General features: G+C 72.0%; 34 protein-coding genes and 3 pseudogenes (1 of these 37 running past the window's edge). 15 read left to right on the top strand and 22 right to left on the bottom strand.

Annotated features, from left to right (window positions below; translation table 11 throughout):
• The 4 genes and pseudogenes from KMS84_RS00190 to KMS84_RS00175 form a co-directional block, all read left to right on the top strand.
• Window positions 1-741, top strand: the 3' end of a protein-coding gene (locus KMS84_RS00190) for an acetolactate synthase large subunit (protein WP_256913918.1). 819 nt of this gene lie to the left of the window's left edge; 741 of the gene's 1560 nt are visible here — the last part of the coding sequence; its start codon lies off the left edge, out of view; the stop codon is at window positions 739-741.
• 49 nt (window positions 742-790) lie between these two features.
• Complete coding sequence (locus KMS84_RS00185; protein WP_256913917.1) at window positions 791-1714, top strand: NAD(P)-dependent oxidoreductase; 924 nt, start codon at window positions 791-793, stop codon at window positions 1712-1714.
• Window positions 1715-1877: 163 nt separating this feature from the next.
• Window positions 1878-1971 (top strand): annotated as a pseudogene (locus KMS84_RS00180) (IS5/IS1182 family transposase); the annotation flags it as partial.
• A gap of 565 nt (window positions 1972-2536) precedes the next feature.
• Complete coding sequence (locus KMS84_RS00175) at window positions 2537-5776, top strand: Tat pathway signal protein (RefSeq protein WP_256913916.1); 3240 nt, start codon at window positions 2537-2539, stop codon at window positions 5774-5776.
• Window positions 5777-6266: 490 nt separating this feature from the next.
• On the opposite strand, the gene KMS84_RS00170 is transcribed toward KMS84_RS00175, so the two are convergent.
• Window positions 6267-6665 (bottom strand): nuclear transport factor 2 family protein, encoded by a 399-nt coding sequence (locus tag KMS84_RS00170; protein ID WP_256913915.1) that lies wholly within the window; start codon window positions 6663-6665, stop codon window positions 6267-6269.
• Window positions 6666-7036: 371 nt separating this feature from the next.
• Between KMS84_RS00170 and KMS84_RS00165 the strand changes: the two genes are divergently transcribed.
• A complete protein-coding gene (locus tag KMS84_RS00165; RefSeq protein WP_256913914.1) occupies window positions 7037-7894 on the top strand; it encodes a DMT family transporter in 858 nt (285 codons plus the stop codon).
• Window positions 7895-7951: 57 nt separating this feature from the next.
• Here the strand turns inward: KMS84_RS00165 and KMS84_RS41835 are convergent.
• Together KMS84_RS41835 and KMS84_RS00155 are read right to left on the bottom strand one after the other, a co-directional pair.
• Window positions 7952-8310, bottom strand: a pseudogene (locus KMS84_RS41835) (Tn3 family transposase); the annotation flags it as partial.
• Between the two features lie 73 nt (window positions 8311-8383).
• The gene (locus KMS84_RS00155) at window positions 8384-9514 is read right to left on the bottom strand and encodes an IS630 family transposase (RefSeq protein WP_256913913.1); all 1131 of its coding nucleotides are present in this window, start codon (window positions 9512-9514) and stop codon (window positions 8384-8386) included.
• 109 nt (window positions 9515-9623) lie between these two features.
• Here KMS84_RS00155 and KMS84_RS00150 point away from each other — a divergent pair, with 109 nt between their 5' ends.
• Window positions 9624-10025, top strand: coding sequence for a hypothetical protein (locus KMS84_RS00150; RefSeq protein WP_256913912.1), 402 nt, complete (start codon window positions 9624-9626; stop codon window positions 10023-10025).
• A gap of 231 nt (window positions 10026-10256) precedes the next feature.
• Here KMS84_RS00150 and KMS84_RS41190 read toward each other — a convergent pair whose 3' ends face one another.
• The 4 genes from KMS84_RS41190 to KMS84_RS00130 form a co-directional block, all read right to left on the bottom strand.
• Window positions 10257-10382, bottom strand: a complete 126-nt coding sequence (locus KMS84_RS41190; protein ID WP_256913911.1) for a DUF3761 domain-containing protein — start codon at window positions 10380-10382, stop codon at window positions 10257-10259.
• Between the two features lie 339 nt (window positions 10383-10721).
• On the bottom strand, window positions 10722-12464 hold the full coding sequence (locus KMS84_RS00140) for an endo-1,4-beta-xylanase (protein WP_308287946.1): 1743 nt from the start codon (window positions 12462-12464) through the stop codon (window positions 10722-10724).
• A gap of 204 nt (window positions 12465-12668) precedes the next feature.
• A complete protein-coding gene (locus KMS84_RS00135; RefSeq protein ID WP_256913909.1) occupies window positions 12669-13346 on the bottom strand; it encodes a response regulator transcription factor in 678 nt (225 codons plus the stop codon).
• Complete coding sequence (locus KMS84_RS00130; protein WP_256913908.1) at window positions 13343-14596, bottom strand: sensor histidine kinase; 1254 nt, start codon at window positions 14594-14596, stop codon at window positions 13343-13345. The genes KMS84_RS00135 and KMS84_RS00130 overlap by 4 nt, the downstream gene beginning before the upstream one ends.
• A gap of 125 nt (window positions 14597-14721) precedes the next feature.
• Between KMS84_RS00130 and KMS84_RS00125 the strand changes: the two genes are divergently transcribed.
• The 5 genes from KMS84_RS00125 (at window position 14722) to KMS84_RS00105 (ending at window position 19813) form a co-directional block, all read left to right on the top strand.
• Window positions 14722-15669, top strand: a complete 948-nt coding sequence (locus KMS84_RS00125) for an ABC transporter ATP-binding protein (RefSeq protein ID WP_256913907.1) — start codon at window positions 14722-14724, stop codon at window positions 15667-15669.
• Window positions 15666-17228: a DUF1349 domain-containing protein gene (locus KMS84_RS00120; RefSeq protein WP_256913906.1), complete on the top strand. Its 1563-nt coding sequence runs from the start codon at window positions 15666-15668 to the stop codon at window positions 17226-17228. The genes KMS84_RS00125 and KMS84_RS00120 overlap by 4 nt, the downstream gene beginning before the upstream one ends.
• Window positions 17225-18061, top strand: a complete 837-nt coding sequence (locus KMS84_RS00115; protein WP_256913905.1) for an ABC transporter permease — start codon at window positions 17225-17227, stop codon at window positions 18059-18061. The genes KMS84_RS00120 and KMS84_RS00115 overlap by 4 nt, the downstream gene beginning before the upstream one ends.
• 383 nt (window positions 18062-18444) lie before the next feature.
• Window positions 18445-19239, top strand: a complete 795-nt coding sequence (locus KMS84_RS00110; protein WP_256913957.1) for an ArsR/SmtB family transcription factor — start codon at window positions 18445-18447, stop codon at window positions 19237-19239.
• Window positions 19240-19297: 58 nt separating this feature from the next.
• The gene (locus KMS84_RS00105) at window positions 19298-19813 is read left to right on the top strand and encodes a hypothetical protein (RefSeq protein WP_256913904.1); all 516 of its coding nucleotides are present in this window, start codon (window positions 19298-19300) and stop codon (window positions 19811-19813) included.
• Between the two features lie 19 nt (window positions 19814-19832).
• Here the strand turns inward: KMS84_RS00105 and KMS84_RS00100 are convergent, their stop codons facing one another.
• From KMS84_RS00100 to KMS84_RS00080, 5 genes and pseudogenes are all read right to left on the bottom strand, one after another.
• The gene (locus KMS84_RS00100) at window positions 19833-20402 is read right to left on the bottom strand and encodes a hypothetical protein (RefSeq protein WP_256913903.1); all 570 of its coding nucleotides are present in this window, start codon (window positions 20400-20402) and stop codon (window positions 19833-19835) included.
• Window positions 20403-21040: 638 nt separating this feature from the next.
• A pseudogene (locus KMS84_RS00095) lies at window positions 21041-22273 on the bottom strand (PP2C family protein-serine/threonine phosphatase).
• Between the two features lie 126 nt (window positions 22274-22399).
• Window positions 22400-22570: a hypothetical protein gene (locus tag KMS84_RS00090; protein ID WP_256913902.1), complete on the bottom strand. Its 171-nt coding sequence runs from the start codon at window positions 22568-22570 to the stop codon at window positions 22400-22402.
• A gap of 2 nt (window positions 22571-22572) precedes the next feature.
• On the bottom strand, window positions 22573-22704 hold the full coding sequence (locus tag KMS84_RS00085) for a hypothetical protein (protein ID WP_256913901.1): 132 nt from the start codon (window positions 22702-22704) through the stop codon (window positions 22573-22575).
• A 145-nt stretch (window positions 22705-22849) separates the two neighbouring features.
• The gene (locus KMS84_RS00080; RefSeq protein WP_256913900.1) at window positions 22850-23458 is read right to left on the bottom strand and encodes a TetR/AcrR family transcriptional regulator; all 609 of its coding nucleotides are present in this window, start codon (window positions 23456-23458) and stop codon (window positions 22850-22852) included.
• 86 nt (window positions 23459-23544) lie between these two features.
• Between KMS84_RS00080 and KMS84_RS00075 the strand changes: the two genes are divergently transcribed.
• From KMS84_RS00075 to KMS84_RS00065, 3 genes are all read left to right on the top strand, one after another.
• On the top strand, window positions 23545-23967 hold the full coding sequence (locus KMS84_RS00075; RefSeq protein ID WP_256913899.1) for a nuclear transport factor 2 family protein: 423 nt from the start codon (window positions 23545-23547) through the stop codon (window positions 23965-23967).
• The gene (locus KMS84_RS00070) at window positions 23964-24812 is read left to right on the top strand and encodes an NmrA family NAD(P)-binding protein (protein ID WP_256913898.1); all 849 of its coding nucleotides are present in this window, start codon (window positions 23964-23966) and stop codon (window positions 24810-24812) included. The genes KMS84_RS00075 and KMS84_RS00070 overlap by 4 nt, the downstream gene beginning before the upstream one ends.
• 370 nt (window positions 24813-25182) lie before the next feature.
• On the top strand, window positions 25183-25635 hold the full coding sequence (locus tag KMS84_RS00065) for a DUF5707 domain-containing protein (RefSeq protein ID WP_256913897.1): 453 nt from the start codon (window positions 25183-25185) through the stop codon (window positions 25633-25635).
• Window positions 25636-25875: 240 nt separating this feature from the next.
• Here the strand turns inward: KMS84_RS00065 and KMS84_RS00060 are convergent, their stop codons facing one another.
• From KMS84_RS00060 to KMS84_RS00030, 7 genes are all read right to left on the bottom strand, one after another.
• Window positions 25876-27129, bottom strand: a complete 1254-nt coding sequence (locus KMS84_RS00060; RefSeq protein WP_256913896.1) for an RNA polymerase sigma factor — start codon at window positions 27127-27129, stop codon at window positions 25876-25878.
• A 10-nt stretch (window positions 27130-27139) separates the two neighbouring features.
• On the bottom strand, window positions 27140-27541 hold the full coding sequence (locus KMS84_RS00055) for a YciI family protein (RefSeq protein ID WP_256913895.1): 402 nt from the start codon (window positions 27539-27541) through the stop codon (window positions 27140-27142).
• A gap of 317 nt (window positions 27542-27858) precedes the next feature.
• Complete coding sequence (locus KMS84_RS00050) at window positions 27859-28635, bottom strand: hypothetical protein (protein WP_256913894.1); 777 nt, start codon at window positions 28633-28635, stop codon at window positions 27859-27861.
• 30 nt (window positions 28636-28665) lie between these two features.
• A complete protein-coding gene (locus KMS84_RS00045) occupies window positions 28666-28884 on the bottom strand; it encodes a hypothetical protein (protein WP_256913893.1) in 219 nt (72 codons plus the stop codon).
• Window positions 28885-28948: 64 nt separating this feature from the next.
• The gene (locus KMS84_RS00040; RefSeq protein ID WP_256913892.1) at window positions 28949-29404 is read right to left on the bottom strand and encodes a MerR family transcriptional regulator; all 456 of its coding nucleotides are present in this window, start codon (window positions 29402-29404) and stop codon (window positions 28949-28951) included.
• A 51-nt stretch (window positions 29405-29455) separates the two neighbouring features.
• On the bottom strand, window positions 29456-30505 hold the full coding sequence (locus KMS84_RS00035) for an NADP-dependent oxidoreductase (RefSeq protein WP_256913891.1): 1050 nt from the start codon (window positions 30503-30505) through the stop codon (window positions 29456-29458).
• Between the two features lie 437 nt (window positions 30506-30942).
• The gene (locus KMS84_RS00030; protein ID WP_256913890.1) at window positions 30943-31209 is read right to left on the bottom strand and encodes a hypothetical protein; all 267 of its coding nucleotides are present in this window, start codon (window positions 31207-31209) and stop codon (window positions 30943-30945) included.
• A gap of 653 nt (window positions 31210-31862) precedes the next feature.
• Here KMS84_RS00030 and KMS84_RS00025 point away from each other — a divergent pair.
• Complete coding sequence (locus tag KMS84_RS00025) at window positions 31863-32504, top strand: NADPH-dependent F420 reductase (RefSeq protein WP_256913889.1); 642 nt, start codon at window positions 31863-31865, stop codon at window positions 32502-32504.
• Between the two features lie 406 nt (window positions 32505-32910).
• Here KMS84_RS00025 and KMS84_RS00020 read toward each other — a convergent pair whose 3' ends face one another.
• Genes KMS84_RS00020 through KMS84_RS40870 form a run of 3 tightly spaced genes read right to left on the bottom strand, consistent with a single transcriptional unit; the run spans window position 32911 to window position 57659 of the window.
• Window positions 32911-34134 carry a cytochrome P450 gene (locus KMS84_RS00020; RefSeq protein WP_256913888.1) on the bottom strand — a complete coding sequence of 408 codons (1224 nt, stop codon included), beginning with the start codon at window positions 34132-34134 and terminating at the stop codon, window positions 32911-32913.
• Window positions 34135-34161: 27 nt separating this feature from the next.
• A complete protein-coding gene (gene fabD, locus KMS84_RS00015; RefSeq protein ID WP_256913887.1) occupies window positions 34162-37416 on the bottom strand; it encodes an ACP S-malonyltransferase in 3255 nt (1084 codons plus the stop codon).
• Complete coding sequence (locus tag KMS84_RS40870) at window positions 37413-57659, bottom strand: non-ribosomal peptide synthetase/type I polyketide synthase (RefSeq protein WP_308287941.1); 20247 nt, start codon at window positions 57657-57659, stop codon at window positions 37413-37415. The genes fabD and KMS84_RS40870 overlap by 4 nt, the downstream gene beginning before the upstream one ends.
• Window positions 57660-57671 lie beyond the last annotated feature (12 nt).

Raw genomic sequence — 57671 nt, 5'->3', positions numbered from 1 at the left:
ACGCGCGAGCCCGTCTCGTTCTTCGCCTATCCGGGCAAGCCGAGCACCCTGATCCCGGCCGGGTGCGACGTGCACGACCTCGGCGCCGCGCCTGGAGCCCTCGAATACCTGGCCGATCTGGTGGCACCCGGCACCGCGCCGCTCGTCACCGAGGCGGATCGGCCGGGGCTGCCGAGCGGCGAGCTGACGGCCCAGAAGGCCGCGGCCGTCATCGGTGCGCTGATGCCGGAGGGGGCCGTCGTGGTCGACGAGGCCATGACGTCCGACCAATGGCTGCCGAGTGCCACCGCCGGCGCGCCCGTGCACGACTGGCTCAACATCACCGGCGGTTCCATCGGCATGGGCATGCCGGTCGCCACGGGCGCGGCCATCGCCTGCCCGGACCGTCCCGTCCTCAGTCTGGAGGCGGACGGCAGCGCGATGTACACCCTCCAGTCGCTGTGGACCCAGTCGCGCGAGCGCCTCGATGTGACCACGGTCGTCTTCAACAACGCCTCGTACGCGATCCTCGACTCCGAGCTGCGGCGGGTTGGAGCGTTCGTGGGCGAGGAGGTGCGGCGCAGCCGGTCGTTCATCGACATTCCGGGGCTCGACTTCGTGGCGATGGCGAACGGCATGGGAGTCCCGGCGACGCGGGCTCGCACGGCCGAGGAGTTCACCCGTCAGCTGCGCGCGGCTGTCGCGGAACCGGGCCCGCACCTCATCGACGCGGTGGTGCCGCCCGTCACTGGCGGGTCCTGACCTCCCTGACCGCCCCGAACGCCGCCACCCCCGAAAGGAAGGAAGAACGGTGCCCACTCCCGTGTTCCGGCAGGTCTCCCTCCTGCCCGGCGTATGGCCGTCCCCATGCCTCCTCGACGCCCTGCGCCCGCTGAGCCAGAGGCCGCCGCTGCACCTGACCCACTGGCCGTCACCGGACTCAGACACGGGACAATCCTTCGCGCGGACGGACGCCCTGCTGGCGGGCTGGAAGGACCATCTCGACGCTGAGCGCCTGAGCCAACTGCCCGCCCTGCGGTACGTGGGTCTGCGCGCCACGTCCACCGATCGGGTTGACCTGGACCACGCACGGCGCGAGGGCATCACCGTGTCGCCCATCTACGGCTACGGCGACATCGGCACGGTCGAGTTCGTGATCGAGCAGCTCCTCGCCCATACGCGGCACAGCGGGCAGACACCGGGGGAGTTGGCGGGGCGGCGCCTGGGGCTCATCGGCTACGGCCCCGTAGCCCGGCGCGTCGCCGCGGTCGCCACTGCGCTGGGCATGCGGGTCCTCTTCCACACGCCGACTCCCCGCTGCACGGAGGAGGGCGATGCGCGCTGGGCCCCGCTGGCCGAGGTGCTCGGCTCCGCGGACTGCCTGTCCTTCCACTCACCGGCCTACCAGCATGTCGTCACGCTCAAGGACCTGCGCCTGATCCCCGGGGACGCCTTCGTCGTCGTGACGACGCTGGGCCTGCCCATGGCGGAGAGCGACCTGCGCACCTGGCAGTCGGGCCGTGCAGGCCGCGTGTCCCTGGACTCGTGTGCGGCTCACGACGCCGGCGACCCCGTGCAACGGGTCCCGGGCATCGACGTTCACGATCTCTACGCGGCACGGACCACCGAGTCGGTCAAACGGGCGGAAACCCAACTGGTCCAGAACCTCATGGCAGCGCTCCGCCCGGGAGCTGCAACGGTGTCCGGCCTTGCCGCCCAGAGATCGTCTAGGTGATCAGGTGATGAGAGATCCTGCTGGTCATGGTGCGTCGCCATGAGCCTTCGGATGCCGAGTGGGCTGTGTTGTCGCGGTTGTTGCCGGGTTCGGGGACGGCGGGCCGGCCTCGTTCGAACGACCGGCTGGTACTGAACGGCATCGTGTGGAAGCGGGTGATCACGCATTTGGCCGATCCCGTGGGGGACTGAGTACGAAAGTCCACCTGGCCTGCGACGGGCGCGGCCGCCCTCTCGGCTTCGTCTTATCGGGCGGCAACGTCAACGACTGCACTCGCCTCGAGCAGGTGATGGACTCGGTCAGCGTGCCCAGGGTCGGGCCCGGGCGTCCACGCACCCCCGCCCGACCATGTGGTCGCCGACAAGGGCTACTGCTCTCAAGAAAGATCCGCACCTACCTGCGACGACGCGGCAAGGAATTCCGCCGCCTCCCCCTGCGCCGAGCGGTCACGCAGAGCCCGCTCCATCGACTCGACCACCGCCTCGTGGGGCCGCGGGGAGGGTTCTCGCAGCTCAGATGAGAACGCACCCCGCGAGACCACGCGGACCGCATCCAACACCTGCCTGCCACCGATTCGTCCGGCAAGTCGGGGTGAACCCGGCGGGACCTGATGCGGCTCGACTCCGGCCAACCGCAGGCGACCAGCATGCGACGGCATCCTCCTGCCCGGCCCGCATCACCGACCGGGTGGCGGGCCACCGCTGAAACCGCAGCGCACCCACCCCGCCCCCGGCTCCTTCTCCCCCCGGAAAACGCGCGAGTGCCGTGTCGTACTCGTGTGCGATCATCGCCTCAACGACCGCTGTTCCAGGGGGGATTCAGATGACCGAAGCGGATTCCTGTCCGCCTGCGAGATGGCGGCGGGCCGTGGCGCTGCTCGCCGCCGTCCCGCTGCTCGCCTCGTTGCTCAGCCTCACCGCGGCGGGCACCGCGAAGGCTGACGATCCTGTCGCCCCGGCGTGCGCGACGCTCGCCGTCGCACCGTTCGGGGATCCGGGGGATGCCATAGGAGAGGCGACCGTCGCGGGCGACGCGAGCACCTGCTACACCATCACCGCCGAGACACCCGGCCTCTACCAGGTGTCGCTGAACGACAGCAGCTACCAGGGGTACACCACCCTCCAGGCCGCCGACGGCACCCCCGTGGACTGCGACGGAGACAACTGGACCACGTGGCGGATGTGCACGGTCCCCGCGGCGGGCACGTACACGCTGTCGGTCTTCAACCGTGACTGGCAACCCCAGGACACCGCCGTCACCTTCGTGTCGCTCGCCTCCACCCGCGGCTGCGCCGACCCGGCCGGCACCCGTTGGGACCAGCCGGACCCCGCCCGTACGACGGTCAGTCCTGTGGAGGTCGACTGTCAGCCTTTCGAGGCCGCGCCCGGCGAGCGGATCCGGCTCACCCAGGGTTCGAAGGTCTACGGCGAGTCCATCGCCTGGATCACGGACGAGACCGGCGCCCGGATCTGCCCCCACTTCCCCGAGAACGACGAGAACACGTGCGCGCTGCCGGGTGACGGCCCCTACCGGGTCGTCTCCCGCGTCTCCTACACGGAACGGGGCTTTCCCGCCGACTACGCGGTGAAGGCCCGCCGGCTCGATGATCCGCAGGGGTGCACCACCGCCCCGGTCCGTCCGTTCGGGCCGCTTGCCGCGCAGGACGCGACCACCAACCCCTGCTTCACCTTCACCGCCGATCGGGCCGGCCCGTACGACGTGCACTACGTGAGCGAGAACCAGGACACCGGCCCAGTCCGGGTCTACGACGCCGCCGGGCTGACGGTGTGCCAGGCCGCGGCCGGCCTCTGCGCCCTCCCGGCCGCGGGAACCTACACCGCCGTCCTCGACGGGTCCTACCCCTTCCATGACCAGCGAGACGGGCTGATCGTCCTCGACCGCGCGTCGGACGCCGGGTGCGTTGCCGTCGGGACCGGTTATCACCGGGGAGAGCTGACCAAGGCGGGGCAGTACGACTGCCTGACGCTGCCCTATCCGCAGAGTGCGCGGATCGCCGCCCTCACGCCGCTCTCCTCGCCCGGCGTGGACGCCGAGGTGGAGGTCGTCGACCGGTACGGTACCCCGCAGTGCGACGCGGGCAAGCTCGCCGGTGGCGACTGCGCGCTGACCGGAGCGGCCCCCTACCGAGCGCTGGTGCACACCGAGGATGCCGACGGCGAGGCCACCGGCCTGTACACATTGGCCTTCCATCGCACCGACACCTCCGAAGGCTGCGCCGTGCTGCCCGTCGGCGGCTTCACCGCCGACGGCGCGAAGGCCACGTTCCGGACGGGCGACGGAGTCTTCTCCCATTGCCTGGGCATCTCGGCGAACGCCCACACCCCTGCCGAGGTCTTCCAGCTGGTCGCCACGTCCGGAACCGCGAGCGCCGGCTTCTCCGTGGTGGACGCCGCAGGCAAGAAGGTCTGCGAGCACCTGGCCAGCACCAACGGCTGGACGGTCTGCCCGCTGACGCCCGGCAAGGCCCATACCGTGCTGGTCACCGGCCGGGACCAGGCGGCCACGTACACGCTGGCCCGGCGCGACATCAGCGCCACCGCATCTTCGGCGGGTTGTGCGAAGACCGCGGCGGCCAAGGTCGGCGGGCCGTCCGTGCCGGGCACGGCCGGCGCACCCGGCACCCTCACCTGCCAGCAGGTCACCACCGGCGCGGCCACCGACGTCGTGCACGTCAACGTGCGTGACGCCCTGGGTACCGCCAACTCGGCGGTCGTCGGCGGCGACGGGGTGCTGGAGTGCGCCTTCCGCAACGTCTCCTGCGCGGTCACCGGCTACACCACTCACCAGGTGCTCGTGCAGACCCCGGTCACGCTGAAGGCGGCGCCCGAGTACCGGCTGGACGCCCTGCGGATCGCGACCGCGGAGGGTCCGGCACCCGAGTGCACCCGGGTCCCGTCGGTCGCCTACGGCTACGGCCCGGTCACCGGCACGCTCGACGAGGCGCACAGCGCAGTGTGCGCAGTGCTGCCGACCGCCCGGTTCGACCGCTTCACCGCCGACGTCAAGGACACCTCCGGGGCGACGACGACGGCAGTGCCCGCCCTCTACAGCGCCAAGTGGGTCAACGGCTGCCAGCTGTGGACCACCCCCTACGAGTGCGCCGCAGGCACGGACGCCGCGGCCAGCCCGACGGTGTTCCTGCTCGGCCTTCCCGAGAAAGCGTCCGCCACCTCCTACAGCGCCAAGTTGACCTGCATGGCGTCGCTGTGCGGCACGGACCGCCCTGACGCGACGGCGGTGACGCCCCAGACGGGTACCGCCGGCAGCAAGGTCACTTTGAAGGTTACCGGTACCGCGCTCGGCGCCGACGCCCTGGTGGTGCTGGACGGCGGCGCCACGAGGCTGGTCGCCACGACTGCATCGGTGTCCGCGGACAACCGGACGCTGACCACGACCGTGGGCCTGTCGGGCGTGGCCTCGGGCACGACGTGGAGCGTCAGCGTGATCCAGCGGGGCATCCGGTACCCGTGCGGGTCGTTCACGGTGACCGCGCCGGCCCTGGCGAACACCGCGGCCCCCAAGGTGACGGGCACGGCCAAGGTAGCCGCCAAGGTCACAGCAGCTTCGGGCAGCTGGTCGACGGCGCCGTCCTCCTACACCTACCGGTGGAACGCCGACGGCCGGGCGATCGCGGGAGCTACGGCCTCTTCCTACACCGTGCCCGCGGCGCTGCTCGGCAAGAAGCTCACGGTGACCGTGACGGCGGCCCGCAGCGGCTGGACGTCCGCCTCGGCGACGTCGGCGGCGGTGACCGTCGTCAAGGGTGACGCGCCCAGGGAGACCAGGGCACCGGTGATCAGCGGCACGGCGAAGGTCGGCAGGACGCTGAAGGCCACGGGCGGGACCTGGAGCCCGGCTGCCACGTCCTACGCGTACCAGTGGTACGCGAGCGGCAGGGCGATCAGTGGGGCGACCCGGTCCTCGCTGGTGCTGAAAGCGGCGCAGAAAGGCAAGAAGATCAGTGTGAAGGTGGTCGCGCACCGTACCGGACACCTGGACGGTTCGGCGTCGAGCAAGGAGACCGGCGCGGTCGCCCGGTAGGACCTCCGCGGCGTGACCGGGCCTGCGTCGGCCCGAATTCCATTTCGCCGCCCTATTCCTCCCGCCCCCGAATCGGGTGTCGATCGGACGCTCAAGTTGGCCATCCTGACGAGCAGTGCGGGGCGTCCCCCATCTTGACCGGTGAAGCCGAGCGAGAGGTAGGTGTGGTGGCCAGCGGGGTTCGGGGGCGATCAGGTCCGTCAGGTCCTCACGACGGCAGACCGATTGATCGATAGGTCAGCAAGGCCGACGTTGCTCCGTCGGTCGGGAAGGAACGCCCGTGCCGGCGGTAGTCAACGAGCTGGTCGAGTCCGCCCAGGCCCGGTGGCGGGCTGTGAAGGCACCCCACCTTGTCACCCTCGTCCGCGTCGTAGCTCGCTTCGAACGCGGCCACCTAGTAGTGCTTCCCTAGCTTCTGGGCTTGGTACTTCCCCACCGATCCGACAAGAAGGGAGGGCGGTATGCCTGTCCAGCCCGTGCTCGACAGGCTTCAGGGCTGGTCGTACCAGGCTACTGCTGCGATCTGCCAGCCGTCCGAGGTGCGGACGAACTGGATGGTCTTGGTCCCGCCACCTTCGAACAGCTCACCGTCCAAGATCCCGGATTTGCGGTACTCGCTGAACCGTGCCGCAACATCGCCCGCGATCTCGGTTCGTTCGGAGACCTCCCACTCGGAGAACTCGACCAGCCGACCGTCCGTCAGCAGGCGCTGGCGGGGCTCGATGAACTCGTCCACGGTGTAGACCGTGAACTCAGGGCCGGTCTTGACGATCACACCGCTTGGGAGAACGAACCGGCGGATCCGGGCCACATCGGCAGCCTTGCCGCCACGGTTGTCAAAGGTGCCGAAGAACTCGGCGGTCACTGCGTCGATCTCGGTCTTGGACATGGCGCGAAGGTAACACCGAAGGGAGCGTACACATCAGGCCGCCGCCGATAGCGCCGCAGGCTGTGGCCCGCGGGCGGCTCAGTGAGGGGGCCCGCCGCGAGGCGAGCCGAAATCCAGCCCCGGGCCGTCGGCAGCCTGACACCGGGCGGGCAACGAGGCCTAGGGTGAAAGCAGTCGAGCCCGCTGGAGCCGCGCGCTACAGTTCCCCCATGCGTTCCATGATCTTGCCGCCGCCCGGCCGCTAGCGGGCGGCACAAAGGCCAGCTGCGACCTCGGCCACACAGTTGCCGGGGCGATGGGTGCCGTCCGCACACCGCGCGGACCCCTTACGGCCATCCATCATGGAGACGCACCGCATGACCACGCATGTCATGACGCCGCTACGACGCGGCCTCCTCCTCGTTTCAGCCGCAGCGATCGCCTGGGGAGCCGGCGGCGCGGCAGCGGAGGAACTCTTCCGCACCTCTGGACTCGGCCCCATAGCCGTGTCGTTCTGGCGCTTCGCCATCGCCGCTACTTTCCTGGCCGTACGGCACCTGCGACGTGCCGCTTCGGCCAGGCCCGTCCCCGACTGGCGCACCTGCCTCGTCACCGGCATCGCCCTGGCGGCCTACCAGACCGCCTACTTCGGCGCCGTGCAGGACGCAGGACTTGCACTGGGCACGCTGATCACACTCGGTGCGAGCCCGATCCTGGTCAGCGCGGGAGCACACGTCCTGCTCGACGAACGACTCAGCAAGCGCGGTGCCGCCGCGATCGGGATCGCTCTCACGGGCCTGTTGCTTCTGGTCGCGCATCCAGGTTCCGGGTCCCGTCCCCTCATGGGCGTCATGCTGGCCCTTCTCTCGGCCGTCGGCTACAGCGCCGTCACCCTGTGGGCCCGCAAGGCAGGTACCACGAGCGCGGGCGCGACCACCTGGGCAGCGGGAGCACTATGCCTCCTGCCATTCGCGCTGACCCAAGGAGTCTGGCCCCGCAGTGCGCACATCACCGAGTCCACCAGCTGGCTGATCTTCCTGGGCGTAGTGCCGACTCTGCTGGCCTACCGCTGGTACTTCGCCGGGCTGACCACGGTCCCCAGTACCACCGCCGCCGTCCTCGTGCTCCTCGAACCGGCCACGGCCGCTCTCCTTGCCGTTCTGCTGGGCGAGCAGATCAGCTCGGCCCTCATACTCGGATCGATCCTGCTACTGACGGCTATCGCCGTCCTGGCCCGCGACCAAGCCTGAGCTTGTGGCCCTCGCCAGCGGCCAACTGGCGAGGGCCAAGCACCTGGACGCATTCACAAGTCTTGACAGTTGCTCCTCCTGGTAACCCTGGTAGTCCTGGTGGATGGCGTCGTGTTTGCCGTGGCAGACGTCCCGGGCGAGCGCATGGCTGGACCCCTACACGGTGAGCTGCCAGTTCATCTGGCGGCGGTAGGGGTCGTCCACCGGGTCGACCGCGGCCGGCAAGCAGGTGCGGGGTCTTGGCGATCCGCCCGTACCCGGCGAGCGCTTGGCCCGGCGGGGTGGGCCAAGCGCTCGCGGCCGAACATTCGCAGCAGGTCATAGGCGCGGACCTGGTTGGTGACCAAGGAGCCGGCCATCCGCAGACTGTCCGGCCAGCGCGTGATCGCCTTGTTCAGGTTGACCCGATTGCGCTGTGGCAGGCGCCCGGCTCGCCCCCGATGTTGTTGGGCGTCACCGGGGAGCGTCGGCCCAGTTCCTAGTGCCGCATCAGGCAACGTTTGCCCTGTCGACGACGGTTCGTAGGCGTCGGTCATCGGCGTGGTGGTTCCGCCAGATGATGTAGCGGCGGATCATGCTGCCCTGCTCTTTGTGGGTGGCGTGGTCGGTGCTGTCGAGGGTGAAGTAGCGCAGTGCGGTGAACTGGGCCTCGATGCGGTTGAGCCAGGAGGAGTTCGTCGGTGTGTAGGCGATCTCGACATTGTTTGCCGCCGCCCAGGTGCCCACCCGTTGGCACTTCTTCGTGGTCAGGTGCGGGGAGAAGTTGTCGCATACGATCGCGATCCGCACGGTCGGAGGGTAGAGCGTGCGCAGGTAACGGCAGAACTCCAGGAACTGGGTGCGCCGCTTGATGGGCTTGATGTGGCCGTCGAGCTTGTCCTTGGCCAGGTCCAGGGCGGCGAACAGGTGTCGCACGCCGCCGTAGCGGTTGTAGGTGGCCCGGCGTCTACGGCGGGGTTCACGGCCTTGATCCTTGTGCCTGCCGCCGCGTTCGGCCAACTGTCCAGGGTGCGGCATCAGGTTGAGCGGCCCGAACTCGTCCATGCAGAAGATGGCTTCGGGCTCGCCCTCCTCGGGTATGACCTCGCCGTCGGTGATCGCGTAGAGGTGTTCGACGCGGGCCTTCTTGGCCGCGTAGTCGGGGTCGCGGGAGGTCTTCCAGGTCTTCAGGCGTTGAAAGGAGACGCCTTCCTCGTGGAGCAGGATGCGCAGGCCCTCGTGGCTGATGTCGTCGACCACCCCCTCGGCGACCAGGAAATCCGCCAGCTTGGACAGACTCCAGGTGGAAAACGGCAGGTCGTGCTCGACTGGTTTGGACTTGGCGATCTTCTTGATCTCGCGGCGCTCGGGCAGGGTGAACGTCTTCGGCCGACCGCCCTTGTATTTCGGGTAGAGCGAGTCGAAGCCGTCTGCGTTGAAGTTGTGGATCACATCGCGAACCCGGTCGGCGCTGGTGAAGGTCACCTCGGCGATCTTCGCCAACGGCATGCCCTGCGCGGACAGCAGTACCATCTGGGCCCGCCGCCAGGTCACCACCGATCCAGTGCCCCTGCGGATGATCCGCAGTAGCCGCTGGCCCTCGGCATCGTCGATCTCTCGGACCTGTACGCATATCGCCATCAGCACAGAGTGGCCGCCCCCTGCCACCCGGTACAGCACCCGGACGGCGCGTCACATCACAACGGGCCAAACGTTCGCTGTTACGACACGCGGCCGCTCTGTCGGAACCGTGCACCACGCCGCTGCGTCTATCGCGGGCATGGGCGAGAGAACCGCGGGACGGACCACGAGTATGAACCCGAAGACTGAGGGCGGCGCCGGATGCCTACTCGCCGGCCTCGGTGCGACAGCCGCGCCGCTTGTCTGGGCACCGCGCGCCGCGGTCAGTATCGACGGAGGATTTGAGGGCCATGCCCGCGATCTGAGCGTGCTCTTCATCGATCTGCCGCTCATCGTGCTCGGCGGCGCTCTGGTTCCGCTCTTCGCCTGGGTGTTGGCCACCAGATGGATGCACCGCCCCTGGGTCGCGGCACTCGTAGCCTTGGCCACGCTCGCGCTCGCGTTGTGGGGGCTCACCGAGTGGTGGACCCCCCGCCGGCAGCCAGACCCCGGTTACGGACCTGGTATCTGACCACGGCGTCCGCACATCGCAGCGCGACCAGCAGCCCCTGGATCACAACACCCCCGCGCCGTCGTCTACAGGGCAAACGTTGCCTGCTGCGGCACTAGAAGTGGGTGGAGGCGGCGCCGCGCCGCTTGCTGGTGCTCGATCGTCCCGGGAGTCGGCCTACCTCCGGCCCTCTTTGGCGGGCGGTGGGGGCGCCGTCTACGGCCGACTCTGCCAGTGTTGGTGTGGGGTGGTTCAGCGGTACCAGTATGTGACGCCTCGGTGGTGGGGGCAGGTGCCGCGGAAATGGGAGCTGTAGGAGTTGGAGCCGTATTTGCATGTGGCTGTCGCACCTGAGAGGCAGGGGAGTTCGCCTTGCACATGCCAGTAGCCTCGGCCCGCAGCGGGTCAGGTGCCGCGTATCAGCGCAGGGTCGTGGCCCACGCCGTGGGGTTCCATGTCCGGCCAAGCTCACGCATGAGGGCGATGGCCCGCACGTTGCGACCGGCCGGAACGAGGCTGTCCACCTCCCGGCGGATTTCCGCGGACAGCCGGTCCCACACAGCGTTCTCCATACCTGCGTTGCATCCAACGTGCCACCGGCTTGAGCGACCGTGGCCTACTCACCTTCGCCGCCTCATCAAACGCCTTTGGCCCAACAAGACGCTCTTCGCCTCTCGCTACCATCGCCACCGAACCGAGAGATCGCACCGTGATTTCTCACGCCTCGTCAAAGGCCTCGAGCAGGCGCTCGTACGCCGGCTTCGGCCGCAAGGCCGCGTCCCACGGCAGGGAATCGGCCGTGCGCGGCGGGTAGATCTCGATGTCGGCGGTGGAACCGTACCGGTCGGTGAATCCCCAGGTGGAGAACGATGTGCAGTTCGGCTCCTCCAGGCAGACCCGCAGCTTGCCCGCCATCTCGTCAGCCTGGGTCTGCCGCCCGTCCTCCTCGTCCTCACCTATGGGGACGTCCATCTCCGACACCCGCGCCCGAACCCCGAGCTCCGCCAGATCCCGCACGTGGCCGCGGAAGGTCTCCGGGTCGATGCGGTCGCCGGGTGCGTACTCATGGTTCTGGAAACCCACGCCGTCGATCGGTACGCCGCGTTCCTTGAGCCGCTTGACCAGATCGTAAAGGGCGTCCCACCGTTTGCCGTCCTCCTCGACCCCGTACTCGTTGAGGAACAGTTGCGCCTGGGGATCGGCCCGGTGCGCGGCCCTGAACGCCTCGTCGATGTACTCCTCGCCCATGGCCTCGAACCACGGGCTCTGCTCGGAGCGCAGACCATGATCTCCGTCGGTGTAGCTCTTCTCGTCGTCGGACATGGGCTCGTTGACCACATCCCATTCCGCGACCTTTCCCTTGAAGTGCCCGGCGACCATGGCGATGTGCTGGAGCATGGTCCGGCGCACCTCCTCGGGGTCGTCGTTCTCCCGCATCCAGTGGGGCAGAGCCTCGTGCCAGACGAGGGTGTGCGCGTGCACCTTCATGTCGTTCGCGCGGGCGAAGCGCACGAGCAGGTCCGCGTCACGGAAGTCGTAGACGCCCCGGCGTGGGTGGAGGAACTGGGGCTTGAACGCGTTCTCCGGAGTGAGCATGGAGAACTGGCTTCCCGCGAGCGCCCGGTAGCGCGAGTCGGTGAGCAGCGGGTTCTCGGCCAGGGCGGTGCCGACGTCGAACGGCCGCCCCACGTCCGCGGCCCGCGCACGCAGCGAGTCGTCGGACTGCTCCTGGCGTAGCGGCGGCGCCTTGATCACGCGGAGCGAGTCACCGCTCTCCGCCCGCGCGGTCAACTGCGTCAGACGCCATCCCTCGCGGCGATCGTCTTCGCCCGCGTCCGCCTCCAGACCGAACCAGACACTGCCCTCGGCGAACACCCCCGGGTCCTGCACGCTTCCCAGCCGCCGCCCGTCGGCTGTCACGCGGAAGGTGTCACCGATGCTCGACACGGCGAGCGTCACCGTCCCGGAGCAGCCGCAGTCGAAAACCTTGGAGGTGGCCGGCTCATCGCCCTCGCCGTCCCATATCTGTACCTTCACGTGTCCGTCAGCGGTCACGCCGACACGGAGTGAGGGCCGCTCCTGCCGCCACTCGTCGTAGATGACCGGTACACGTCCGTACAGCCGCAGCCATGAGTCGCCGTCACCGTCACCCACACCGGACATGCGCGCGGTGACGGTGAAGTCGCCATCAGACCTGAGATGCGGGCCGGCCAGGTTCAGCGGGGGGTTGGGCTGGCCGCCGGAGGAGTCCTGCTCCACGATGCGCCGATCCAATGCGCTGACCCGCGGGATGCCGTTGCGCGAGGTGGTGCCCGGCATCTGCGTCCAGTCGTGGTTCCGCAGCAGGTCTTCGTCGTTTCCGCCGCCCGCGCCCTCGCCTTGCCCCGTACACCCGGCCGCCACCGCCATGACGAGCGCCACGGCGGTCAGTCGCCGCCACGTCCCCCCACCGAGGCCCACGGTCCCTCCCCCTCTTGTTCGAGACGAGATCAACGTCTCGTAACCGGGCCACAGTTCATCACACGTGAGGTACGGCTGCCTTGTGTGGCACGTCCCCTGCGACCCCTCCAGCGCGCCGGTCTCCGAAGCCGACGGCACGGATGACTCATGGCGGGTGCACTGAGCATGGCCTGCGCTCGTGGGCGCCGGTCCCCGGTCCGCCGCTCAGCCAAGTGGGGCCCCCGGGTCGATGATCCGATACCCCACGCCGGGTGTGGTGACGATGACCGGGGGGTCGCCGAGTTTGCGGCGCAGGCGGCTGATCGTCACCGTGACGGTGTTGGTGAACGGGTCGGCGTGCTCGTCCCAGACCTGTTCGAGAAGGTTCTCCGCGCTGAGGAAGGCGGGGCTCGCTACAAGGAGCGCTTCCAGTAGCGCGAATTCCTTGACGGAGAGGTTGAGTTGGTTGCCGTCGCGGCTGGCGGTGCGGCGCATCGGGTCGAGTTCGATGCCCGCCGTGCTCAGCGTGCGGGATCGAGCGGCAGGCCGACGGCGGGCCAGGGCGCGGATGCGCAGGATGAGTTCGGGAAAGTGGAAGGGCTTGGCGAGGTAGTCGTCGGCACCCAGGGTCAGGCCGCCCACACGGTCGCTCGGTGAGCCGGCGGCGGTCAGCATCAGGACCATCACGCGGCCGTCCCGCTCGGTGATCATCCGGCAGAGGACGTCACCGTGGATGCCTGGGAGGTCGCGGTCGAGCACGACGACGTCGTACGCGGTGACGTCCAGCTTGGCCGCGGCGTCGAGCCCGTCGTGCGCCACGTCCACGGCCATGCCCTGGTCGCGCAGTCCCTCGGCGATGACTTCGGCGAGGGGGCGGGCGTCCTCGACCACCAGGACTCTCAACGCGCCACGCTCGTCTCTGTGCGGGGCGCTTCCGGCGTCGATCTGCCGTTCGTGCCGGGGAGGGTGAGGGTGACGCGCAGGCCGCCGTCGGGGCGGGCGCGCAGGTCAAGGGTTCCGTGATGGGCCTGGGTGATGGCCGCGACGATGGAGAGGCCGAGGCCGCTGCCCTGGCCGGTGCCGGTCCGGTCGGCGCCGAGGCGGCGGAAGGGCTGCGTGAGGGCTGCGACCCGCCGCTGATCGAGGACCGGTCCGCTGGACTCGACGACGAGGGACACTTCGCTCACGTCGTCTCCTTCCGCCCGTACCGCGACGCTGATCTCGCCCCCAGGGTCGTTGTGCGCGATCGCGTTGTCCACCAGGTTGTCGACCGCGCGGCGCAACAGCGCCTGGCTGCCCCATACCCATGCGGAGTCGTCGATCCGTCGTGCGCGCACCGTCAGGCCGTTGGCCGCAATGTCCTCTGCCCGTCCGCTCAGGGCTGTCAGCGCGAGTTGACCGAGGGGGAGACGCGTCGCGTCGGTGAACTTGCCGTGCTGGGTGCGCGCCAGCACGAGGAGACCCTCCAGCAGCCGGTCCATCTGGTCGAGTTCGGCGCGCATCCGGACCGCCAGCGTGGCCGTCGTCTCGGGTACCGGGCCCGGCTTGGCGAGGGCCACGTCCAAGGAGGCGCGCATCGTGGTGAGCGGGGTGCGCAGCTCGTGGGAGGCGTTGGCGACGAAGAGGCGCTGGGCGTCGAAGGAGCCCTCCAGGCGGCCGAGGAGATCGTCGATGGTGTCGGCGAGGTCCTTCACCTCGTCGCCGGGGCCGCCGATGGCCAGGCGTTCGTGCAGGTTGTCGGCGGTGATCCGGCGGGTCGTCGTCGTCATCACGCGCAGCGGGCGCAGCACTCGGCCGGCGACGAACCAGCCGAGCCCGACCGAGATCACCGTCATGACCCCGAGGGCGATGGCGGAGCCGAGCAGAATCTGTCGGGACTGGGTGTCGTGCACCTGGGCCAGTTGCTGCTCCAACGCGTCGATGCGGCCCTGGGCCCCTGCCACCGTGGGGGGCTGATGGGTGCCGCCGTCGGGGGCCGTTCGGCTTGAGCGCGATCCGCCGGAGGCCACCACGGCCGCGATGGCCAGCAGTGCTGTTCCCGACAGCAGGAACAGAGTCACGTACAAGGCGGTGAAACGGGTGCGGGCCGTGCCATGGCGCAGGCCGAACCGGGCAGCCGGACCCGCGAGCCGTCGGGGCGGATTCCACGTCATCCGCGTGCTCCTCTCTCGCCACCGCACCCGGCGACGTACCGGGCCAGGCTAGGCCGAGCCGCCTAACAGCGAGATGACGGTGGCCGTTCGGCTCCTGTGACTGGCTTCGTCACAGGGTGGGGACCATGAGTGATGAGAGTACGAAGGCGACGGTCGAGGTCGTCGGCCTGCGTAAACGCTTCGGTCGGCAGCTGGCTCTGGACGGTATGACGTTCACCGTACGGCCCGGACGGGTGACCGGCTTCGTCGGCCCGAACGGCGCGGGCAAGTCCACCACGATGCGCGTGATCCTGGGCCTTGACTCGGTTGAGGAGGGAAGGGCCCTGGTCGGCGGGGTGCCGTACCGCACCCTGCGTCGCCCGCTCCGGCATCTGGGGGCACTGCTCGACGCCTCCGCGCTACAGCCGAGCCGCACCGCCCGTAACCACCTGTTGTGGCTGGCCCATTCACAGGGCGTGCCGTCCGGGCGCGTGGACGAGGTCATCGAAACAGCGGGCCTGGGCACCGCGGCCCGGCGCAAGGCCGGCGGCTTCTCGCTGGGCATGCGCCAGCGCCTGGGGATCGCGGCGGCGTTGCTCGGTGACCCGCCGGCGGTGATGCTGGACGAGCCGTTCAACGGCCTCGACCCCGACGGCATCGTGTGGATGCGCGGCCTCCTGGCGGAGCTGGCCCGGGAGGGCCGCGCCGTCCTGGTCTCCAGTCACCTGATGGGTGAACTAGAAGACACCGCGGACCATCTGGTGGTGATCGGTCGCGGCCGGGTCGTCGCGGACACCAGCGTGTCCGAACTGCTCGCCGAGGCGTCCAGCGGCCGGGTCACCCTGCGTACCTCCGCGCCGCCGCGCGCCGCTCAGGTCCTGCACGGAGCGGGCGTGACCGTTCTCGCCTCCGGCCCGGGCACTCTCGAGGTCACGGGCCTGCCCGACGAGGAGATCGTGGCCCTGCTTGCCCGGAACGGGGTGCCCTTCTCCCAGCTCTCCGCGCACCGGGCGACCCTGGAGGAGGCGTACATGGAGCTCACCCGGGACGCGGTGGAGTACCGGGGCATTCCGGTGGGGGAGGGCACGCGATGACCGCCACCCTCACCCCTCGGCTCCTGGTCGCGAGGCGTGCCGGACGCAGCGGGTTCCTCAGGGCGATGCACGCCGAGTGGACGAAGTTCCGTACGGTGCGTGGCTGGGTCCTCGCCATGGCGGGGGCGCTCCTGGCGACGATCGTGGTCGGCCTGCTCGGCACGGCCGCGCCCGCCCCCGGCGATCGCGGCGCCGACTCCGCCACGTATCCGAGGGGCCCCGGCGGCGAGGCCGTCAATGACAGTTTCTACTTCGTCCACAGGACGCTGATCGGCGACGGCGCCCTCACGGTTCGCTTGCGGTCCCTGACGGGTGTGGCCGACACCGGGATCGGCAAGGCGGCCCAGGGCGCCCAGCCCTGGGCCAAGGCAGGGATCATCGTGAAGGAAAGCCTCACCCAGGGCTCCCCCTACGCGGCTGTCATGGCCACCGGCGGTCACGGCGTGCGCATGCAGTACGCCTACACGCACGACACGGCGGGCCCTTCCGGCAAGGTCACCCAAGCGTCCCCCGGCTGGCTGCGCCTGGTCCGCTCAGGCGACAGTCTCACCGGCCACACCTCCGCCGACGGCTCCCACTGGACCAGGATCGGCCAGGCGAAGCTGCCCGGGCTTGCGCACACCGTGCAGGCCGGGCTCTTCGCCACGTCACCGGAAGCGAAGCAGGAGACCGCGGCGGGCACGGGATTCAGCCCTGCCGTGGCCACCGGCGCCTTCGGCCGCCCCGGCCTCACCGGCGGCTGGTCCCACAGCCCATGGAGCGGCACACAGGTGGGCGGCGACGCGGGCACCTCCGGAAGCTATACGAACACCACCAAGGGCGGATTCACCCAAACCGAGGGCGGCGGGTTCACCGTGACCGGGGCCGGTGACATCGCGCCGGTCGTCGGCGGGCCCGCCATGGGCGTCGGCTTCTCCGTCGAGAACTTCCTCGTCGGCACATTCGCCGGGCTGATCGTGGTGATCGGCGTGGGCACGGTGTTCATCACCGGCGAGTATCGGCGTGGTCTGCTGCGTACGACCATGGCGGCAACACCTGTGCGGGGCCGGGTGCTTGGCGCCAAGGCTCTGGTGGCCGGGGGCGTGGCGTTCGCCATCGGCCTGGTCGCCGCCGCGATCACCCTTCCCGCCGGGGAGCGCAGCGCGCGTGGCAGGGGCTTCCGGGTCTTCCCCGTGACGTCAGCGACCGAAGGGCGCGTCATGGTCGGAACCGGCCTGCTCTGCGCAGCGGCCGCCGTGCTCGCACTCGGCGTCGGCGCCCTGCTGCGGCGCAGCGGGACGGCGGTCGCCCTGGTCATCGCGTCGATCGTGCTGCCCTTCCTGCTTGCCACCTCCGGCGTCCTGCCCCCGGGCGTCTCGGAATGGCTGCTGCGGGTGACCCCGGCCGCGGGCTTCGCCGTCCAGCAGACCCTGCCGCGGTACACGCAGGTGCTCAGCGTGTACGAACCGACCACCGGCTACTACCCGTTGGCGCCCTGGGCGGGCCTCGCCGTGCTGTGCGGATACGCCGCGCTCGCCCTGGGGCTGGCCGTGTGGCGGCTGCGCGGGAGAGACGTATGAGTCTCCTGAGCGGTGCACGACCCACGAGCACGGCTGACGGTGCGTGGCCAGAGGACTTCGGCCGCGCCCTGCGCGCGGAGTGGACAAAGCTGCGCACGGCGGGGGAGACGGGCAGGTTGCTCCTGCTCAGCCTGGCGCTGACGGTAGCCGTCGGCTGCGGCGCCGCCAAGGCCGTCAAGTGCCCGGACGCCGGGTGCGGCCTGGACGCGGTCAAGCTCGCCCTGACCGGCGTCACCGTCGGGCAGGCGGTCATCGCCGTCCTCGCGGTGCTGACCGTCAGCGGCGAGTACGGCACCGGGATGATCCGCACCACGCTCATGGCGGTGCCGAACCGGATCGCGGTCCTTGCCGCCAAGGCGACGATCCTCACCGCGGTCGTGCTCGTCTCCGGGACGGCTGCCGTCCTGACCTCGCTCCTCGCCGGCCGCTACATGCTGCCCGGCAACGGATTCACCGAGGCGCACGGTTATGCCCCGCTCACTCTGGCCGACGGCCCGACCCTGCGGGCGGCCGTGGGCTCGGTCTTCTACCTCGTCCTGATCGCGCTGCTCGGCCTCGGAGTGGCGACGGCCGTACGGGACGCGGCGAGCGCCGTCGGGATCGTTCTCGGACTGCTCTACCTCTTCCCGGTCGTGATGCGTGTGGTCAGCGACCCGGAGTGGCAACGTCACCTCCAGCAGATCTCCCCCATTACCGCCGGGCTCGCGATCCAATCCACCGTCCACTTGCACGACCTGCCCATCGGCCCTTGGGCCGGTCTGGGCGTGCTCGCCATGTGGGCCGCGGTCGCGCTGCTGGTCGGCAGCCTTCTGCTGCGCAGGCGCGACGCATAGGCGAAAGGACCCGTCCGCGAGCACGGTTGCTTCGTGCCCCCGGCCCGTACACGGCGGGCCTGGCGCGAGTCCAGCACGGCTGCGTCGCCGGCAGTTGGCCCTGGCGTGCCGGTGCGGAGAAGTCTGGCTGCCCGACGTCACGCGGCACAGCACTGCGCCCCGTCCCCGAGCCCGGGACGGGGCGCGGGTCGGGAGCTGCCCGCCGGCAGGCGCGTCGGCGGCCGGCCCCTGGCGGTGGAGGCCGCTGAGTGTCGCGGCCAGTGACCGTGTCGGGAAGGTCCGGCGCGCAGTGCTCGATCTGCTCGCATGGCCGGCCATCACGCCGTTGACAATAGGCAGGTGAATGCCTGCATAATGAGGGTGTGAACCTCGAAGCAGCAGCGATCGACTCGGTGTTCAAGGCGCTCGCCGATCCCACCCGGCGGCTCCTGCTCGACCGGCTGCGCGAGCACAACGGACAGACGCTGCGCGAACTGTGCGAGCGCCTTGACATGGCCCGTCAGTCGGCGACGCAGCACCTGGACATCCTCGTGCGGGCCGACCTCGTCACCGTCGTACGGCGCGGCCGCGAGCGGCTGCACTACCTGAACCCGACCCCGATCCACGCAATCGACGAGCGCTGGATCTCCGGCTTCGACAAACCCCGCCTGCAAGCGATCAGCGCCATCAAGCACCAGGCAGAGGAGTACGCCATGACCAACGCACCCACACCCCCGTCGGTGCCGGACTACGTCTACGTCACCTACATCCACGCCCATGCGGAGCAGGTGTGGCAGGCCCTGACCGACGCCGACCTGACCGCGCGCTACTGGGGACACGCGAACGTCTCCGACTGGCAGCCCGGATCGACCTGGGAGCACCGGCGAGCCGACGGCTCGGGCAAGATCGACGTGGTGGGCCGCGTCCTGGAAACCGAGCCGCCGACACGGCTGGTCATCACGTTCGACGACGCCCCCGACGCCTCATCGTCGAGAGAGCCGTCGGTGGTCACGTTCCTCGTCGAGCCGCACCAGGACATCGTCCGCCTCACCGTGACCCATGAGAGGCTCCCCAACCAGGAAATGCTGGGCGGCATCTCGGCCGGCTGGCCGGCCGTGCTGGCCAACCTCAAGTCGATGCTGGAGACCGGCGAGGTCCTGCCGCAGGCGCCCTGGGAGATGACCCGCGCCCACACCTGAGCCGCGCCTCTCAGCCCCCGGTCCATTCCGCACACGTCCGCACAGACAGGTGCCACTCATGCAGGACACCGGCTCACTCCAGGACGCCTACCGAGCACTGCTCGACGCCGCCGCCACCGTGGCCGGCGCCCTCGACCCCAGCCCCGCCCCGCCCGACGGAGAGTGGAACGCCGACGAGATCCTCGCGCACGTCTCTCTCATCAGCGCCGCCACCATCGCCGCGGTCGCGGACATCGCAGCCGGGGCCCACACGACGTACGACAACCGGATCGCCCTCGATGCCTGGACCATCCGGCACACCATCTCCCATGTCGGAGGCAACGCCGGTCTCCGGGACCGCATCCAAGGGCAAGCGGCCGCCCTGTGCGCACTCACCGCAGGTGCGGCGCTCAGCGACACCGAGCTCGACACCCGGGTGCCCGTCCTGCTCCTGTCCCACGACACCCTCCTGGTCGACGAGCCCATGGCCCTGCGCGACATCGTCACCGGACTGACGCGGGCAGAACTGCCCGGCCACACGAAACAACTCCTCGCCCTCCTCCCGGAGCGGGCCATGACCGAGGGCCGGCGGTGACCACGGCAGGTCGCCTCTCTCAACCTGCTGACGCGAGGCTGCGCTTTGCCGCAGAGGAGATATGACGTCGGGTGATCTTGGCGATCTCGTCCCAGAAGGGCTTGGCGGTGAGGTAGGTGCCGAGTGCGGCGAGAACGCCGAGGGACACGTCGACGCTGAGGCGCCCCTGCTCGGCCCAGTAGACGTCCTGTAGATCCAGCAACAGTGCGAACTCGTCGGTGATCAGGGCAGTTCCGGCACCGTACGCCGCAGCGACCGCTGGGTGGCCCACGGCCCTGTCATCACCGCGTACGGCGACCAGGCCGACACAGGCGAGGGTGGCGATACCGAAGTTGTAGTGGTGCAGGTGTTCGCCGCTGGCGGAGACATTGCCCCAGGGGAGCCACCCGCCCCGGATGCCATGGGTGATCAGACGTACCGTTCCCCACGTTGCGCCGAAGGACCCCCACGTGACGATCAGCGACTGCTTGGTGGGGGTGAGGTGCCGATCTGCGGCCTCGCGCCATCGCTCCACCAACCGCGGTCGCTCGGATGAGCGTCCCACGGCCAGGCCCGCCCGCGGGGGCCCTTCGTTGGTGCGCCCGCTCATACCCGCCGCTTCCCGTGTTCGGCGTCGGTCGGCGCACCGGCGAGGCTTGTGCCGACCGCGGCTGCCACCTTCTCCCTACGGCGCGGGCAGCGATCCTCACGCTCCAGCGCGCCATCGGATGGGAGGGTCGGCTTGTCGGTCGACGACTCGCCGCACAGAGCGCTGCCGACGCGTTCGAGAGCACGCCGGCGCCGTCCAGGGCCGCTCGCCGTTGTCGTTCGTTTGGCGCGCACGTGATGCATCAGCCACCTCCCGCACGAATGGGTCGCGGTTCACCCATCATGAGACAGCGCAGTCGCCCGAACGGCGTCCTGGACCGGCCGAACGGGTGAACCGCCGCAGCCAGGCGCGTCCGCCGCCATCGACTTCCCGAGGACCCGGCGATGGCCGTCCGGTCCGGAGTGGTGGTGCGACCGGCGCGCTGAAGGCGCCGACCGGCTTCGCACCTGCCGAGCGCGGGCTGCGGACGACGATCACCGCGTCCCGGACCGACCAGCGGCGCTGTTCGGCCTCGGGCCGGTTGCTCCGTACGCCGTTTCCGGGATTCGTCGTCGAGCCTTCGTGGCTTCGGTACCCGATGGAGCGTTCGCCGTGCCGGCGCACCGCGGCGCCCCGGGCCACGACCGCGGCGAAGCCGGTCACGGTATCTGCTCGGTGCGGCCGCCTGAGGCCTGTCGAGTGTCCGCGCCGGAGTCGACGCGGCGCAGGGTCTCCTGGGGGCCGTGCCAGTCCAAGCACACCACGGTGGCATCGTCTGCCGGCCGGCCTCCGGCCGCGTCCCGGACCGCGGACGTCAGCGTCAGCGCTGCCTCCCGCGGGTGCAGATGCCGTGTGCGCTTCAGCAGTGCGAGCAGGTCGACCGTCTCCCCATGGCGTTCGAGCATGCCATCGGTCACCAGGAGCAGACGGTCACCGCGGCGCAGATCGAGGTCCTGGACCCGGTAGGGCTGGGGGGGCGGCCAGGGCGAAGGGGTGGTCCACTTCGCAGATGACCGCCTGCGCAGTGCCCTCGCGCACGCGCAGTGGCCAGGGGTGGCCGGCGTTGACGAACCGGGCGCGTCCGGTGTGGAGGTCGATGCGAAGCAGTTGCCCGGTGGCGTGACCGCGGCCGTGATCGGCCAGAACGCGGTCGGCCAGTTGGGCTTGCTCGGCCAGGCCGACTCCGGCACGACGGGCGGCGCGCAAGGCCGCCACAAGACGGTGGCGGCCAGGGCGGAAGCCATGTCGTGGCCCATGGGGTCGGTCACCGACACGTGCAGGGTGTCGCGGTCGAGCGCGTAGTCGAAGGTGTCGCCGCTGAGGTCCTCCGAAGGCTCCAAGCTCCCGCACAAGGTGAACTGCGCAGCCTCGCACGACAGGGAGAGGGGGAGGAGCTGGTACTGGATTTCAGCTGCCAGTGTGGGAGGCCGGGAGCGTTTGCCCCAGGTGTAGAAGTCCGTGAAGCGTCCGTTGGCGATCACGACGTAAGCCAGGATGTGGGCAGCTTCGCCGACCTCGTCAAGGACCTCGTCGCCGGGTGCGGCGGGCAGGAGCAGCTCCAGCAGTCCGATGGCGTCGCCCCGGTTGGTGACCGGCGCGATCACCCGTTGTCCCTGACCGGTCGACTCCTGATAGAGCCGTTGGGTGCGGATGACCCGCTCGTAGACGCTGCCGAACAGGGGAATCCGCTCCGCTTCCGGCGCACCCTCCACGCCGACGGCAGTGGCCAGGCGCGCCACCGCTTTGCCCGTCAGATCCACGATGAGGAAGGACACCTTTTTGGCCCCGAACCGCTGCCGCAGGTCCTCAGCCACCACCGCGACGGCGTCGACCGGCGCCGCCCTTTCCGCCGCGGTCAGCAGCCGGGAAAGTCCACTACGCCCACCGCTCACGATCACAGCCCCTTCCACCCTCCAGCTTGGGAACCATCACGGCAAGCGTCAACCTGGGCCGGTCGTGCACGATGGTCGCGCTCTACGCCCCACGAGGATCGGGCCCGGCGTCCGCCCGGTCCGCCCTCACCGCCACACTCGCATCGCCGCCTCGAAAGCGCCGGTCGGGGCGGCGCGACGGGACGGCCGGCGGCCGTCGTGCAGGTCTGCGCCACCGTCTCCCGGCTGCTGTGCCGCCACCGTCTCTCTGGACACCATGGCCTTGCGCATCCCCGGCGAACCGACGTCGTCGATCACCCTCAGGCCTGTTCCTCGCCCTTGGCTCCCGAGCGGCCACCGGGCCATCGCCTCCCGGCATCGTCGATCACCGGTACAGCGCCCGACGGGACGTCGGAGGCGCGGGCGCGGGCGATCTCCGTCTGGCCCGTCACGGCGCACCGTACGCCGAGTCACTGGCCAAGCTGCCGCTCCGTACGCGGGGCCCGTGCGACGCCCGCACAGCCGGCCCTGGCGTCGAGCCGAACGCCCGAGCAGCCTGATACGGAGAGATCCCGTGGAGGTGGTTCCTGTGGCGGGTCAGTCGCCGATGCTCGCCCTGTGCCCGGGACCGCGCTCGATGAGTTTGGCGGTGTAGTTCGCCAACTGCGTGCGCATCGTGTCGCGCGGCACGCCCTCCCGCCCGGCCAGGTACTCGACGAGGTCGGCGCGGACGGCAGCCAGCAGGGTGTGGGCGGTGAAGTCGGCGTCGGTCAGGCCGGGGATCTGTTCGAGGGCGGCTCGGAGCAGCCCGTGCCACCGTTCGTAGTGCTCCGCCTGATAGGGGCTGCCGCTCCCGCTCTCCTCGAGGGACAACGCGAGGCGGCGGTTGTCGAGTTTGAAGCACAGGAGGGCGTCGAGCAGAGCGGGCACACGCTGCTGTGGGGAAGCGGCGGGTCCCAGAGGCGGGGGGCCGGATTCCATGGCCTCCCTGAGGGGGTCGAGCCGCGCCTCGTACAGCGCGCGAAGGAGGCCGGCGCGGTCGCCGAAAGCGCGGAAGAGCGTCCCCTTGCCGACTCCGGCCGCCGTCGCGATATCGACCATGGTGATGTCCTCGGGGCTCCCGGAGCGCGCGAAGAGGTCGTCGGCGGCCGCGAGGACGGCCTCCCGGTTGCGGGCGGCGTCCTTACGGGACCTGCGCTCGGGCATGCGACTCCTCCATTTGTAAAGCGGACCCGGAGTCCGTATCGTCGAAGCGGACCTCGGGTCCGTATTCTACGAGATGGAGGACACTCATGTCCGCACCCGCTTCTCCGGCAGACCTCTACCGCCACAGCCTGCGGCTGCTCCTGAACAAGGACGTCACCGCATGGGTCGCCCTGTGGGCCGAGGACGCCGTGATGGAGTTCCCGTTCGCCCCCGAGGGGCGCCCCAGGCGCCTGGAGGGCAGGGAGGCCATCGCCGCGTACATGCGTCCGTACCCCGACCACATCGATCTCCACGACTTCCCCGACCTGCTGATCCACGAGACCACCGATCCGCAGACCATCGTGGCCGAGATGCGCGGCGTCGGCCGTGTGGTGCGAACCGGCGGCACCTTCGACATGACGTATATCGCCGTCGTGAGTGTGCGGAACGGGCGCATCACCTCCTATCGCGACTATTGGAACCCTCTCGCCGCCCCCGTCGGCACGGACTTCGCCGGGAGCAGCCGATGACAGCCACCCACGCCACCCTCGTCATCGGCGCCACCGGAACCACAGGGAGCCGAACCACCGCCCAGCTGGTGGCCGCCGGCCACCGTGTCAGGGCCGCCAGCCGACATGCTGCCCCAGTCCCCGGCGCGGAGCCGGTCGTCTTCGACTGGTACGACCCCGCCACCCATGCCGACGCGCTCGAGGGAGCCGATCGCATGTACGTCATACCGCCCGTGGGCGACACCGGTCCGGCGGTGGTGATGGAGCCCTTCCTCCGGCGCGCCCGGGCTCTCGGCGTGCGTCGGGCAGTCCTCCTGAGCTCCTCGGCCGTCCCCGAGGGTGGCGCCGGGGTGGGAGCGGTGCACCAGACCCTGCCCGACCTTTTCGAGCAGTGGGCGGTACTGCGTCCTTCGTGGTTCATGCAGAACTTCACCGGCACGCACATGCACGCGGACAGCATCCGCGAAGACGGCACCATCTGGAGCGCTACCGCCGACGGCCGGGTCGGTTTCGTCGACGCCGAGGACATCGCGGCCGCCGCCGTGCACGCTCTGACGGACGAGCACGCACCCGGCACCGATCTCGTACTCACCGGGCCGGAGACGCTCAGCTACGACGACATCGCCGAGATCGCCACCGAGGTCACCGGTCGGCCTGTGGTACATCGTCGTGTGTCGCACGAGGAGATGCGCGACCGTTTCGAGAGGCTGATGCCGTCGGAGTTCGCCTCGATGCTGGCCGCCATGGATCATGCCATCGCGCAGGGAGCGGAGGACCGCGTCACCGACACCGTCCAGCGCCTCACCGGCAGACCCGCGGGGACGTTCCGCGCCCTCCTCGAACGAGAGATGCACCGGAGCCGCTGATGCGGCTGGGGGGGGGCGTGGCCCGGCGCTCGACCATGCTCCTCCAGCTTCGGCGGCCACGGCTCTCGCCCCGGGAGTCGCCCGGGTCGCTTCTCCTGACTCGGGCCGCTGCCGCACCACGGGGTGTCCGTCCGGCTTGCCGGACACGGTGTGGATGACGTCCCATATGGGATCGCCGGAGCAGCTCTGGGGCTCCCCGGGGTCGGTGGCCGCAGTCACCAGGTCAGCGACTACTCGCTTAACGGCCTTTACTCAGGCTGGAGTTGAGTACGCGTGCTCATACCCGGCGGGCTCGGCGCGGCCAGTATGGGAGCACGGCGCCACCGAGAGCGCCGGCGGGATCCAGCTCAGACTTTCAGGAGAACTTCTCATGTCGCGTCGTATCGTCGTGTCCGTTGCTGCCGGTGCAGTCGTCTTCGCAGGCGCGGGCGCCTTCGCCCTCGCCCACGCCGGGGACCAGTCGCCGGCACCGGTGCACGGCAAGGCCCGCTACACCGCTCCCGCCGCCGACCGCGACGGTTCGCTGGTCTTCACCACCGACGTCACGGCGTCCTCCGAGGTCAAGAGCGTGAAGGTGCTGGCCTGGCCGGCGAAGTCGTCCTTCGGGACGAAGGAACTCACGGTCAACGACATGGACGGTGCGGAGCCGGCCGTCTGCAAGCCTTCGGGCGGGGACAGCCGGCGATGCACCTACAGGGTCGCCGTCACCCATGCCGATGCGGAAGGCTCCCCGAAGGGGCTGTGGCACGTGGCCGTCCTGGTCACCGCGCAGGATGGAGACACGACCCTGGACGCCAAGGCGGCCGACTTCACGGTCGCCTGATCGGAAGGCACCGCGCCTCGTCGCCGGGCCGAGCAAGGAAGGTGGGTGATGGCGGCGAACTCCAGCCGGCTCGAGCAACGGCGGGTATTGCCATCCTCTGGTGGTCGTGCCGCCCGGCGGCACGTACGGGCACTTGGTCCGGGACCGTGAGACCCCACCGGTGTCCGCGAGTGACGGGCACAGGACCTGCGTGTAGCGGGTGTCGATGTCGCGTTGTCGCGTTGTCCTGCGACCGGTGGCTCACCTTCCCGACGCGGTGGCCAGGCGGGCGGCGCGCAGGCTGAGGTGGTGTCGCTCCGGGAGGCTGGCGGTGCGACGGGCGGCCGTGCGGTAGTCGGCGACGGCGGCCTCCCCGTCTCCTGCGAGTTCGTGCAGATGGGCCCGGACCGCGTACAGGCGGTGGTGGCCGGTGAGCGCGGAGGGCGGGTCGGCGAGCAGGGCGAGGCCGGCGGCTGGACCGTCCACCATGGCGAGGGCGACCGCCCGATTCAGGACGATCAGCGGGTTGTCGGAGATGCGGGCGAGCACCCCGTACAGAGCGAGGATCTGAGGCCAGTCGGTGTCGGCGGCGGTGGGCGTCTCGTCGTGTACGGCCGCGATCGCCGCTTGCACCTGGTAGGGGCCGACAGGACCGCGCGGCAGGGCGGCGGTGATCAGCGAGACGCCCTCGGCGATCGAGGCTGCGTCCCATCGGCTTCGGTCCTGTTCGGCGAGCGGGACGAGTTCGCCGTCCGGCCCGGTACGAGCGGCCCCGCGTGCCTCGGTGAGCAGCATCAGCGCGAGCAGGCCGGCCACCTCGGCGTTGTCCGGCAGCAGTGCGTGGACGGCCCTGGTGACGCGGATCGCCTCTCGGGAGAGTGCGACGCGCCGCAGCTCCGTGCCGGCGCTACTGGCGTAACCCTCGTTGAAGATCAGATAGAGAACGTACAGCACGGCGTCCAGGCGAGCCGGCCACTCGGCGGCGTCCGGCATGCGGAACGGAACCCCGGAGTCCTTGATCCGATGCTTGGCCCGGCTGATCCGCTGGCCCATGGTCGCCTCCGGGACAAGGAAGGCCGCGGCGATCTCACTCGTGGTCAGGCCGCCGACCGACCGCAGCGTGAGTGCTATCGCCGAGGCCGGCGACAGCACGGGGTGGCAGCACAGGAACAGCAGCGTGAGCGTGTCGTCGTGCGCGCTCTCGTTCCCGGCGTCGGCCCCTGGTACGGATCGACGGTCGGCCGGGACCTGACCGGCCACCAACTCTTCGCGCCGGCGGCGTGCCTGCTCGCTTCGGACCTGCTCGGTCATCCGGCGGCTCGCGACCTGCATGAGCCAGCCGCGCGGGTTGCGCGGCACGCCCTCGGCCGGCCACTGCCTGGCGGCGTCGAGCAGGGCGTCCTGGACAGCGTCCTCGGCGGCCGCGAAGTCCCCGTAGCGGCGAGTGAGCACGCCGACGACCTGCGGCGCGAGGGTGCGCAGCAGGTCGTCGACGGTGGGTTCCCAAGGCGTCATACGAGGATGTTCACAGCTCGGTCGGCGGGGCCGCCATGACCTGGCGTACCTCGATCGGCATGTTCAGCGGCCGTCCACCCGGACCGGGCGCGGCGGAGACAGCGGCGGCGATGTCGATGGCCCGCTGCTCGGTGTCGCAGTCCACGATCCACCAGCCGGCCACCCACTCCTTGGACTCCGGGAACGGGCCCTCGGTGACGACCGGCGCGCCTCCACCGTGGGAGCGCACGATCCGGGCGGTCTCCGGCATGGCCAGGCCCTGGGCGTCGACCAGTTCGCCGGCGGCGGTGAGTCCGGCGTTGGTGTCCTTCATGAACTGGATGTGGGCCTGGAGTTCCTCGGGCTTCCACTCGTCGAGCTTGGGGAAGTCGACGTTCTTCTCGCTGAACTGCATCAGCAGCATGTACTTCATGGTTCCGCTCCTCGTTCGTCCTGCCCGCCCTGGGCGGGGCCCGTCACAGGTAGGTAGAAGCACGGTCGCCGATTTCGACAGCCTCGACAGGATTCCACCGAAAGAACTCCACCAGCCCCACTGCCGAGCCCCTGAACCAGAAATTCTGAAGTGATCGGTAGGGAGGCTTCCCCGCGGGGTGCCTGCGGTCGGCGGTCCGCGCCCATGCGACGCGCCCGCTTTCGCGAGCCGTCCGGAGCCGCATGCGGGCGGTCGATTCCGGGAGCCGCGCACACGGGGGAGCCGTGCGCGGTGGGCAGAGCGCAGGGCGGGCCCGATCAGTTGGCCGACGCGTTTCGTGTGATCTCGGCTGCCTCCGTGATGGCGCGTTGTCTGAGATCGCCGAACAGCTGCATCGCGACGGCGGCCAGGACGTCGTCCCCGGCAACAGTGCGCGCGTCCCCGCGACGGGTGGACAGGGCGAGGAGGGGGTCCTTGAGCAGCGGGGCCGGGGCCGGCTCGCCCGGCACCACCAGACTGACCGTCCCGAACCGCTTGACCCCGCCCTCGCGGACGACCTTGGCCGCGTCCCGGGCCAGGGCGGTCAGGAACACGCTCGCGATTCCGTCCAGGTCGCGGACCATCGCGGGGACCGCCCTCACCCCGCGGCTCCTCAGCAGACTTCTCACCCCGGCCTCGAAGCGGTGGGCGCCGGCCACACCACTCGGTGTACGCGCTCCGCGGCGCTCCCGAAGAGACACGAGCGCACCATCGGCGTTGCGCATCTCGCCCATCAGGCCGTGGAAGGTCGGGCTGTGCGGATACCAGGCCGATCCCACCTCCACCTCGATGTTCCGGTCGATCGCCGAGATGAGGTCCCTGGGGACCAGCCTCCTTCTGACCTCCTCGGCCGCCGCGCTTCTCGCGCCCTCGATGATCTCCGTCAGCACGGTCCGCGTCACCGACGCGGCGGCCCACGCGGCCGACCGGGAGACGTGCAACGAGGTCACGTCCCTGAACACCGCTTTGGCGAGCTGAGGCTTGAACGGCAGGTCGGTCACGACGGAGGCGGTCCGCGGACGGCTGCGCTCGGTGCGCAGGGGTGTTGTGGTCATCGAAGAGTGTGCCTTCCGCTGTCGGTGGTGTCAGTGGCCCATACCGCACCGGGCGGCGGGCGCCGTCACCGCGGTGGGTGCCGCCGTGACGGCGAAGGACGGGGCGGCGAGCAGGAGGGCCGGGGCGAGGATGGCCGCGGAGATGCCGGGGGCTGCGCGATGCAGTCCGCAAGGGGAATGCTCCTCCTTCTTTCGCGACGGAGTCGAGTTGAGGACGCCGCAGGCCGTCCACTTCGAAGATGCTGCCACCTGGGACGAGCGCCCGAGCCGCCGCCGATGAGCGCGGAAGAGGTGTGCGCTCCCCCCTCCCGAGTCAGAGGTCTGCCGGGGCAGGCAGGGCGTCCGCCCCGGCAGAAGGGCTGGGCAACTCGCCGGGAACAGGCGGCTCACTGTCCGCGGTGTCACCGCGCGCTGCCAGCCAGGGCATCCGATGGACGAGAGTGTCGCGCAGCCTGGTGAGGGCTGCGATCCGTTCGTCCAGTTCAGCCACCCGTTGCGCGCCGACGATGTAGCCGTCGGCGCATGACGGCGAGTACTCGAACACTTCAGGCAGATCGGTGTCGAGGTAGCGCACGAAGGACTTCACATCCTCGACGGTGAACCCGGAGGCCAGTAGCTCGCGGACGTTGCGGACCCGGCTCACCGCGCCCGGCTTGTACGTGCGATAGCCCGCTCCCGTCCTGTCGGACTCCAGCAGGCCCTGCTCCTCGTAGTAGCGCAGGGCGCGGGTCGTGGTCGCCGTCTGTGCGGCCAGTTCACCGATCAGCATTGTTCTCAGCCACCTCCGAGTCAGTTGTAAGGCCTCACCCCTACGTCAAGGTCAACCTCCGAGCCGGACCACAGTCTTCCCGGTGTACGCGCCGCGGACGAGATCGAGGAGCGCCTGCGGCGCGCTCGCCAGCCCCTCGATCACCGTCTCGTCGTAGACGATCGACCCTTCGCGCAGCCAGCTGCGAAACTGCGCGCCGAACTCCGCGGCACGCTCCAGGTGGTCCCACAGGGTGAAACCACGGATGGTCAGGCGCTTGCCGAGGACGCTCAGCAGATCACCGGGGCCTTCGTCGGGACGGGCCGTGCTCTGCCGGTTGAGGGCTCCGCAGACGGCGATGCGGCCATGCACGTTCATGACCTCGATGGCGGCCCGCAACTGCTCGCCCCCCACGTTGTCGAAATAGACGTCGATGCCGTCGGGAGCGGCTTCGCGCAGCCGGTCGTGGACGGGGCCGTCGTGGTAGTCGAACGCTGCGTCGAAACCGAGTTTCTCGGTCAGGTGGGCGACCTTGTCCCGTGAACCGGCGCTGCCGATCACTCGGGCTGCTCCCTTGAGCCGGGCGATCTGACCGGCCATGCTCCCCGTCGCCCCCGCCGCGCTGGAGACGAAGACGGTGTCGCCGGGCCGCAGCTCCGCCGCGTTCATCAGCCCGACGTAGGCGACCAGTCCGAATCCCAGGTGCATCGAAGGGGCTGGGTAGGCGTCTTTGTCGACGCGGCGGAACACCCCGGCCCGGGCCATGGCGTACTCCCGCCAGCCCAGCCGATGTATGACCAGGTCTCCTTCGTCCAGTGACGGATCCGCCGAGGCGACCACCTCACCGATGGCGTCCCCGTACATCACCTCACCGAGCTCGTAGCGAGGCATCGGCAGCCCGGACTCGCCCTCCATCAACATGAGCATGCCCGGGTCGAGTGACATGAACAGGTTGTGGACCAGCACCTGGCCCGGTGCCAGATCCGGGACGGCAACCTCGGTGATCTCGAAGCAGTCGAGAGTCGGGAGCCCCTGGGGGCGCGCGACGAGCCGAGCCTCCAGCCCGGTACGAGGAACGCCGGGACGGATGGATGCCGGTGTGCTCTTCAAGGAGGAATTCATGACGACCACGCTAGGGATTGACCCATGCGTGAAGGTCAACCCGTTCTGCCGATGACAGGTGCGAGGAGCGGCCCGAACCCGAACAAATCCTGGCAGGGACAGAGGACCCGTCCTGGCAGCAGCAGCGCCTTGTCGCTGGCAGTGGAACGGTGTGCTCAGGGGTCGCGGACGGGCCCGCCGACCGCGCCGAAGCGCCTGCCCCGTCAGACTTGTCCGGCGACTTCACAAAGGACCCGCCGGCGGCTCTGTCTGCGGAGTGCGCCGGGCCTCAGCACCTCGGGCCTCAGCACCGCCGCCTCCCTGGCCGGGCGGCACCTGAAGCGGCCGACCGCCGCCCCGGGCTGGGACGGCCGGCCGAACGTCTTCGTCATCCGCACCCACCACGCCCTGGGACGCAGGGGCAGGCAGAGAAGAACGGTGCACGCGCGGGTGGGCGATCAGTTCTGGCCGGGGGACGTGGCGTGCCACGCCTGCACGCCCGCTCGGGACGCCTCCTTGGCCTGCCGCCACTTCATGGCCGCCTGCTCGGCCGGAGGCACGTCCATCTCGCGGATCAGGCGGCGGCCTGCCGCGAACACCGCGGTGGCCACGATGGCCATGCCGGCCCAGGTCACCACGGCACCGGCCGTGGTGAGTACGGCACCGGTCTTCACAAGCCGAGTGTTGATCTCGATCGTCCGTTGGGACGGGTGGTGATGGTTCATGACTCCACCATCCGATGGGGGAGTGCACGTCGCACCTCGGCCCATGGGTCAGACGCTGAAGAGGCCCCGAACGCGCAGGGGCGCCGATCACGCCAGGTGGTGGTGTGTCGACCCGGTCAGACCTGGTCAGGAGGTGATCGTTGTGGGCTTCGGATGGGGAGCCCGTCTCTTCGCATCTCGCTTTCGGTGGGCAGCAGAGAGTCACGGGTCCGAGATCGTGTTGCGTCGGCACCTTTGCGCCGACCGAGTGAGGCTTGGAACCGTCCGCGGGGCGGCCGAGCGGCTCCAGCACGTCGACGAGCATCCGGTGCCGATGCCGCCCAGGACGCGGGAGTCGCGCCGCGCCATCATCCGACATCACATCCGCTTTGGAGAGGCCTTTTGCGAACGGCGACCTGCTCAGGTGGGTTGGAAGACATTCCGGGCCCTGCTCGGACGCGAGCCGAGCTGTGACGAGACGGCCCGGCTGTACGCCCGCCGGGCTGGGCTGATAGTTCATTTCAGGGCCCACGGCTCGGACTCGAAGCCGCCTGTTTCTGGCAGAGCCACAGGATGAATCATCCGCGCCTACCTCGGACGGCGGTGGGCGATGGCGCGGTCCGCCCGTGAATGTGAGCCTGGAACGACATAGGGAGACTCACCCGGGAGTAGCAGTGATCATCACCATTGTCGGGGCTGGGAACATGGCCCGAGGTATCGGTACACGGGTTTTGTCGGGCTGTCACTCTCTCCGGCTGCACGATCGCAACCAGGACAAGGCAGAGCAACTGGCCGTAGCCCTGTCGGGGGCGGTGGGCGGGGCAGACGTGCAGGCGTGCGGCGTGGAAGGCGTGGCGGCGGCGGATGTCGTGGTGCTTGCCCTTCCCTACCCGGCGGGCCGGGAAGTGGCCGGCTCCCTGAGCGCTGCCCTGTCCGGCAAGGTCCTGGTCGACATCTCCAACCCCGTTGATTTCAGCACCTTCGACTCGCTGGCCGTACCACCCGGCACCTCGGCGGCCGAGGAGATCGCAGCGGCCGTGGCGGACGTACGCGTCGTCAAGGCTTTCAACACCACCTTCGCCGGCCCGCTTGTCGCGGGTGAAGTGGCCGGCCGGCCACTGGATGTCTTCATCGCAGGTGATGATGACGCAGCCAAGGAGACTGTGGCCTCGATCGTCACCTCAGGCGGCATGCGCCCACTCGACGTCGGGCCGCTGCGCCGGGCACGAGAACTCGAGGCGTTCCAGTTCCTTCACATGGCCTGCCAGGATCGACTCGGTCTCGGCTGGTCCAGCGCCATCGCCATCCTCCCCTAGGTTCTGCGTCTTTGGTCAGCGCCGGATCCGTATGCGGATGCCTGCGAGGTGAAGTGCGGCTTGGTGGGCGATCGCCAGCTTGTCGGCAAGCGCGCCGCTTTCGACGTTGTCCTGATACTCGCAGCCCGTCGGGCGGCCGGTTGCTCCGGTGAGAGCTGCCGAGGCTCCACCCTGGAAGCCGAGAGTGAAGGCGACCATTCGAGGACGCAGACATCGAAGCGATCTTCGACGACCAGGTGCTCCGGAGCCCAGCGCCCGCGCCCCCGGCGACCGTGAGTGGCGCATCGTCGGGCCGGCAAGGTGGGCGCGGCGCCGAATGAGTCCCTGTATGACGCAGATGAAACCGCCGCAGGAGGCACCGGCTCCGCGGGGACCCAGGTTGTCGGGGCGCAGAGCGCGGCACGGGTCACACCGCTACCGGCAGGTGAGTCACGCCGCGCAAACTGACCAGGCCGTTCCACTGGACCTTGCCGTCCAGGGCCATCGCGGGGAAGCGGCGGACGAGTTCACCGAGGGCGACCCGGCCCTCGATCCGGGCCAGGGTCGCGCCCAGACAGTGGTGCATGCCGCCGCCGAAGGAGAGGTGGCGGCGGGCGTTCTCGCGATCGACCTTCAGCTCCTCCGCGTCGGAGCCGAAGACCTCCTCGTCGCGATTGGCGCCGGCCAGGTTGGCGAGGATGAAGGAACCGGCGGGGATCTCTCGGCCGTCGACCCGGTAGGGCTGGAGGGTGACGCGGCGGCTGAAGTGCACCGGCGGCTCGTGGCGCAGCACCTCCTCCACCGCGTTCGGCACCAGCTCGCGTCTGTTGTACAGGAGTTTCCGCTGGTCCGGGTGGCGCAGCAGGGCGTGCGCGCCGGCCGAGATCAGGTTGACGCTGGTCTCGTAGCCCGCGACGTAGAGCATGGTGACCTGGGCGACCAGTTCGTCGTGGGTGAGCTTGTCACCGTCGTCCTCGGCGGCGATGAGGGCGGTGAGCAGGTCGTCGCCCGGCTCGCGCCGCTTGCGGGAGATGGCGTCGCTCACCACCTCGAAGATCTCCGCGTCGGCCGCCTCGATCACCCTCATCACCTCCCGGTCCGGGGTGAGTTCGACCGAGCGCATCAGCAGCGTGGTGAGCATCCGCATGTGCCCGGTGTCGATCGGCGGGATCCCGAGCATGCGCGAGATGACGGTGAACGGCAGCGGGAACGCCAGCGACTCGACCAGGTCCCCGCCGCCCGCGTCGGCGACGTCGTCGAGCGCCTCGGTGACCAGGCCGTGGATCATCGGCTCCAGCTGGTTGACCGCGCGCACCGTGAAGGCCTGGGTGACCAGCTTGCGCAGCCGGGTGTGGTCCGGCGGGTCCCGGTCCAACAGTGCCAGTCCCTTCAGGCGCGGCTTGTCCGTCACTCCCGCCTTCGCGTAGGCGTCACGGAACGGGCCCGGGGCGACGCGGCTCTGTTCGACGGACAAGTCCGAGCGCACCAGCGCGGACACGTCCTCGTAGCGCGAGACCATCCAGAAGCCGCCGGGGTGTTCGTGCACCGGCGCGTGCCGGCGCAGCTCCGCGTAGTGCGGGTACGGGTCCTCCTGGAACTCCCGGGTGAAGGGGTAGAAGATCACGGATTGGTCCGGCGAAGCGGTGCTCATGGTCCGGTGTCCTCCTTCGTGCGTGGGTCAGTCGTCGTGGTTCCTTCGGAAGCCCTGGAGCGCCTGGCTGCGGGCGGTGACGTGGGCTGCCGCACCCGCCATCAGGACCTCGCCGACGGCCTCGACGGTGCGCGCCCGCCAGGGTTCCAGCTCGGTGCCGGCGACCGCCTGGTTGAAAGCGCCCATCGCCGGACCGCAGTGGACCAGGTAGTCCACGGTGTGGTCCGGGTCGCCCGCCAGCGCCAGACGCAAGCCGCGGTCGAAGTAGCGGCGCAGCGGCTGCGCCGCCTCCGACCGTGCCCCGGTGTCCGGAGCCGGAGTCGTCCGCGGACCAGTCGGGGGCTGGTACTCGCCGCCCAGGTAGCGCTCCAGGATCCGGGTCCTGGTCGCCTCGTCCAGGTCGGCCGGCGTGGTGTTGCGGCGCCACAGCTCGTGCAGCGCGGACGCCCGCGCCGGGAAGAACAGGCCGCGCTTCAAGTAGCGGGACCGCAGACCGAGTTCAAACTGGTACGGCGACGGCGCGGTGTCCACGTCGTATTCGTTCGCCCGTTGCAGGAGGTCCTTGACGCGGTCGCTGGTGGCCGCCTCGACCGAGCACTGGTTCACCGACCCGGTCAGCACGAAGTCCGCGCCCAGCAGGAACGCCGCGGCCACCGCCTCCGGTGTGCCGATGCCGCCGGCGCAGCCCACGTGCACCCGGGGCCCCGACGACGCGCCGGCGTCCCGCAGCCGCAGCACCGCCGGAAGCAGCGTCAGCGGGTCCGCGCCCGTGCACAGCCAACCGCCGTCCGCCGCCACGCACAGGTCGTCGGCCATCGGGCGGGAGGCCGCCGCCTCGGCCTCGGCCTCGGTGACCGCGCCCGCCGCGAGCAGCCGTGCCACCAGGGGCGCGGGCGGCGGGGCGAGGAACGCCGCGGCAACGTCGGTCCGCTGCACCTTCGCCAGGATCCGCCCGCCTTTGAGCCGGAAGCGCACGAGCTGCTCGGTCACCCGCGGGAAGCCCGACACCTCAGCCAGCGTCACCCCGTGACGCAGCAGCAGGTCGATCAGAGCGGCCTCCCGCTCCGGCGCGTCGGGGTGGTGCAGGACGTTGACTCCGTGGGCGCCGCCCAGGCCGAGTTCGTGCAGCCGCCGCTCCACCTCGGCAAGGGTGAGCCCACCGGTCCCCAGGAAGGCGAGCAGGCCGGCCTTGGCCGCGGCGCGGACCAGCTCGGGGCCCGAGACGCCTGCGTACATCGACCCCAGCACGTAGGCGCGCCGCAGACCGTAGCGCTCGCGGAAGGTCCGGGCGCCCAGGCTCCCGGCGGTGACGGCGGAGTCGGCACCTCCCCAGGAGACGGCTGCGGTCGGGGAGACGGCCGCAGCGGCCTCGGTCGCGGGTGTGGGCTGCGGGAGCGCTGCGACCTGCGGTGGCGGGGCGGTGGCCGCCCTGATGCGGGCGACGAGCTTGGTGAGCACCTGGCCGGGGCCCAGCTCCACGAACTCGAAGTCGCCCTCGCGCATCAGGGCGCGCACGGTGTCGGTCCAGCGCACCGGGGAGGCGATCTGCGCCGTCAGCCGCTCCTTGAGGGTCGCCGCCGTGTACGGCAGGGCGTCCACGGCGGCCAGCACCGGGAGGGCCGGGGGGCGCAGCGCGAAGCCGTCCAGGAAGCGCCCGAACTCCTCGCCCACCGGGCGCATGTAGCGAGAGTGCAGCGGCGCGCTGACGGTCAGGCGTACCGTGCGGGCGCCGATCGCCTCGAACGCCGCGCAGGCGGCGTCGAGCTCTGGCCCCGGGCCGGAGACGACGAACTGGTCCGGCGCGTTGTGGTTGGCGAGGTCCAGCGGCTCGAACGCGGGGTCGGCCAGGGTGCGGGCCACGTCCTGCTCGCTGACGCCGACCACCGCCGCCATCGAGCCGCCGGAGGCCGCGGCCATCAGCTCACCGCGCCGGTGCACCAGCCGCAGCCCGGTCTCGAAGTCGAAGACCCCGGCCGCGAACAGCGCGGCGTACTCGCCCAGGCTGTGTCCGACGAGGTGGTCCGGGGCCACCGGGTCCTGCGCCACGCGGTCCAGGTAGGCCAGGGCGCTCACCACGTAGAGCGCGGGCTGCGTGAACTCGGTTCGGCCCAGGCGGCGTTCCGGATCGTGCAGGCACAGCTCCTCGATCGAGTAGCCGAGCACCTCGTCCGCGACCGCCGTCTGTTCCGGGAACCGAGCGAACAGTTCCCGGCCCATGCCGCGACGCTGCGAGCCCTGCCCGGGGAAGCCGTAGACCTTCGGACGACCGGTGCCGTGCCCGCCGCCTCCCGGTCGCGGTGCCGCGGCCTCCGTCCGGCGCGGTGTCGTACGGGCGGCGCGTTCGCGGGCCTTCTCGAACAGGACGGTGTCCTGCTCGAACGGGCTGAGAAGCGGCAGCGACTGTGCCGGCCCTGCCTCGGGCAGCAGTGTCCGGGCGAAGTTGTGCAGGGTGCCCGAGGGGCCGAGGTCGAGGTAGAGGAAGTCGTCGCGTTCGCGCAGCCAGGCCATCGCCCGCTCGAACTCGATCGGGCGCCGGGCCACCTGCGCGAAGTGGTTCGCGTCGGCCCGTTCCACCGGCTCGCCGGTCATGCAGGACACCCACGGAATCCGGGGCGCCGCGAACGACACGCCCTCGAAGTCGGCACGGCACGCCTGCAACGCCGGGTCCATCAACCGGGAGTGGAAGGCGTACTCGACCGGCAGCGGCAGGTGCAGGACCCCGGCTTCGCGCAACGCGGCCTCCGCGCGGTCCAGTTCGGCCTGCGGGGCGGTGACCACGAAGCACTCCGGAGAGTTGCGCGCGGCGATCTCGCAGGCCCGCAGCTCGGGCACCCGCTGCACCACCTCGGCCCCGGCGAGCACGGCGATCATCCCGCCGGGCTCGCTCGCGCGCAGTGCACCGGCCTGGCGCACCAGCAGCCGCAGGCAGTCGACCGGGTCCAGCGCGCCGGCGACGACGGCCGCGGCGTACTCTCCCAGGCTGTAGCCGAGGACGTGGTCCGGCTCGATGCCCTCGGCGCGCAGGGCGGCGGCCAGCGCGAGCTCGATCATGACGATGCCCGGGTGGGAGACCGCGGTGTCGACGAGTGGGTGGTTCCTCGGCTTCCCCTCGTCGAAGATCCGTGCCAGCACCGACAGCCCGGATGCCTCGGTGACCACCGCGTCGTAGCGGCGCAGCTCGGTGCGGAACACCTCGTTGGCGTCGTAGAGCTCCCGGCCCATCCCGTAGTACTGGGAGCCCTGACCGGAGAACAGGAAGACGGTGGGCCGGGTGCCGCTCATCGGTAGCCGTCCCAGAACAGGCCGCCGGTGGCGGAGTCGGATGCAGGGTTCCCTCGGATGACGATCCTCCGGTTCAGCGTGGGTTCGGGCAGGGGGTCGCGGGTGGGGCGGGTGGCGTCGGGAGCCGGGGCGAGCAGGACGTGAACGTTGGTCCCGCCGTCGGCGAAGCAGTTGAGCGCCGCCAGCGGCGCGCGGTGCGGCCACGCCACGACCTCCCGCGGGAAGTGCAGCGGCGAGGACTCCAGATCGAAGTGCTGGAGCGGTTCCTGGCCGGAGGCGAACGGCACCTGCTCCCCGTGCTTCAGCATCAGGACGACCTTGATGAACCCGGCGATGCCCTCCGCGCCCAGCGGGTGGCCGATGTTGGGCTTGACCGAGCCGAGCGCCACCGGGTGCCCGGGGTCGGTGCCGTAGACCGCCTGGAGGGCCTTGAGTTCGAGCAGGTCGGTGACGGTGGAACCGGAGCCGTTGGCCTCCACCCAGCCGACCTCCTGGGGGGTGTGGCCGCTGCGGGCCAACGCCTCGGCCATGACCTCCTTCTGCGCCAGGAAATTCGGGGTGGCCGGGCCGGCGGTGCGTCCGTCGTTGTTGACCGCGATGCCGCGAAGCACCGCGAGCACCTGATCCCCGTCGGCCTGCGCCTGCGCCAGCGGCTTGAGCACGACCACGCCGACCCCTTCGCCGAGGACGAGCCCGGCGGCCCGGCGGTCGAACAGGTGGAACTCGGCGCCGGGGTTGAGGATTCCCCGCTGGGCGAAGATCCGGTGCGCCCGGCCGTCGGCCAGCAGGTTCACCCCCGCCACCACCGCCGCCTCGACGGCACCCGCCCGCAGGGCGTACACGGCCGTCTCCATCGCCACCAGCGCGGAGGAGCAGGCGGTGTCCACCACGACGCTCGGCCCGCGGAAGTCGAAGAACTGGGAGATGTTGGCCGACAGGTAGTTCTGGCCGGTCGCCATCACCGGGTTCTGCGCCCGCTCGACCAGCGTCTCGTCCGGTATGCCGGTGCTCCGGCCGCCGACGTACACGCCGATCCGTCGTCCCTTGAGCTCGGCGGGCCGGTAGCCCGCGTGGTGCACGGCGCGGTTGACCTCCTCGAGCAGCAGCAGAGCCTGCGGGTCCAGGGCGGCGACGTCCGCCTCGGAGAGCAGGAACGCATCCGGGTCGAAGCGCAGTTCCTCGGGCAGCAGTCCGGCGTGGAAGCCGTCCAGGTCGGCGAAGCGCCGCTCCGGGACGGGTCGCAGCGCCCTGCCGCCCTGTCGCAGCAGCTGCCAGTACTCGTCCGGGGAGTCCGAGTCCGGGAAGCGGCACGACAGGCCGACCACCGCGATGTCCTCGCCCGCCCGCCCGTACGGTGCGGCGGCCGGAGCGGCGGCCGGAGCGGTGTCCGGAGCGGCGTCCGGGGCGGTGGCACGAGCGGTGACGTCGACCGTGGCCACCCGGGCGGCCGGGGTCTCGGGCGCCGGGGTGCCGAAGGCGGCGGCGAGCTCCGCCGGATGCTCGGCGGCGAGGTAGTCCGCGAACTCCAGGGCCGTCGGGTGTTGCAGCAGCGAGGACGGGTCCAGCGACACGTCCAGCCGCTTGCCGAGGGTTTGCAGCAGCTGGGCCACCAGGATCGAGTCGATGCCGAAGTCCTGAACCGGTACGTCGTCGGCCAGCACGCCCCGGTCGAACCGCAGCTCCTCCGCGAGCCGGTCCAGCAGCCACGAGGCCACCGCCTCGCGCGCGCCCTGACGGTCGCCGGACGGCGCCGCAGCCCGGTCCGGGGCGCTCGTCGGCGCTCGGCGGGCAGCCTCCGGCACGGCGGATCCCGTTGCCGGCTCAGCGGCAGGCGGGGGGCCGCCGTCCGTCAGCCGCCGGGGACTCCAGTCGGTGTCCGGCCGCACCGCGGCGGCCAGCAGCACCCGCTCGTCGGCGACGAGCGCGCGGTCGAGCAGGGCGAGCCCCTGCCGGTCCGTCAGTGCGACGAGCCCAGTGGCCCGGTAGGCCTCGCTGCGTACCTCTCCCATGCCGGTGTCGCGCCAGCTCGGCCACTGCACGCTGACCAGCGGCAGCCCGTACCGGCGCTCCTCGGCCACCGCGTCCAGGTAGGCGTTGGCCAGGGCGTAGTCGCTCTGCCCGACCGCCAGCCGGGGCACCGCGGCGGTGACCGACGAGTACAGGACGAAGAAGGCCAGCGGCTCGTCCCGGAAGGCGCGCGTCAACGCGTCGAGGCCGAAGACCTTCGGTCCGATCACCCGCGCCGTACCCTCCACCGGCTTGCGGACGAAGGCCGGGTTCTCGGAGTCCACGAAACCGGCGGCGTGCACCACCCCGCCCACCGGGCCCAGTCGCAGCCTGACCTCGGTCAGGGCCTTGGCCAGCGCCCCCTCGTCCTCGAGGTCGACGGCGAGCACCTCCAATTCCACGCCCTGGGCGGCGAGTTCGGCCAGCGGACGCAGCTTGCGGCCCAGCCGGGTGTCCGCGGCGACGTGCGCGGCCCACTCGGCCTGTGGTGGCAGCTCCTCCCGGCCGGTGAGGACCAGCTTGCGCACCCCGTGACGGGCGACGAAGTGGCGGGCCGTCAGCAGGCCGAGGCCGCGCGTGCCGCCGGTCACCCAGAGCAGGTGTCCGTCCGCGAAGCGCAGCGGGCGCGACGCGCCGTCCGGCACCTCACGCAGCCGCACCCGGTGCCGGACGCCGTCCCGGTAGGCCACCTCGGCCTCCGGCCCGGCACCGGCGAGTTCGTCGAGCGTCCAGGCGACCGCCTGCCGGTCCGGGCACGCGGCCATGCTGACGTGGCGCGAGCGCACGTGGCGGTACTCGCTCTGCAGCATCCGGTACAGACCCGCCCGCTCCCCACCGCCGCCGAAACCGGTCGGGGTCTCCCGGCGGACCAGCAGCGCGCGCAGGTCCCGCGGCCCCTGGTCGACCAGCCGCTGAAGCCAGCGCCACCAGGTGTAGAAGGCAGTCCGGTCCACCGGGACTCCCTGCTCGGCGCACCCCGCCAGGTCCACTACGGCGTCGAAGCGGTCCCAGCGGGTGCCGGCCAGCGCCAGGTCGGCGTCGAGCGCGGCAGTGGTGAGCACCTCGGCGCCCGGCAGCGCGGCGGTCAGTGCGGCGGCCAGGGCCTCGGTGCCGGGGACGGCCAGGACGGCCGTGCGGCCGGGCAGGGCCAGACGCTCAGCGGCCGCGGCGGGGACCCACTGCCGGGTGAGCAGCCGCTCCTCGGCCCCGGGGGTGACGGACACGGGTGCGGCGGAGACGGCCGGAGGGGAAGCGACCCCGGCAGGAGCCGCATCGAGCGCGGCCAGTTCGGCGTCCGCGGCCGCGAGCCAGACCCGCCCGCCGCCGAAGGGGTAGCCCGGCAGCGACACCCGGCCGGGCCTCTGCCCGTCGTGCAGCACGGACCAGTCCACCCGCCGGCCCGTGGTCCAGGCTTCGGCGAACGCGGCCGGATCAGCCGTCAGGGCGACGCCCTCCGCCGGCCGGCGGGGATCGACCACGCCCGTCCAGCTCCTGGCCGGCGCCCGGCCGGCGGCGAACCCGTCCAGACGGTCCGCCAGTTGGCCCAGGTCACTGAACTCCACCGCGAGCCGGTGGGCCATCGCCTCGCGTCCCGACTGCAGGGTCCAGGCGACCTCTCGCGGAGCCGCCCCGGCGAGCTCGGCGCGCAGCCGAGCGGCCAGCCGCCGGGCCTGTTCCGTCAGTCGGTCCGCGTCCCGGGCGGAGAGCACGGCCAGCTGCGGACCGGCTGCGGCGGCGGACGGAGCCCCGGCTCCCAGGTACTCCTGGAGAATGACGTGCGCGTTGGTGCCCCCGGCGCCGAACGCACTGACCCCCGCGGTCCGGGGCCGCTCGGCGCCGTCCGCGTCGACCCTGCGCGGCCACGGCTCCGGCTCGCGCTGGACCACGAACGGCGTTCCCGCGAAGTCGATGTTGGGATTGAGCTCCTGCGCGTGCAGCGAGGGGGCCAGTTCGCCGTGCCGCATCTGGAGCAGCACCTTGGTGACCGACGCGATGCCGGCCGCCGACTCGGCGTGTCCGATGTTCGACTTCACCGAACCGATCGGCAGTCGCTGGGGCAGGTCGTCCCCGAAAGCCCGCAGCAGCCCGGTGATCTCCACCGGGTCGCCCAGTTCGGTGCCCGTGCCGTGCGCCTCGACGTAGTCCAGGTCGCTCGGGCGCAGGCCGGCCCGGTCGAGCGCCGCGCGCACCAGGTCGCCCTGCACCCGGGGGTTGGGCACGGTGAACCCGCGGCCCGCACCGCCGTGGTTGACGGCCGAGGACTTGACCACCGCGAGGATCCGGTCGCCGTCCGCGACGGCCGCGTCCAGCCGCTTCAGCAGGACCGCGCCCGAGCCCTCCGCCGGGACATAGCCGGTGCCGCCGGCACCGAAGCTGCGGCACCGGCCGTCCTCGGCGAGGAAGCCGCGCCACGCCAGCTGGAGGTACTTGGCCGGGTGGCTGGTGATGTTGACACCGCCGGCGACGGCGACCTCGCAGTCGCCGGCCCTGATGGCCTGGCACGCCTGGTGGATGGTGACCAGCGCGGAGGAGCACATGGTGTCCACGGCGACGCTGGGTCCGGTGAAGTCGTAGAAGTACGAGACCCGGTTGGCCACCGAAGCGTAGGACGAGTGCGGGGGCAGACCCTCGCCCCGCAGCGCCTCCTGGACGCCGTACAGCTGGTACTGGCCGTACATCATGCCGACGAAGACGCCGGTGCGGGAGCCGCGCAGCCCCTCGCGGGTGTAGCCCGCGTCCTCCAGCAGATGCCAGACCGTCTCCAGGAACACGCGTTCCTGCGGGTCGGTGTGCTCCGCCTCGATCTGCGACATCCGGAAGAACAGCGGGTCGAAGCGGTCGGCCCCGCGCACGAAGCCGCCCCACTTGCCGTAGGTCTTGCCGATCAGTGACTTCCGCTCGTCGTGGAACCGCTCGTGGCGCCAGCGGTCGGCGGGGATCTCCTCCACGCTGTCCCGCCCGGCGCGCAGGTTGCGCCAGAACTCTTCGACGTCGTCGGCCTGCGGGTAGCGCCCCGCGACGCCGATGATCGCGATGTCGCCGTCACCGGTCGGGAGAGCCGGCGCGGCGGACGGGGCGGACGGGGCGCCGTCCGGCCCGGGGAGCCGGGCCTCTTCGTCCCCGGCTCCCCGGGCCTCGGGTGCGGTGAACGCCTCCGGGTGCTCGGCGGCCAGGTGGTCCGCCAGCTCACGGACCGTCACGTACTCGAACAGCAGGGTCTTCGACAGCGGTCCGACGACATCCTCCAGCCGCCGGGTCACGCTCAGGGTGATCAGCGAGTCCACGCCGTAGTGGTCGAAGGGGTCGGTGACGACGATCTCCGCCTCGGGGAGCTTCAGCTCCTCGGCCATGATCCGCAGCACCAGCCGCTCCGCCCGCGCCCGCTTGCCCACCGCATCGGCCGCGACCGCCGGAGCCGACGCAGCGGCCACGGCGGCCGGGGCCTCGGGCGCCGGGCGCGGGCCGCTGCCCAGGGCGGCCAGGATCCGGGCAGGGTCCCCGGCGGCGAGCAGCAGTCTCGGCCGGTCGTCCGCCAGGGCCCGCTCCAGCCCCTCCAGCGCCGCCCGGCTGCTCAGCGGGCGCAGGCCCGCCAACCGGGCCGCGTACTCCTGCGTGGCGGCGTCGACGCGCATGCCGCCGTCAGCCCACACCGGCCAGGCCGCCGCCAGGGTGCGGCCGTGCCGCTGCCCGGCGCGGCGCAGCGCTTCGCGCTGCTCGGCGAAGTGGTCGAGGAAGGCGTTGGCGAATGCGTAGTCGCTCTGGCCGGCGTTGCCGAGCGCGGCGGCGGCGGAGGAGAAGGCCACGAAGTAGTCGAGCGGGTCGTGGCGGGTCTCCTCGTCCAGCAGCACCGTGCCGTGCACCTTCGCGGCCAGCACCGCCTCCGCGTCGGCGCGCTGCTTGGCGTGCAACAGGCCGTCGCGCAGCACTCCGGCCGCGTGCAGCACGCCGCCGACCGTGCCATGCGCGCGCCGGGCGTCGGCGAGCAGGGCCCGCACGTCGGCCGGCTCGGCCACGTCGGCCCGGACCACCCGGGCGCCGATGGCCTCGATTCGGGCCAGCGCCTGCGGCGTGGGGGCGGTGCGGGCGGCCAGCACGATCCCGCCCGTGGTGACGCCCGCCGCGCGCCGTACGCCGGCGATGTGCTCGGCCACCAGCAGGCCCAGCGCGCCGGTGCCCCCGGTGATCACGTGCGCCCCGCCCCCCAGGAAGGTGCTGCCCGCGCCGGCAGCCGGCAGGCCGACACGCCGCCAGGTGCGGCGGCTGCGGCCCGCCGTGCTCACCCTGGTCTCCGACTCGCCGGTCTCGGCGAGTTCGGCCACCACCGCCTCGGACAGCGAACCGTCCGCCACCGCCAGCACGCCGATGTCGACCGCCGGGTGTTCCTGGCGCACTGAGCGGGCCAGCGCGGCCATGGCCGGGTGGGCCGGCGAGTGCGCCGGGTCGCGGTGCACGTACAGGTAGCGCAGCGCACCGCGCCGTTCCCGCTGCCAGGCTTGCAGGAACGCCACGGCCGCGTGGAAGCCGCTCTCCAGCGCCCGGTCGGGGGCGCCGTCCGGGTCGGCCAGGTGGACGACGTGCACCCGCCCGGGGCCGGCGGCGCGGATCTCCGCCGCCGGGTCGAACCCGGCCCCCGTGGCGACGACCCGGGCGCTCAGGCCCGCCGCGGTGAGGGCGGCGGCCACGGCCGGGCCCTCCCGGCCGGCGTCCAGGACCAGGACGGCGCCGGCCGGCTGGTGTCCGGCCGCCGGGGCGGCCTGCCAGACCGGTTCGAACGCCACCACCTCGTCCGCCCCGGCGGCCGGGCCCACCGCGCGCAGGGTGAAGGACTCGATCGCCGCGACCACGACGCCGGAAGGGTCGAGCAGCATGACGTCGAAGCAGAGCGTCCCGGCCGTCTGCGGGCGGGCGCTGGGGGTGGCGTAGGCGTACGGCTGCTGCGGCAGCTCGCCGTACAGCCGCACCGAGCCCAGGGAGTACGGCAGGTAGCCCGGCGACGGCGTGGAATCCCGTGCGCCGGGGACCAGTTGGCCCGCGGCCTGGAGCGCCGCGTCGAGCAGCGAGGGGTGGAACACGTACGCGTCCCGGTCGGCGAGCCGCGGTTCGGGCAGCCGCAGCAGCGCGAGTGCCTCCCGCTGCCCCACGGCGATCTCCTCGACGGCCCGGAAGCTCGGACCGTAGTCGAAGCCCAGCCGGGAGAACGCTTGGTAGCAGCTCTCGCCGCTGTTCACGGTGGCGCAGCGAGCGCGCACGGCCGCCAGGTCGATCGGTGCGGGCCGGGGTCCGGGTTCGCCGAACAGCAGGGTGCCCCGGGCATGGGCGGCCCCCTCCTCACCGGCCGTGACGGCCTCGAAGGAGGTGCCGGTGAGCCGGACGAGCAGCCGGCGCGAGGTTCCCGCGGGCAGCCGGACCGGCGTGGCCCACACCAGGCCGTCGACACCGCGCACCGGCCCGCCCTCGGCGAGGTCCCCGGCCAGCCGGGCCATCTCCAGGTATGCCACCCCGGCCAGCAGCATCTCCCCGCCGACCACGTGGTCGCGGAGGAAGAACTCCTCGCCGGTGAGTGTCTTGGCGTACACCCGCTCGGCGCCCGTGGACAGGTCGGCGTCCAGCAGGGTCGGATGCAGCGGGGCCGGGGCCTGCCGCGGCGCCGTGCCGGTGGGGAACCAGTGCCGGGTTCCGCCGAAGCGGTAGGCGGGCAGGTGTACCCGGCGCCGTCGCGCGCCCCGGTGCAGCGCCGTCCAGTCCACTTCGGCGCCGGCCACCCAGGCGTCGGCGAGCCGGTCCGGGCCACCGGTCGCGGCGGCCGTGCCCGGGGCCGTGCGCTCCGCCCGACCGGTGCGCACCCGCGAGGGCCGTCCGTCGAGGTGGGCGGTCAGCTCGGCCCGCAGGGCGGCGGCCCCGTCCGCCACCACGGCCAGGCGGTACGCCATCGGCTCGCGGCCCAGCTGGAGGGTGTACGCGAGGTCGCCGGCCGGGACCGGGTGGTCCGCCAGGTGGTCGGCGAGCCGCTCGGCGGCGCCGCGCAGCGCCTCGGGGGTGCGGGCGGACAGCACGAACAACTGCTCGCCGCTGTCCTCGTCACCGGCGTCGGACACGTGCGACTCCTCCAACACGACGTGCGCGTTCGCCCCGCCGAAGCCGAAGGAGCTGACCCCGGCTCGACGCGGCAGCTCGCCTCCTCCGGCGTCGCGGAGACGCGGCCAGGGCCGGGCGGTGTCGGCCAGCTCGAACGGGCCGCCCTCCAGCTCCAGATACGGGTTCGGTTCCTCGATGTGCAGGCCGGCCGGGATGACGCCGTGGCGCACCGCGAGCACGGCCTTGAAAAGCCCGGCGATGCCCGCCGCGGCCTCCAGGTGGCCGATGTTGCTCTTCACCGAGCCGATCGCGCAGGCGGGCCCGGGCTGCGCCCCGCGTTCGGCGCGCAGTCGGCGGAAGGCGGTGCTCAGGCCGGCGGTCTCGATCGGGTCGCCCAGGGCGGTGCCGGTGCCGTGGGCCTCGATGTAGCCGACGGTCTCGGTGGGGACACCGGCCGCCCGGTAGGCGTCGACCAGCAGGTCCGCCTGGGCGTCCGGGCTCGGTGCCGTCAGCGAGGACGTCCGGCCGCCGTGCCCGGCGGCCGACGCCTTGATCACCGCGTGCACGGCGTCGCCGTCCTGCCGTGCCCGCCCGCCCGGCTTGAGCAGCACCACGCCGACGCCCTCGCCGCGGACGTAGCCGTCGGCCCGGCTGTCGAAGGTCCTGCACCGGCCCTCGGGGCTGAGCATCCGGCTCTCGCCGAGCACCTCGTACACGCTCGGCGTCAGGATCAGGTTGACCCCGCCGGCGACGGCCAGGTCACAGCTGCCGTCGCGCAGCGCGGCGCAGGCCTGGTGCACAGCGGTGAGCGAGCCCGAGCAGGCGGTGTCCACCGCGACGCTCGGGCCGCGCAGGTCCAGGAGGTAGGAGACCCGGTTGGGGATCATCGTCAGCGCCGCACCCGTCGCCGTGTGTCCCTGGGGCGGGCAGCCTTCGGCCCGCTGCGCCTCCAGATAGTCGGAGTTGGCGACCCCGATGAACACCCCGACGCGCTTCCCGGCGAGGTCGGAGGGCCGGTAGCCGGCGTCCTCGACGGCCGACCAGACCACCTCCAGCAGCAGCCGCTGCTGGGGGTCCATCAGTTCGGCCTCGCGGGGCGAGATTCCGAAGAAGGCGGCATCGAAGCGGTCCACGTCGGTCAGGAAGCCGCCCTGGAGCGGGCCGGGGCCCTGCCGGTCCCGCAGCCCGCGGCGGTCCGCGGGCGCCTCGCCGACGAGGTCGTGCCCGGCGAGCAGGTGGGCCCAGAACTCCGCGAGGTCGGCCGAGCCGGGCAGTCGCCCGGCCATCCCGATGATCGCGACGTCCTCGCCGCGCGGCGGGCCGGCCGGCGCCTCCACCGCCGAGAGCAGCGGCGCGGCCGTGGCCTCCCGTAGGTCGGCGCCGAAGTGTGCGGACAATTCGGCTGCGTGGTTGTCCCACAGGTACGCGGTGAGCGCGGACAGGGTGCTCCGGCTGTAGAACACCGTCGGGTAGACCTCGATGCCGTAGGTGGAGCGCAGGTCCACGCTGAGCGCGGTGAAGCTCACCGAGTTCATGCCCGCCTCGCCGAACGGGACGTGCGGGCCGAGCTCGTCGGGGGCGATCCCCGCCAGGCGTCCGATCAGGCCGGCCAGTTCGGCGGCGAGTGCCTCGGTACGGTCCGTGGGCCGCGCCGGGGCCTCGCACCCGTGCCCGCCCGCCGCGCCGAAGCGCGCGCGCAGTTCGGCGAGCGGCAGCGCGGCCAGCGTGGAGCGGTCCACCTTCCCGTTCAGGGTGTGCGGGAAGCCCGTCACCCGGACCAGCACGTCCGGGACCATGTGGGCCGGGAGCCAGTGCGCGAGCTGCTCCCGAGCGGGTTCGGCGGCCCCGTCGGCCGACACGTAGCAGGCCAGCAGGGACCGGTCGCCGCCGTCGCGGCCGCGCGCCACCACGACGGCCTCGCGCACGCCGTCCAGTCGCCGCAGGGCCGCCTCGATCTCCTCGGGCTCGATCCGGAAGCCCCGTACCTTCAGCTGCTCGTCGATCCGTCCCAGGTACTCGAACCGCCCGTCGGCGAGTCTGCGGGCCAGGTCGCCGGTGCGGTACAGGCGCGCGGCGGCGCCCGCGAACGGATCGGGCAGGAAGCGCTCGGCGGTGAGCTCCGGGCGGTTCAGGTAGCCGTCGGCCACTCCGTGCCCGCCGATGTACAGCTCGCCGGCCACCCCGGTGGGCAGCGGACGGCGCGCGCCGTCCAGGATGTGCATCGTGGTGTTGGCGATCGGGGTTCCGAGGGTCACCGGCTCGCCCGGCGCGAGCCGGCTCGCCGCCGACCAGATCGTGGTCTCGGTCGGGCCGTACAGGTTCCAGACCGCGCGGTTGCCGGCGAGCAGCGCCTGCGCGAGGTCCTCGGGGAGCGCCTCGCCGCCGCACAGCACGGTGAGGTCGGCGTTGCCCCGCCAGCCCGCGGCCAGCAGCATCCGCCAGGTGGCGGGCGTCGCCTGCATCGCCGTGACGCGGCCGGATTCGAGCAGCTCGCGCAGCCGCAGGCCGTCCCGGGCGGTATCGCTCGGCGCGATCTCCACGGTGCCGCCGCTGATCAGCGGCAGGTACAGCTCCAGCCCAGAGATGTCGAAGCAGACGGTGGTGACGGCCAGCAGAGTGTCCTGCGGTCCGAACCCGGGCTCGCGGGCCATCGACCAGAGCAGGTTCACCAGCGCCCGGTGCGGGATCCGCACGCCCTTGGGCAGGCCCGTCGAGCCGGAGGTGTAGATCACGTAGGCGACGTCCGAGGGTCCCGCCGGCCCGGGGGAGGGGGCGGCGGGCGCGGCAGCGTCGTCGTCCAGCAGGAGGCGAGGCACCGCCGCGTAGCCGCTGGGGATGCCGGAGCGGGTGAGTATCAGATGCAGCCCGGCGTCCTGCGCCATGTGAGCGAGGCGCTGTTGCGGGTAGGCGGGGTCGAAGGGCACGTAGATGCCACCTGCGGCCTGCACGGCCAGCAGCGCCACCGGCAGCTCGACATCGCGCGGCAGCAGAACGCCCACCGTACGGCCGCGGCCCACGCCGGCGGCGGTCAGCCGGGCCGCCAGGTCCGTCACCCGCGACCACAGCTGCCGGTACGTCAGTTCGGTCCCGGCGCAGCGCACCGCCACCGCGTCCGGGCGCGCCTCGGCCTGTCCGCGAACCAGCTCCCAGACCAGTGTGTCGGCCGGGTAGTCGACGCGCGAGGCGGTCGCGGCCCGCTCCTCCTCGGCCCGCTCCTGCTCGGTCCGCAGCTCCAGTTCGCCGACCGGCGTCCCCGGGTCGCCGACCGCGCAGGCCAGCAGTGCGGCGAAATGCCGCCCCAGCCGCTCCACCGTCCCGGCGTCGAACAGCTCCGGGTTGTACTTGAGCGTGTACCGGCAGCCGTCGGGCACGTCGACCAGGTCCAGGGTGAGGTCGAACTCGCCCTCCTGGTGCACACCTTCGACCCTGTCCCGGATCGTTCCGGCCCCGGTCAGGTCGCGGGCCCAGTTGTGGAAGTAGTAGGCCACGTTGAACGGCGCCGCCGACGCGGCCGGGTCCGAGCGGCGCAGTTCCTCGGCGAGCGTGAGCAGCGGGTAGCCGCCGTGCTCCAGCGCGCCCAGCACCGTCCGGTGCAACCGGTGTGCCAGGGTGCGGAAGGCTTCCTGGGCGTCGACCCGCTCGGCCAGCACGACCATGTTCATGAAGTAGCCGAGCACGTCGTCGTAACCGCTCGGCGGGCGGCCCGCCGTCGGGGAGCCGACGGCGATCTCGTCCTGGCCGCTGTAGCGGTGCAGGAGGGCGAAGAAGGCGGCCAGCATGACGCTGGAGAGCGAGGTGCGCTCCGCGGCGGCCAGCGACCGGGCCCGCTCCGCCACCTCGGCCGGGATCCGCCCGCTCACGCTCTCACCGCGGAAGGCGGGCAACGCCGGGCGCGGGCGGTCCAGCGGCAACGCGACCGTGGTCCGCCGACCGCGCAGCCGATCGACCCAGTACGCGCGCAGCCGTTCCCCCTCCGGCCCGGCGAGTTGGTCGCGCTGCCAGGCCGTGAAGTCGCCGAAGGTCCGGGCGGGCCGCCCGGTCGGCAGCGGCCGGCCCTCGGCGACGGCGCGCAGCCCGCGCTCCACCTCCTGGAGCAGCAGCGGGATCGACAGGCCGTCGAGCACCAGGTGGTGCACCGTCAACAACAGGGCTTGACGGCCGTCGCCGAGGGTGTAGGCGCAGGCGCGCAGCAGCGGGCCCCGGGCGAGGTCGAACGGCCGCCTCGCCTCGGCGTGGATCCGCTCCCGCAGGGCGTCGTCGGCCACCGCCGTCAGGAAGACCTGCTGGAAGGGCAGTTCGGGTTCGGCGGCGATCCGGATGTACGGTTCGCTGCCGTCCGTGAGCATCGTGGCCCGCAGCTCCTCGTGCCGGTCCAGGACGTCCTGGAGGACCAGGCGCAGGGCGGGCACGTCGACGCCGGGGGCGAGCCAGAAGGCGAGCGGGAGGTTGTAGGCGTAGTTGCCCGGGGCGATCTGCTCGATCACCCACAACGCGTGCTGGCCCGGCGAGGCCGGGTGGGTGCTCAGCGTGGTGTCGGTCCGGGGGCGCAGCACCCGGTCCACGGACGCGGAGACGGGCGGTGCGGCCGGCGTGGCGGGGAGGGGCGTGGGCTCGGCGGGGGTGGGCTCGGCATCGGGCGTCTGCGCGGTGGGCAGCCAGCCCTCCACCAGGTGCGCGGCCAGGTCGCGCAGCGTGGGCTTCTCGAAGAACTCCTCCAGCGGCACCGAGACGCCGAACGCCTCCTCCACAGCGGTCACGATCTTCATCCCGCTGAGCGAGTCGAAGCCGTAGTCGGCCAGTCGGCGGTCGGGGTCGATGCGCTCGTCCAGCTTCAGGACCAGCTCCAGCAGCTCCCGCAGCCGCTCGGTGGCCGCTCCGGCCGCCTCGGGTCGTGCCGGGGCCACGGCCGCTACGGCAGCGGTGGCGGTGGCGGCGGGCACCGCCGTACGCCGGTCGTTCGTCGGGCCGTCGCTCCGCGCGACGAGGACGTGCTGGCCCAGTTCCGTCGTCCCGCCGAGGATCCGGGTCGGGGCGAAGCCCTCCTCGGCCAACAGTTGGCGCCAGGCCTCGGGGGCGACCAACGGGGAGCCGGGTATGCGCAGCTCAGCGTCCTGAAAGGCCCACCAGCCCTCCATCACCCCGCCGGTGACGGTCAGGTAGGGCCGGATCTCGGTGAGCTCGTTGAGGAGCAGCAGGCCGCCGGGCCTGAGCAGCGCCCTGGCCTTGCGCAGAGTGGCCCGCAGGTTCCTGGTGGCATGCACCACGTTGGTGCCCACCACGATGTCGGCCGTGCCGTCGGCGAACCCCTGCTCGGGCAGGCCGCGTTCCAGGTTGAGCAGGTCGAAGCGGACGAACGGGTAGCGGGCGGCGAACCGCTCGCGGCCGTGTTCGAGGAAGCGCGGCGAGACGTCCGTGAAGGTGTAGCCGACCCGGCCCGGGCGCCCGGCCAGCACGGGCAGCACCCGCTCGCTGGTGGCGCCGGTCCCGGCGCCGAGCTCCACCACGTGGAGCGTCTCCCCGTCGGCGAGCTCCGGCAGACGGGCGACCAGCGCCTCGCGGACCTCGTCCGCGAGCAGCAGGTTGAAGAAGTCGGTGAGCGCGTTGCCCTTGTAGAGGCTCTCCACCAGCTGCATCGAGGCGCCGGGGAACATCACCTCCGTCCCCACCAGCTCGCCGCGCAGGAGCTGCGGGTAGACCCGTAGGAACTCCCGGTTGAGGGTGATGGTGGGTGCGATGTCCGGACAGGTGTCGGCCAGCCGGTCGAGCTCGGCCTCCCAGCGGTCCGTGCCGCCGGCCGCGTCCGTCCGGTCGGCCGCCTCGGTGGTGACGAGCTCGTCGCCCTCCCGGACCAGGAAGCCCGCCTGGACCAGCAACTCGAGCAGCGCCTCGTGCAGTCGCCGGAACTTGTCCCTGATCCGGAGCCTCGTCCGCAGCTCCTCACTGCGGTACCGCTCACCGGCGCTCAGGAAGACGCCCATCCGCCGGTAGGCGCCGAACACCCCGGACCGGGAGGCCTCGTCCAGCTCCGCGAAGCCGGCCAGCACGGCGGCCACGTCGGAGCCGGGGCCGGACGGGGTCTGCGGACCGGTGGCTTCGACCGCGCCGGTGACGGTGGCGGCGCGCAAAGGCTCGGACCGGTCCGGCAGGGCCGGGATCCAGTGGCGCTTTCGGGCGAACGGGTAGCCGGGCAGCTCGATGCGGCGAGCGGTGGAGGGGGTGATCCGCGACCAGTCGACCTCCGCGCCCGTCACCCAGCGCCCGGCCACCGCCGTCAGGTCGCGGCCGGCCAGCGCCGTCTCCAGGGTCCGGGCCTCGGCGGCCGGCAGCGGCGCCGGGGTACGGGTCACCGTGCCGGTGGCGATCCGGTCGACGGCCTCGCCGGTCGCGTACGCGGCCAGCAGCCGGGCCGCCTCGGCGACCGAGCTCACGGGCAGCGCGAGGCGGAACTCGTGTGCGCTGCGGCCCGATTGCAGCGTGTGGGCGATGTCGGCGAGCCGCAGGTGGCGGCGAGGTGCCTCCCGCTCCTCGTCCTCGGTATCGGCCCGGCGCCCGAGGCCGGCCACCGCCTCGGCGACCGCGCCGATGGTCTCCGCCCTGAGCGCCGCTGTGGACAGCCTCGTGCCCAACTCCTGCGACAGCAGGGCGAAGTAGCGGGCGCGCTCGGCCAGGCCGAAACCACAGTCGATCAGGTCGGTGGTGAGGTCGAGTGCGTCCGGCGCCACCCCCGCCAACTCGGCGGCCAGCCGCAGGCACCGGCTGCGGGCGTCGGTCAGCGGGTCCGAGAGGGCCGCGTCTGCGCTCGCCGCACCGGCGCCAGTACCCGCGGCCGCCGCAGCCGGTGCGTCCTGGCGCAGGTGGGCCGCCAGGTCACCGGCGTAGGCACGCAGTCGGTCCTCGGTCCTCGCGGACAGCACCAGGAGCTGCTGCGCCCCGTCCTCGGTCTGCTCCGGCTCGTCGCCCATCGGGTATTCCTCCATGATCACACAGGCGTTGGCGCCGCCCGCCCCGAACGAACTCACCAGGGCCCGCAGCGGAAGGCCGCCGGGCGCCTCCGGATGCTCAAGGCGGGTCCAGGGCCGTACGGCCTGCGGCACCTCGAACGGCGTCGTGGTGAAGTCGATCTCCGGGTTGGTGCGCGCCGAGTTCAGCGACGGCACCAGCGTGCGGTGGCGGATCTGGAGCAGCACCTTGGTGAGGCCGGCGATCCCGGCGGCCGACTCCAGGTGGCCGATGTTCGGCTTCACCGAGCCGACCGCCACCGTGGGCCGCTGGGCTCGCTGCGCCGGGTCGATCCGTCCACCGAACGCGTCGACCAGGCCGGCGATCTCGATCGGGTCGCCGAGCGCGGTGCCGGTGCCGTGCGCCTCCACATAGCCGATGGTGTCCGGCGCCACCCCGGCGCGCTCCAGCGCGGTGCGGACCAGGGCACTCTGCGCCGCGGGGTTGGGCACGGTGTAACCACCGCTGTTACCACCGGAGTTGACGGCCGTGGCTCGGATGACGGCGAGCACCCGGTCACCGTCGGCGAGCGCCTTCGCCAGCGGCTTGAGCAGCACCGCGCCGACGCCCTCGCCGTCCACGAAGCCGTCCGCGTCCGCCCCGAAGGCCCTGAGCCGGTCGCCGTGCGAGAGCATCCCCGCCCGGGCCAGCCCCGCCAGGTGCTCCGGGTGCAGGATCAGGTTGACCCCGCCCGCGATCGCGGCGGCGCACTCGCCGTCACGGATGCTCTGGCAGGCCAGGTGGACGGCCGTCAGCGAGGCCGAGCAGGCGGTGTCCACCGCCAGGCTGGGCCCGGTGAAGTCGAAGGAGTACGAGACCCGGTTGGCGGCCGACCAGTGGCGGGAGTGCGCCTCGGTGCTCACGCCGATCGCGTTCGCCTCGCCGGCCAGCCACTCGTAGTCGCTGTTCATCACCCCGACGAACACCCCGACCGGGCCTTGGGCGGCGAGTCGGGCCGGCGGGTAGCCGGCGTCCTCCAGGGTGGCCGCCGCCGTCTCCAGGAAAAGCCGCTCCTGCGGGTCCATCGCCTCCGCCTCGAGCGGGGAGATGTGGAAGAACAGCGCGTCGAAGGCGTCCACGTCGTTCAGGAAGCCGCCCCACTTGCTGTGGGCGCCGCGCTTGCCCTCCGGGTCGTAGTGCGCGTCCGCGTCCCAGCGTTCGGCGGGCACCTCCCGGATGCAGTGCCGCCCCGCGGCCAGGTTCTCCCACAGCTCGCCGACCGTCCTGGCCAGCGGGTAGCGGCCGGCCACGCCGACGATCGCGATCCGGTCGTCGGCCGGCTCCTGTGCGGCGGCCGCCGGCGCGGCCCCGTCCGCCGTCTCCTGCACCGTCCCGCGAGCGCCGGCGGACAGCCTGCCGGTCAGGTAGGCGGCCAGCGCCTTCGGGGTGCGGTGCTCGAAGACCATCGTCGCGGGCAGCCGCAGGCCGGTACGGGAACTGAGCCGGTTACGCAGCTCCAGCGCGGCCAGCGAGGTGAAGCCGAGCCGGAGGAACTCCACACCCGGGTCGACCTCGGCCGACGTGCCGTACCCCAGCACCGACGCGCTCTCGCGCAGCACCAGCTCGACGACGACCTGCTCGCGCTCGGACTCGGGCACGGCGCCGAGACCGGCGGGCAGGCCGGCGGACGCGGGACCGGCCTGCGGCGCCTCCGGCCTGCTGCGCCGGGCCGGGGCCGTCTCGCGGAACAGCTGCGGCGGCGTGCCGCCGGTACGGAGCGGGAGCAGGTGGGCCCGGCCGGCGCCGAGGGCCGCGTCGAACAGCCGCAGGGCGTCCCCGGTCTCCAGCGGCAGCACCCCGGAATGGGTGAGGCGGGCCAAGTCGGCTCCGTCGAGCCGGTCGGTCAGGGCGCTGCGCTCGGCCCACAGGCCCCAGCCCAGCGACAGGGCGGGCAGGCCCGCACCCCGGCGCAGCCGCGCCAGCCCGTCGAGGAACGCGTTGGCCGCAGCGTAGTTGCCCTGCCCGGCGGTGCCGAGCGTGGCGGCGACCGAGGAGAACAGCACGAAGGCCCCGAGGTCGAGGTCGCGGGTCAGCTCGTGCAGGTGCCAGGCGCCGTCGGCCTTGGCCGCCAGCACCGACCGCAGGCGCTGCGGCGTCAGCGAGCCGACCACGCCGTCGTCCAGCGTCCCGGCCGCGTGGACGACCGCCCGCAGCGGCCGTTCCGCGGGGATCTTCGCCAACAGGTCGACGAGCCCCGCGCGGTCGCCGACGTCACAGGCCGCCGAGGTCGCGCGCGCACCGGCCGCGGTCAGTTCGGCGGCGAGCTCGGGGGCACCGCGGCGGCTGACCAGCAGGAGGTCGCGCACGCCGTGCGCCTCGACCAGATGACGCGCCACCAGGCTGCCGAGGGTGCCCGACGCGCCGGTGACGAGCACCGTGCCGTCGGTGGGGAAGGCGGGGCCACCCGTGTCCTTCGACCGCCTCAACCGGGGCACCCGGACCTCGCCGTCGCGGACCAGGAACTGCGGCGCGTCGCCGACCGGCAGCGAGGGCAGCAGCTCCGGCACGCCCTGTGGGTCGTCGGTGTCGACGAGCACGATGCGGCCCGGGTGCTCGGTCTGCGCCGAACGCACCAGCCCCCACACCGCGGCCTCGGCAGGGTCCGCCTCGGCGTCCGCCGTCTCGGCTTCGGACCCCACGGCCCGTTGGGTCACGACCACCAGGCGCCTGTCCCCGGTGTCCTCGTCGGCGAGCCAGGCCTGCAAGTCCGCGAGCACCGCGGAGGCCGCCGCCAGGGCCCGGGCCGACGGCACACCGTCCACGGCCTGGCGGGGCAACAGGGTCGCGCCCGCGTCCTCGGCCCGGGGAGTGCCCGGCCGCACCGGGAGCCAGTCCACCTCGTGGAGGGCGCCGTCGCCCTGGCCGGCGAGGAGCGCCGCGTCGAACGGACGCAGCGTCAGGGAGTCCGCCGACAGCACGCCGCGGCCGGTGTCGTCCGTGATCCGCACGGCCACCGATCCGTCGTCCAGCCGGGTGAGCCGGGCCCGTGCGCTCGACAGCTCATCGGCCGCGTCGACGTCCAGCCACCGCACGCCGCGCCAGCAGAACGGCAGGCCCGGCTCGGTCTTCAGGTCCAGGGCGTGCAGGGCGGCGTCCAGCAGCGCGGGGCGGACCGCCTCCGGCAGTGCGATCTCGGCGAACAGCTCGCCGTCACGGCGCCACAGGGCCCGCAGGCCCCGGAAGCCGGGCCCGTACTCCAGGCCCTGCCCGGCCAGGTCCGGGTACCAGGAGGCCAGGTCCACCGGCTCGGAGGCCGGCGGCGGCCACGCCCCGGAGTCGATCGCCGTGCCCGGCTCATCGGCCGCGACGATGGTTCCGGTGGCGTGCAGCTGCCAGTCGGCCTGCGGTGCGGCGCGGGCGTACAGCCGCAGCGCCCGGCCGCCGCCCTCCGCCGGATCCACCACCAGCTGGATCTCGACCCCGCCCTGCTCCGGCACCACGACGGGGGTCTGGAGGACGAGTTCGTCCACGGCGTGGCCGCTCTCCAGCGCCATCTCCAGCAGGGCGGTGCCCGGCACCACCATCCGGCCGAGCACCCGGTGGTCGGCCAGCCAGGGATGGGTGCGCCGGGACAGCCGGCCGGTGAGCACCGTCCGATCGCCGTCGGCCAGTTCGAGCGGGGCGCCGACCAGGGGCTCGGGCGCGCGCAGCCAGTAGGGCTTCGACTGGAAGGCGTAGGTGGGGAGCTCGACGATCCGCGCGTCCATGCCGTCGAACGCCCGTGTCCAGTCCACCGCGACGCCCTGGGTGTGCAGCGCGGCCGCGGAGAGGGTGAAGCGCCGAGGCGCGTCCTCGTCGCGGCGGAGCGTGTCCGCCACCACGGCGTCGCCGGCGGCGGCGTCAAGCGTGTCCTGCATCGCCATGGTGAGCAGCGGGTGCGGGCTGACCTCCAGGAACACCCCGCACCCGTCCTCGGCCAAGGCACGGACCGTCTCCTCGAACCTCACCGGCTGCCGCAGGTTGCGGTACCAGTAGGCGGTGTCCAGCTCCGGGCCGTCGAGGCGGCCCGCGGTCACGGTCGAGTGGAAGGCCACCTCGGCGGCCCGCGGCCGCACCCCGGCGAGGGACTCCAGGAGCTCCTCACGCAGCTCCTCCACCTGGGCGGTGTGGGAGGCGTAGTCCACCGGCACCCGGCGGGCCCGCACGCCGTCCGCCTCGCAGGCGGCGAGCAGTTCGTCCAGTGCGTCCGGTTCACCGGCGACGACCACGGCGGAGGGACCGCTGACCGCTGCCACCGAGATCCGCTCGCCGAACGGCGCGATCCACTCCCGCACCCGCGCCTCGGGGGCGACGATCGACAGCATCCCTCCCCGCCCCGCCAGCGCGGTCAGGGCCCGGCTGCGCAGCACGGACAGCAGCGCGCCGTCTTCCAGGGTGAGTGCGCCGGCCACGCAGGCGGCGGCGATCTCGCCTTGTGAGTGTCCCACCACGGCCGCGGGCTCGATGCCGTAGGAACGCCAGAGGGCCGCCAGTGACACCATGACCGCCCACAGCGCCGGCTGCACCACGTCGACCCGCTCCAGTGCGGCGGGATCGCTGAGCACCTCGCGCAGCGACCAGTCGACCAGAGCGTCCAGCAAGCGTTCGCACTCGGCCATCCGCTCGGCGAACACCGGCGCGCAGTCCAGCAGTCCCACGGCCATGCCGGCCCACTGGGCGCCCTGCCCCGGGAACACGAACACCACCCGGCCATCGCCCCGCCTGTCGGCCGCCGCCACGACCGACGAGTCCTCCCGGCCGGCCGCCAACGCCGCCAGCCCCTCCAACAGGCCGTCACGATCCTCGGCGACCACCACACCCCGGTGCTCCAGCACCGCCCGCGAACACACCGACGACACACCCACGTCCCGCACACGCATCGACGGGTCGGACTCCACCCACAGCCGCAACCGCTCGGCCTGCGCACGCAGCGCCACCGCGCTCGCCCCCGACACCAGCACCGGCACCGGCACCGGCACCAAGCCGGGGGAGCCCGCGACGGCCGCCTCCGCCCCCACCGGCGGCTCCACCGGCGGCTCCGCCTCCACCGGCGACTGCGGCTCCGCCGGGGCCTGTTCGAGGATTACATGCGCGTTGGTCCCGCTGATCCCGAACGCCGACACCCCCGCCCGGCGTGCCCGCCCCACCTGCGGCCACACCCGCTGCTCACGCAGCAACTCCACCCCACCCGAGGA

Source organism: Streptomyces hilarionis (assembly GCF_024539675.1).
GTDB classification, from domain to species: domain Bacteria; phylum Actinomycetota; class Actinomycetes; order Streptomycetales; family Streptomycetaceae; genus Streptomyces; species Streptomyces hilarionis.
Note: the sequence above shows the minus strand (reverse complement) of the source record. Positions and strands in the feature narration are given on the sequence as shown.

Excerpts from the sequence above, each read along its gene's own strand:
- KMS84_RS00055 (WP_256913895.1), bottom strand. The coding sequence starts at position 27,541 with ATGAAGTACATGCTGCTGATGCAGTTCAGCGAGAAGAACGTCGACTTC.
- KMS84_RS00175 (WP_256913916.1), top strand. The coding sequence starts at position 2,537 with ATGACCGAAGCGGATTCCTGTCCGCCTGCGAGATGGCGGCGGGCCGTG.
- KMS84_RS00155 (WP_256913913.1), bottom strand. The coding sequence starts at position 9,514 with ATGGCGATATGCGTACAGGTCCGAGAGATCGACGATGCCGAGGGCCAG.
- KMS84_RS00080 (WP_256913900.1), bottom strand. The coding sequence starts at position 23,458 with ATGCCCGAGCGCAGGTCCCGTAAGGACGCCGCCCGCAACCGGGAGGCC.
- KMS84_RS00075 (WP_256913899.1), top strand. The coding sequence starts at position 23,545 with ATGTCCGCACCCGCTTCTCCGGCAGACCTCTACCGCCACAGCCTGCGG.
- KMS84_RS00070 (WP_256913898.1), top strand. The coding sequence starts at position 23,964 with ATGACAGCCACCCACGCCACCCTCGTCATCGGCGCCACCGGAACCACA.
- KMS84_RS00020 (WP_256913888.1), bottom strand. The coding sequence starts at position 34,134 with ATGAGCACCGCTTCGCCGGACCAATCCGTGATCTTCTACCCCTTCACC.
- KMS84_RS00030 (WP_256913890.1), bottom strand. The coding sequence starts at position 31,209 with ATGAACCATCACCACCCGTCCCAACGGACGATCGAGATCAACACTCGG.
- KMS84_RS00120 (WP_256913906.1), top strand. The coding sequence starts at position 15,666 with ATGACCGCCACCCTCACCCCTCGGCTCCTGGTCGCGAGGCGTGCCGGA.
- KMS84_RS00040 (WP_256913892.1), bottom strand. The coding sequence starts at position 29,404 with ATGCTGATCGGTGAACTGGCCGCACAGACGGCGACCACGACCCGCGCC.
- KMS84_RS00050 (WP_256913894.1), bottom strand. The coding sequence starts at position 28,635 with ATGACCACAACACCCCTGCGCACCGAGCGCAGCCGTCCGCGGACCGCC.
- KMS84_RS00065 (WP_256913897.1), top strand. The coding sequence starts at position 25,183 with ATGTCGCGTCGTATCGTCGTGTCCGTTGCTGCCGGTGCAGTCGTCTTC.
- KMS84_RS00165 (WP_256913914.1), top strand. The coding sequence starts at position 7,037 with ATGACGCCGCTACGACGCGGCCTCCTCCTCGTTTCAGCCGCAGCGATC.
- fabD (WP_256913887.1), bottom strand. The coding sequence starts at position 37,416 with ATGAGCGGCACCCGGCCCACCGTCTTCCTGTTCTCCGGTCAGGGCTCC.
- KMS84_RS00100 (WP_256913903.1), bottom strand. The coding sequence starts at position 20,402 with ATGAGCGGGCGCACCAACGAAGGGCCCCCGCGGGCGGGCCTGGCCGTG.
- KMS84_RS00125 (WP_256913907.1), top strand. The coding sequence starts at position 14,722 with ATGAGTGATGAGAGTACGAAGGCGACGGTCGAGGTCGTCGGCCTGCGT.
- KMS84_RS00170 (WP_256913915.1), bottom strand. The coding sequence starts at position 6,665 with ATGTCCAAGACCGAGATCGACGCAGTGACCGCCGAGTTCTTCGGCACC.
- KMS84_RS00060 (WP_256913896.1), bottom strand. The coding sequence starts at position 27,129 with ATGACGCCTTGGGAACCCACCGTCGACGACCTGCTGCGCACCCTCGCG.
- KMS84_RS00105 (WP_256913904.1), top strand. The coding sequence starts at position 19,298 with ATGCAGGACACCGGCTCACTCCAGGACGCCTACCGAGCACTGCTCGAC.
- KMS84_RS00130 (WP_256913908.1), bottom strand. The coding sequence starts at position 14,596 with ATGACGTGGAATCCGCCCCGACGGCTCGCGGGTCCGGCTGCCCGGTTC.
- KMS84_RS00115 (WP_256913905.1), top strand. The coding sequence starts at position 17,225 with ATGAGTCTCCTGAGCGGTGCACGACCCACGAGCACGGCTGACGGTGCG.
- KMS84_RS00035 (WP_256913891.1), bottom strand. The coding sequence starts at position 30,505 with ATGAATTCCTCCTTGAAGAGCACACCGGCATCCATCCGTCCCGGCGTT.